This is a genomic window from Rhizomicrobium palustre, assembly GCF_011761565.1.
Classification (GTDB): domain Bacteria; phylum Pseudomonadota; class Alphaproteobacteria; order Micropepsales; family Micropepsaceae; genus Rhizomicrobium; species Rhizomicrobium palustre.
In genome coordinates, this window is record NZ_JAASRM010000001.1 from 4,061,245 (window position 1) to 4,116,744 (window position 55,500).

General features: G+C 60.5%; 58 protein-coding genes and 1 pseudogene (2 of these 59 cut by a window edge). 27 read left to right on the top strand and 32 right to left on the bottom strand.

From position 1 onward, the window contains the following. Positions 1-288 carry the final stretch of a cation diffusion facilitator family transporter gene (locus FHS83_RS18245; protein WP_167084765.1) on the top strand. It extends 1,107 nt beyond the left edge of the window, so the window shows 288 of its 1,395 coding nt (coding positions 1,108-1,395); its start codon lies off the left edge, out of view; its stop codon occupies positions 286-288. A 28-nt stretch (positions 289-316) separates the two neighbouring features. On the opposite strand, the gene FHS83_RS18250 is transcribed toward FHS83_RS18245, so the two are convergent. The 4 genes from FHS83_RS18250 to FHS83_RS18265 form a co-directional block, all read right to left on the bottom strand. Further along, positions 317-529: a DUF2934 domain-containing protein gene (locus tag FHS83_RS18250; RefSeq protein ID WP_167084767.1), complete on the bottom strand. Its 213-nt coding sequence runs from the start codon at positions 527-529 to the stop codon at positions 317-319. A 204-nt stretch (positions 530-733) separates the two neighbouring features. After that, positions 734-1,888 carry a sialidase family protein gene (locus FHS83_RS18255; protein ID WP_167084769.1) on the bottom strand — a complete coding sequence of 385 codons (1,155 nt, stop codon included), beginning with the start codon at positions 1,886-1,888 and terminating at the stop codon, positions 734-736. 1 nt (position 1,889) lies between these two features. Further along, positions 1,890-2,390 carry a DUF1579 family protein gene (locus FHS83_RS18260; protein WP_167084771.1) on the bottom strand — a complete coding sequence of 167 codons (501 nt, stop codon included), beginning with the start codon at positions 2,388-2,390 and terminating at the stop codon, positions 1,890-1,892. Positions 2,391-2,505: 115 nt separating this feature from the next. Next, entirely contained in the window at positions 2,506-2,976 is a 471-nt protein-coding gene (locus tag FHS83_RS18265; protein ID WP_167084773.1) for a TM2 domain-containing protein, read from the bottom strand. Positions 2,977-3,191: 215 nt separating this feature from the next. Between FHS83_RS18265 and FHS83_RS18270 the strand changes: the two genes are divergently transcribed. Then, a complete protein-coding gene (locus FHS83_RS18270; RefSeq protein ID WP_167084775.1) occupies positions 3,192-3,860 on the top strand; it encodes a hypothetical protein in 669 nt (222 codons plus the stop codon). 28 nt (positions 3,861-3,888) lie between these two features. Here the strand turns inward: FHS83_RS18270 and parC are convergent, their stop codons facing one another. The 12 genes and pseudogenes from parC to FHS83_RS18330 all read right to left on the bottom strand — a co-directional run bounded on the left by parC (position 3,889) and on the right by FHS83_RS18330 (position 15,589). Further along, positions 3,889-6,159 carry a DNA topoisomerase IV subunit A gene (parC, locus tag FHS83_RS18275; RefSeq protein ID WP_167084777.1) on the bottom strand — a complete coding sequence of 757 codons (2,271 nt, stop codon included), beginning with the start codon at positions 6,157-6,159 and terminating at the stop codon, positions 3,889-3,891. Between the two features lie 146 nt (positions 6,160-6,305). After that, on the bottom strand, positions 6,306-7,046 hold the full coding sequence (gene recO, locus FHS83_RS18280; RefSeq protein WP_167084779.1) for a DNA repair protein RecO: 741 nt from the start codon (positions 7,044-7,046) through the stop codon (positions 6,306-6,308). Positions 7,047-7,281: 235 nt separating this feature from the next. Next, positions 7,282-8,196, bottom strand: coding sequence for a GTPase Era (era, locus tag FHS83_RS18285; protein ID WP_167084781.1), 915 nt, complete (start codon positions 8,194-8,196; stop codon positions 7,282-7,284). Positions 8,197-8,357: 161 nt separating this feature from the next. After that, positions 8,358-9,098, bottom strand: coding sequence for a ribonuclease III (gene rnc / locus FHS83_RS18290; RefSeq protein WP_208414951.1), 741 nt, complete (start codon positions 9,096-9,098; stop codon positions 8,358-8,360). Then, entirely contained in the window at positions 9,031-9,804 is a 774-nt protein-coding gene (gene lepB, locus FHS83_RS18295) for a signal peptidase I (RefSeq protein WP_167084785.1), read from the bottom strand. The genes rnc and lepB overlap by 68 nt, the downstream gene beginning before the upstream one ends. A gap of 46 nt (positions 9,805-9,850) precedes the next feature. Next, entirely contained in the window at positions 9,851-10,249 is a 399-nt protein-coding gene (gene acpS, locus FHS83_RS18300) for a holo-ACP synthase (protein ID WP_167084787.1), read from the bottom strand. Next, a pseudogene (locus tag FHS83_RS19940) lies at positions 10,246-10,598 on the bottom strand (GIY-YIG nuclease family protein). Before FHS83_RS19940 ends, acpS begins: the two are co-directional and overlap by 4 nt. A 207-nt stretch (positions 10,599-10,805) precedes the next feature. After that, entirely contained in the window at positions 10,806-11,537 is a 732-nt protein-coding gene (locus tag FHS83_RS18310) for a pyridoxine 5'-phosphate synthase (RefSeq protein WP_167084789.1), read from the bottom strand. 168 nt (positions 11,538-11,705) lie between these two features. Continuing rightward, complete coding sequence (locus tag FHS83_RS18315) at positions 11,706-13,961, bottom strand: RelA/SpoT family protein (RefSeq protein ID WP_167084791.1); 2,256 nt, start codon at positions 13,959-13,961, stop codon at positions 11,706-11,708. 193 nt (positions 13,962-14,154) lie between these two features. Further along, complete coding sequence (rpoZ, locus tag FHS83_RS19855; RefSeq protein WP_167084793.1) at positions 14,155-14,541, bottom strand: DNA-directed RNA polymerase subunit omega; 387 nt, start codon at positions 14,539-14,541, stop codon at positions 14,155-14,157. A 79-nt stretch (positions 14,542-14,620) separates the two neighbouring features. Further along, complete coding sequence (locus FHS83_RS18325) at positions 14,621-15,160, bottom strand: CcdC protein domain-containing protein (RefSeq protein WP_167084795.1); 540 nt, start codon at positions 15,158-15,160, stop codon at positions 14,621-14,623. A 42-nt stretch (positions 15,161-15,202) separates the two neighbouring features. Beyond that, on the bottom strand, positions 15,203-15,589 hold the full coding sequence (locus FHS83_RS18330; protein WP_167084797.1) for a DUF3574 domain-containing protein: 387 nt from the start codon (positions 15,587-15,589) through the stop codon (positions 15,203-15,205). A 190-nt stretch (positions 15,590-15,779) separates the two neighbouring features. On the opposite strand from FHS83_RS18330, the gene sciP reads away from it, so the two are divergent. Then, on the top strand, positions 15,780-16,058 hold the full coding sequence (sciP, locus tag FHS83_RS18335) for a CtrA inhibitor SciP (RefSeq protein ID WP_167084799.1): 279 nt from the start codon (positions 15,780-15,782) through the stop codon (positions 16,056-16,058). Positions 16,059-16,103: 45 nt separating this feature from the next. Here the strand turns inward: sciP and folK are convergent, their stop codons facing one another. Then, complete coding sequence (folK, locus tag FHS83_RS18340) at positions 16,104-16,595, bottom strand: 2-amino-4-hydroxy-6-hydroxymethyldihydropteridine diphosphokinase (protein ID WP_167084801.1); 492 nt, start codon at positions 16,593-16,595, stop codon at positions 16,104-16,106. Positions 16,596-16,693: 98 nt separating this feature from the next. Here folK and FHS83_RS18345 point away from each other — a divergent pair, with 98 nt between their 5' ends. Both FHS83_RS18345 and FHS83_RS18350 read left to right on the top strand, forming a co-directional pair. Continuing rightward, positions 16,694-17,266, top strand: coding sequence for a LabA-like NYN domain-containing protein (locus FHS83_RS18345; RefSeq protein ID WP_167084803.1), 573 nt, complete (start codon positions 16,694-16,696; stop codon positions 17,264-17,266). Positions 17,267-17,372: 106 nt separating this feature from the next. Beyond that, positions 17,373-18,005 carry a uracil-DNA glycosylase gene (locus FHS83_RS18350; protein WP_167084805.1) on the top strand — a complete coding sequence of 211 codons (633 nt, stop codon included), beginning with the start codon at positions 17,373-17,375 and terminating at the stop codon, positions 18,003-18,005. Between the two features lie 62 nt (positions 18,006-18,067). Here the strand turns inward: FHS83_RS18350 and FHS83_RS18355 are convergent, their stop codons facing one another. From FHS83_RS18355 to dapA, 4 genes are all read right to left on the bottom strand, one after another. After that, positions 18,068-18,433 (bottom strand): carboxymuconolactone decarboxylase family protein, encoded by a 366-nt coding sequence (locus FHS83_RS18355; RefSeq protein WP_167084807.1) that lies wholly within the window; start codon positions 18,431-18,433, stop codon positions 18,068-18,070. Positions 18,434-18,507: 74 nt separating this feature from the next. Then, a complete protein-coding gene (locus FHS83_RS18360) occupies positions 18,508-19,182 on the bottom strand; it encodes a sulfite oxidase-like oxidoreductase (RefSeq protein WP_167084809.1) in 675 nt (224 codons plus the stop codon). A gap of 278 nt (positions 19,183-19,460) precedes the next feature. Next, positions 19,461-19,937, bottom strand: a complete 477-nt coding sequence (smpB, locus tag FHS83_RS18365) for an SsrA-binding protein SmpB (protein ID WP_167084818.1) — start codon at positions 19,935-19,937, stop codon at positions 19,461-19,463. A 199-nt stretch (positions 19,938-20,136) separates the two neighbouring features. Beyond that, positions 20,137-21,030: a 4-hydroxy-tetrahydrodipicolinate synthase gene (gene dapA, locus FHS83_RS18370; RefSeq protein ID WP_167084820.1), complete on the bottom strand. Its 894-nt coding sequence runs from the start codon at positions 21,028-21,030 to the stop codon at positions 20,137-20,139. Positions 21,031-21,202: 172 nt separating this feature from the next. On the opposite strand from dapA, the gene FHS83_RS18375 reads away from it, so the two are divergent. Then, entirely contained in the window at positions 21,203-23,383 is a 2,181-nt protein-coding gene (locus FHS83_RS18375; protein ID WP_167084822.1) for a lytic transglycosylase domain-containing protein, read from the top strand. Between the two features lie 10 nt (positions 23,384-23,393). Here FHS83_RS18375 and FHS83_RS18380 read toward each other — a convergent pair whose 3' ends face one another. The 6 genes from FHS83_RS18380 to FHS83_RS18405 all read right to left on the bottom strand — a co-directional run bounded on the left by FHS83_RS18380 (position 23,394) and on the right by FHS83_RS18405 (position 29,058). After that, positions 23,394-23,669, bottom strand: a complete 276-nt coding sequence (locus FHS83_RS18380) for an SEL1-like repeat protein (protein ID WP_167084824.1) — start codon at positions 23,667-23,669, stop codon at positions 23,394-23,396. Between the two features lie 151 nt (positions 23,670-23,820). Next, the gene (locus tag FHS83_RS18385) at positions 23,821-24,666 is read right to left on the bottom strand and encodes a hypothetical protein (RefSeq protein ID WP_167084825.1); all 846 of its coding nucleotides are present in this window, start codon (positions 24,664-24,666) and stop codon (positions 23,821-23,823) included. A gap of 537 nt (positions 24,667-25,203) precedes the next feature. Next, on the bottom strand, positions 25,204-26,679 hold the full coding sequence (gene gatB / locus FHS83_RS18390) for an Asp-tRNA(Asn)/Glu-tRNA(Gln) amidotransferase subunit GatB (RefSeq protein WP_167084827.1): 1,476 nt from the start codon (positions 26,677-26,679) through the stop codon (positions 25,204-25,206). Continuing rightward, on the bottom strand, positions 26,664-28,145 hold the full coding sequence (gatA, locus tag FHS83_RS18395; RefSeq protein WP_167084829.1) for an Asp-tRNA(Asn)/Glu-tRNA(Gln) amidotransferase subunit GatA: 1,482 nt from the start codon (positions 28,143-28,145) through the stop codon (positions 26,664-26,666). Before gatA ends, gatB begins: the two co-directional genes overlap by 16 nt. 53 nt (positions 28,146-28,198) lie before the next feature. Further along, positions 28,199-28,486, bottom strand: coding sequence for an Asp-tRNA(Asn)/Glu-tRNA(Gln) amidotransferase subunit GatC (gatC, locus tag FHS83_RS18400; RefSeq protein WP_167084831.1), 288 nt, complete (start codon positions 28,484-28,486; stop codon positions 28,199-28,201). A gap of 401 nt (positions 28,487-28,887) precedes the next feature. Then, positions 28,888-29,058, bottom strand: coding sequence for a hypothetical protein (locus tag FHS83_RS18405; RefSeq protein WP_167084833.1), 171 nt, complete (start codon positions 29,056-29,058; stop codon positions 28,888-28,890). 57 nt (positions 29,059-29,115) lie between these two features. Between FHS83_RS18405 and ruvX the strand changes: the two genes are divergently transcribed. The 15 genes from ruvX (at position 29,116) to FHS83_RS18480 (ending at position 46,089) form a co-directional block, all read left to right on the top strand. Next, entirely contained in the window at positions 29,116-29,583 is a 468-nt protein-coding gene (gene ruvX, locus FHS83_RS18410; RefSeq protein ID WP_167084835.1) for a Holliday junction resolvase RuvX, read from the top strand. Continuing rightward, the gene (locus FHS83_RS18415; RefSeq protein WP_341801604.1) at positions 29,583-30,899 is read left to right on the top strand and encodes an MFS transporter; all 1,317 of its coding nucleotides are present in this window, start codon (positions 29,583-29,585) and stop codon (positions 30,897-30,899) included. Before ruvX ends, FHS83_RS18415 begins: the two co-directional genes overlap by 1 nt. Before the next feature lie 72 nt (positions 30,900-30,971). Next, a complete protein-coding gene (locus tag FHS83_RS18420) occupies positions 30,972-31,739 on the top strand; it encodes an ElyC/SanA/YdcF family protein (RefSeq protein WP_167084840.1) in 768 nt (255 codons plus the stop codon). 63 nt (positions 31,740-31,802) lie between these two features. Continuing rightward, positions 31,803-32,765, top strand: a complete 963-nt coding sequence (locus FHS83_RS18425; RefSeq protein WP_167084842.1) for an aspartate carbamoyltransferase catalytic subunit — start codon at positions 31,803-31,805, stop codon at positions 32,763-32,765. After that, positions 32,762-34,051 carry a dihydroorotase gene (pyrC, locus tag FHS83_RS18430; protein ID WP_167084844.1) on the top strand — a complete coding sequence of 430 codons (1,290 nt, stop codon included), beginning with the start codon at positions 32,762-32,764 and terminating at the stop codon, positions 34,049-34,051. The genes FHS83_RS18425 and pyrC overlap by 4 nt, the downstream gene beginning before the upstream one ends. A gap of 5 nt (positions 34,052-34,056) precedes the next feature. Beyond that, positions 34,057-34,683, top strand: coding sequence for a glycerol-3-phosphate 1-O-acyltransferase PlsY (gene plsY, locus FHS83_RS18435; protein ID WP_167085635.1), 627 nt, complete (start codon positions 34,057-34,059; stop codon positions 34,681-34,683). 137 nt (positions 34,684-34,820) lie between these two features. Next, a complete protein-coding gene (gene dprA / locus FHS83_RS18440) occupies positions 34,821-35,936 on the top strand; it encodes a DNA-processing protein DprA (protein ID WP_167084846.1) in 1,116 nt (371 codons plus the stop codon). Positions 35,937-36,303: 367 nt separating this feature from the next. After that, a complete protein-coding gene (gene topA, locus FHS83_RS18445; RefSeq protein ID WP_167084848.1) occupies positions 36,304-39,006 on the top strand; it encodes a type I DNA topoisomerase in 2,703 nt (900 codons plus the stop codon). Between the two features lie 2 nt (positions 39,007-39,008). Beyond that, on the top strand, positions 39,009-41,207 hold the full coding sequence (gene rnr / locus FHS83_RS18450; RefSeq protein WP_167084850.1) for a ribonuclease R: 2,199 nt from the start codon (positions 39,009-39,011) through the stop codon (positions 41,205-41,207). Between the two features lie 104 nt (positions 41,208-41,311). Next, positions 41,312-41,839, top strand: coding sequence for a hypothetical protein (locus FHS83_RS18455; RefSeq protein ID WP_167084853.1), 528 nt, complete (start codon positions 41,312-41,314; stop codon positions 41,837-41,839). Between the two features lie 59 nt (positions 41,840-41,898). Continuing rightward, the gene (locus FHS83_RS18460; protein WP_167084855.1) at positions 41,899-42,432 is read left to right on the top strand and encodes a hypothetical protein; all 534 of its coding nucleotides are present in this window, start codon (positions 41,899-41,901) and stop codon (positions 42,430-42,432) included. A 126-nt stretch (positions 42,433-42,558) separates the two neighbouring features. Continuing rightward, positions 42,559-42,726, top strand: a complete 168-nt coding sequence (gene rpmG, locus FHS83_RS18465) for a 50S ribosomal protein L33 (RefSeq protein WP_167084857.1) — start codon at positions 42,559-42,561, stop codon at positions 42,724-42,726. A 192-nt stretch (positions 42,727-42,918) separates the two neighbouring features. Next, the gene (locus FHS83_RS18470) at positions 42,919-43,746 is read left to right on the top strand and encodes a diacylglycerol/lipid kinase family protein (RefSeq protein ID WP_167084859.1); all 828 of its coding nucleotides are present in this window, start codon (positions 42,919-42,921) and stop codon (positions 43,744-43,746) included. 18 nt (positions 43,747-43,764) lie between these two features. Continuing rightward, complete coding sequence (locus FHS83_RS18475; protein ID WP_167084861.1) at positions 43,765-45,336, top strand: FAD-binding protein; 1,572 nt, start codon at positions 43,765-43,767, stop codon at positions 45,334-45,336. Between the two features lie 81 nt (positions 45,337-45,417). Next, positions 45,418-46,089: a polysaccharide deacetylase family protein gene (locus FHS83_RS18480; RefSeq protein WP_167084863.1), complete on the top strand. Its 672-nt coding sequence runs from the start codon at positions 45,418-45,420 to the stop codon at positions 46,087-46,089. On the opposite strand, the gene FHS83_RS18485 is transcribed toward FHS83_RS18480, so the two are convergent. Continuing rightward, positions 46,086-47,021: an alpha/beta hydrolase gene (locus FHS83_RS18485; RefSeq protein ID WP_167084865.1), complete on the bottom strand. Its 936-nt coding sequence runs from the start codon at positions 47,019-47,021 to the stop codon at positions 46,086-46,088. The two genes, FHS83_RS18480 and FHS83_RS18485, sit on opposite strands and share 4 nt — an antisense overlap. 90 nt (positions 47,022-47,111) lie before the next feature. Continuing rightward, positions 47,112-47,324, bottom strand: coding sequence for a hypothetical protein (locus FHS83_RS18490; protein WP_167084867.1), 213 nt, complete (start codon positions 47,322-47,324; stop codon positions 47,112-47,114). 144 nt (positions 47,325-47,468) lie between these two features. Between FHS83_RS18490 and coaBC the strand changes: the two genes are divergently transcribed. Genes coaBC through cysK form a run of 4 tightly spaced genes read left to right on the top strand, consistent with a single transcriptional unit; the run spans position 47,469 to position 50,537 of the window. Beyond that, on the top strand, positions 47,469-48,659 hold the full coding sequence (coaBC, locus tag FHS83_RS18495; RefSeq protein WP_167084869.1) for a bifunctional phosphopantothenoylcysteine decarboxylase/phosphopantothenate--cysteine ligase CoaBC: 1,191 nt from the start codon (positions 47,469-47,471) through the stop codon (positions 48,657-48,659). Continuing rightward, entirely contained in the window at positions 48,656-49,105 is a 450-nt protein-coding gene (gene dut, locus FHS83_RS18500) for a dUTP diphosphatase (protein WP_167084871.1), read from the top strand. Before coaBC ends, dut begins: the two co-directional genes overlap by 4 nt. A 3-nt stretch (positions 49,106-49,108) precedes the next feature. Continuing rightward, a complete protein-coding gene (locus FHS83_RS18505) occupies positions 49,109-49,561 on the top strand; it encodes an RrF2 family transcriptional regulator (RefSeq protein WP_167084873.1) in 453 nt (150 codons plus the stop codon). Between the two features lie 13 nt (positions 49,562-49,574). Next, entirely contained in the window at positions 49,575-50,537 is a 963-nt protein-coding gene (gene cysK / locus FHS83_RS18510; protein WP_167084875.1) for a cysteine synthase A, read from the top strand. Positions 50,538-50,541: 4 nt separating this feature from the next. Here cysK and FHS83_RS18515 read toward each other — a convergent pair whose 3' ends face one another. Further along, complete coding sequence (locus FHS83_RS18515; protein WP_167084877.1) at positions 50,542-51,027, bottom strand: PAS domain-containing protein; 486 nt, start codon at positions 51,025-51,027, stop codon at positions 50,542-50,544. A gap of 159 nt (positions 51,028-51,186) precedes the next feature. Next, positions 51,187-52,128, bottom strand: a complete 942-nt coding sequence (locus FHS83_RS18520) for a glycerophosphodiester phosphodiesterase family protein (protein ID WP_167084879.1) — start codon at positions 52,126-52,128, stop codon at positions 51,187-51,189. Positions 52,129-52,501: 373 nt separating this feature from the next. Between FHS83_RS18520 and FHS83_RS18525 the strand changes: the two genes are divergently transcribed. Together FHS83_RS18525 and FHS83_RS18530 are read left to right on the top strand one after the other, a co-directional pair. Continuing rightward, positions 52,502-53,905, top strand: coding sequence for an MATE family efflux transporter (locus FHS83_RS18525; RefSeq protein ID WP_167084881.1), 1,404 nt, complete (start codon positions 52,502-52,504; stop codon positions 53,903-53,905). 90 nt (positions 53,906-53,995) lie between these two features. Continuing rightward, on the top strand, positions 53,996-54,337 hold the full coding sequence (locus FHS83_RS18530; RefSeq protein ID WP_167084883.1) for a hypothetical protein: 342 nt from the start codon (positions 53,996-53,998) through the stop codon (positions 54,335-54,337). Here FHS83_RS18530 and ubiB read toward each other — a convergent pair whose 3' ends face one another. Continuing rightward, positions 54,338-55,500: the 3' portion of a 2-polyprenylphenol 6-hydroxylase gene (gene ubiB, locus FHS83_RS18535; RefSeq protein WP_167084885.1), read on the bottom strand. 388 nt of this gene lie beyond the right edge of the window; 1,163 of the gene's 1,551 nt are visible here — the last part of the coding sequence; the start codon falls outside the window, past its right edge; its stop codon occupies positions 54,338-54,340.

Sequence of the window (55,500 nt, forward strand, 5' to 3'; positions counted from 1 at the left end):
CCCATGGAAGATCACGCCTTATCCGGCACCTCGGTCGAGCCTGCACAGGTCAGCGAGATCACGGCAGTGTTGCAGCGCTTGGCAGCGGAGAATGGCTGTCTTTCGGAGGTTCATAACGTGCGGGTACGCCGTATTGGACGCGGCCTGATCGTTATTTTTCACTGCCGCACGGCGCCCGAGCGTACCGTGGAGGATATCCACGGCATCGTGGATGAACTGGAGCGGCGCCTACGGCAAAGCGTGCCCGGCATCTGGCGCATCGTGGCGCATGCCGAGCCACTTCGCTAAAGCGCTATCTCCAGCATTAAGTGCGGCATCACTCCGGGTGCCTTACCGGGCGCATAGAAATCGCGAAACGCGGCGGCACGAAGTTGGTCTCATCCCCTTGCAGGGCCAGACGCAGCGCTTCTTCGATTTCCGCGCGGGCGCGTTCCAGATACTCACTTTCCTGCCCTGCCGGGCGACCTTCGCGTTCCCAAAGCAGATGGCTGCGGGCGCTGATGCATTCCTCGAGTTGTTTGCTGTCCATAGCTGCGGCCTCCTCGCCACAAAATGGACACACATTAGACGACTTTTGACATATTGATGCAACCATAGATTTGCATGGAAACCGGTGGCGGTAAGCGCAATCAGGCACAAAAAATGCCACATCGGGGAAAATAACTACCCACGCGGGCACACCCAAGAACCAGTTTTGCTTGCGATTTTATGGGAGCGTTAACGGCTCCCGGTGTCAGCGCAGCGCGGAGAGCGGGATTCGACTCATCTCGACTACCTCTTTTCCGCTGGCATATCCGACATAGAGCGCATCCCGCCAAACCAGGGATTTCGGATAATGATAGCCCGGCCGCTTATAGAGACCAGGAAAGTGGATCTCCGGCGGGGGACCGGCACGCAAAAGAATGGCACGGTCGAAATGGGTTCCGTCCTTGCTGAGGCTGAGGGCCAGCGGACTTCTAAGCTTGGTGCCTGAGGGCGCGTTGACGAGAAAAGCAGTACCATCGGAAAGATTGCCCGCGCTCTGCTTGGCGCGGCTATCGGGCATGGCAGTGAGGACGGGTGTAGTCCAGCTCCGCCCACCGTCGCAGCTCTGGGACGCGAGCTGGCGGAAACTGTCGGCCTGATCACGCATCACCAACACGGCGCAGCCATCGGGGCGAAGAAAAAACGAAGGTTCGAGTTCGCGGCTTTCCAAATTTTCCTTGGCGAGGCCTTCATGGGGAAGGTTTGCCATCTTCCCCCTCACCCACCCCGTCAGGCCGCTGCGATCATCGGTGTAGTACGGCGCGAGCTTGACGCCGGGCTGAAGATGAAAGGCCGCGAGGATGCGGCCATTGGGTAGCGAGTGCGGGTCTTGTTCGATCACGCCATCAATAGGTTTTCCATCGGCGCCGGTCACCGGTTTCGGTTTGGACCAATGCTCACCATCTTCTGAGGTAATGGCGAAGGCCCTGCCGCCGGTGTGAAAATCGCTGTTCCAGATATTGATATAGGCGGTGAGTATTTTGCCATCGCTTCCCCAGCCACCAGAAGTGCGGATGGTTTTGCCGACATCGGCGAGGATGCGCGGCGCTGACCAATGCAGCCCGTCCTCACTCACCGCATAGACGACATGGGTGTCCGTGGAATCTTCGTCTTTCTGCGAGGTCTGCCATTGGGCGTAAAGCTTGTTCTTAAAGCCGAACAGGACCACGCCGTTGACATAGGTCTCGCCGCCCGCTGTGGGGCTGTAGATGGTGATGGTTTGCGTGCCAGCTGCGGGTTTCAAGCCGAGATCGTCGGGACGCGACACATCGAAGAGATGCGGCGCAACGGTGTAAGGCGCGTCCCCGGCCAGCGCGGGCACAGACAACAACAGCGTGGCCGCGAAGATCACACCGCGCAGCATCTTACGGCCGCTTCAGGGTCAGGCGCGCGAAAGGCTGGCGCACGCCTTTGTCCTCACCATCCATCGCCCAGGTCCAGCTGCCAGCCTTGGCGTCGTAAGTCATGGTGTTGAAGAAATCACCGCTGGCGCTTTTGAAGACGAAAGGCAGCTTGTCGCCATCGCGCGTGGCAGACCCGCCATCGGTTGTCGCCGCAACAACCGTGTTGTCGAACCAGAAGCAGACATAGTGCTTCTTGGCCGGATCATAGGCGAGCAGCACTTCGGCAGCGTATTGCGGCTTACCGGCGGCGTCTTTCTCGCGGCTGATCTCGCTAAGACGCAAATACTGATCATTCAGCACCCATTCGGCTTTGACGTCGTGGGTGGTGGCTTCTTTGCCGATGGTGCCCGTCAGCACCCAGCTTCCGGCGAGATGATCAAGCAGCGCATCCTTAGCGGCAAAAGCGGGCGAGACCAAGAGCGCAACGAGCGCACAAGCGATGGCGAGAGAACGACGCAACATGATAGCCCCCTTAAGACCGGATGATTTTACCCTGGCCCGCCGCCGGAACAAGGACGGAACAGCATAGCTGCTATCTCGTAGCGGGGCTTGCACCCAGGGGCCATGACTTCAGAGATCAAAACCACAGCTTCTTGTGCTGGACATATTCCTCATCGAACTGGGCATCGGTTTTGGTGAGATAGATGATGCCCTCGATCAGGACGATCACGCCAACGATCAGAAGCGGGAAAATCAGCCACCAGAGGAACAAGGTGATCAGCAGAAGGATCACACCTTGGGTGGTGTAGCCGAGATAGAATTTGTGGATGCCTAAATTGCCGAGAAATATGGCGAGCAGCCCGGCGGCGATTTTCGATTTGGCATACACCGGTTGAGAACCGATGGGCGCCCCGCTTGCACCAGGCAGGGGGATCACGCCGGCAGCGCTGCCATCTTCCCGCACCTCGAAATCGACTTCCATGCCGAGGCGGATCGCCAGCACATTGCCGCGATATTCGGTGCCCCTGAAGGTGTAGCGCTTGCCGTCCTGGCCCGAGATGATGCCTTCACCCGTTTCCGGACTGTAGGTCAGAATTTGGCCCCGCATGATTACCCCCGATGATGATGCATCGGGAGGCTAATCGAATTCTACTCGCCCTTCTATGGCACAAAGTTGTAGCTGCTCGTTTTCCGGGAAGAGGCGTACGCAAGCGCTGTTGTTAATCCTCTGGAAACCAAAACATCCCTGCACGAATAGATTTCACCCCGCCGCAACCCTTACGGGCGTATTGTGGGTCGCTGAGGGCATTGCGGGGTGTTGCCGTGACCATGAAAAAAGCCATCGCCCGAATTGTTGCGGCCACGTTGTGGGGCTTAGCGGCAACGGCGGCCGAAGCCGACTATCTGCAAGACCACGGTTCATCCGTCACGATCGTCGATGCACGGCCATCGGAAGATTCGGCCAGCAACAGTGGCTCAGTTTGGATGTGGAACGATAACTATGGAATTCAGCAAGTCGGCGATGCGGCGACCGAGCCCTCCCGCCTGGCTTTGCTGCAACGCGATCTCAACCAGGGGCTCGAGCCCGGGATGTTGCACAGTCCCCTTGTACTGAAACGCTATTGCATTCGTCTCGATAATCAAAAGGCCGAAGTCAATCAGGCGCTCGCCGTCGCTGCGGTAGGGGTGTTCGGCGCATTTGCAGGTCAGACGACGGGATCGGGTACGGCTTCCTTCTTCGAAATCGAAATCGAGGCCGTGGTGAACGACCAGCTCGAAACCGTTCATCTGCGCTATCCCAATGGCCGGAAAGTCTATGCCAATTGGGGCGAGCGGAAAAATGTGGAACCGCTCATGGCTGCGATGGGGCAAGCCCATGCCGAGCTGATCAGCAAAATCAAAGCGAATGGCGGGATCGAACGGGCGCAAGCGAGCCAAGGCTTCCGCCGCTTCTCCGACATGTTCCCAGAAAAGGATGCCGCCCAGGACTGACGCTCCGGGCGGCAAGCCATGCTTATTCTCAACCGAACTTGCCGGACCTTGCCCAGCCCTTGGGGAGGACGCGGCCGGTTTGGGCGCGTTCGGCTTTGTAATCCTTCAGATCGGAAGGGCCGAAGTTCTTGCCGTTTTCGGCTTTCAGGCCTTCTTTCCAGGTGAAGGTGATGGCGTCGAGAAGTTCGCCGTCCTTGTAGCGCTGCAGATAGACGCCTTGCCCCTTGGCCATTTCCGGCACTTCGGCGAGCGGGAAGATCAGCAGCTTCTTTTGCAGGTCGAGGCCGCGCTTGTTCTCGCCCACGACAGCGACGGTGTCGCCTTCGACAAAGCGGCAGACATTGGCCTCGCCCGGCATCTTCACATTCATGACCCGCTTGCCGACCTTCGTGGAGGCAACGGCATCGTCTTCCGGCACGATGAAGCCATGGCCGGTGGTGGCGGCAAGGAAGAGCTTGCGGCCCGGCACATGGGTGAAGACGGTGACGATGTCGGCTTCCGGCGCCAGATCGATGAAGCTGCGGATGGCCTCGCCATTGCCGCGCCCGCTCGGAAGCTTGGAGCAATCGAGCGTGAAGAAGCGCCCGTCCGTCGAGAACAGCATCAGCTTGTCGGTGGTCTCGGCATGAATCCAGAAGCGCTCGCGGTCACCTTCGCGGTACTTCACCTGATCGGAGGGCTCGATGTGGTTCTTGAAGCTCCTCAGCCAGCCCTTTTGCGAGCAGACGATGGTGATGGGCTCGCGCTCCACGGCGGTTTCGATGGCCGTCACCTCTTCGGCGATGGCTTCCACCTTCTCCACCAGCTTGCGGTCAGCGATCTTGGAGCGGCGCTTGCCGATTTCGGTCTTGAGGCCGAGCTTTTCGTCCACCGCCTTCATCTCATCGACCAGCTTGTTGGAGATGAGCTCCTCGGAGGCCAGGAGGCGCTTCAGCTCCTTCTGCTCCTTGGAGAGGTCTTTGTGCTCGCCGCGGATCTGCATTTCCTCGAGCTTGCGCAAGGCGCGCAAACGCATGTTGAGGATGGCTTCGGCCTGGTTTTCCGTCAGCGTGAAAGTCTTCATCAGGACGGGCTTGGGCTCGTCCTCGGTGCGGATGATCTTGATCACCTTGTCGAGGTTCAAGAAGACCGCGAGATAGCCTTCCAAGACCTCCAAACGGGCAGCGATCTTTTCCAGGCGATATTTGGTGCGGCGCTCCAGAACCGTGCGGCGGTGATTGATGAAGGACTGCAAGGCATCGCGCAGGCTCATCACCCGCGGGACCAAGCCGCCGTCCAGCACGTTCATGTTGAGCGGCACGCGGGTCTCAAGGTCGGACTGACGGAAGAGCTGCTCCATCAGGACGTTCTCGTCTACCGTGCGGGTCTTGGGGATGAGGACGATGCGGATGTCTTCGGCGGACTCATCCCGCACGTCATCCAAGAGCGGCACCTTCTTCTGCTCGATCAGCTCGGCAATGCGCTCGATCAGCTTGGCCTTCTGGACCTGATAGGGAATCTGGTCGACCACGATCTGATAGGAGTTACGAGCGCCCTCTTCCCTGGACCAGCGGGCACGCACGCGGAAGGAGCCCCGGCCGGTGCGATAGGCCTCGGCAATGGCGTCCGGGCCATCCACCACAATGCCGCCGGTCGGAAAGTCCGGGCCCTTGATGTGCTTGAGCAGGGTTGCGTCGCGGCAACCGGGATTCTTGATCAGCTCGATGGTTGCGGCGCAGAGCTCACCCAGATTGTGGGGCGGGATCGAGGTCGCCATACCCACGGCGATACCGTTGGAGCCGTTGGCGAGGAGGTTCGGGAAAGCGGCGGGCATCACCACCGGCTCATCCTCGGAGCCGTCATAGGTGGGGCGGAAGTCCACCGCGTCCTCGTCGAGCCCTTCCATCAGCATGATGGCGGCTTCGGTCAGGCGGGCTTCGGTGTAACGCATGGCGGCCGCGCTATCGCCGTCGACATTGCCGAAATTGCCCTGGCCATCGACCAGCGGGTAGCGGACGGCGAAGTCCTGCGCCAGACGCACCATGGCGTCATAGACCGCCGTGTCACCATGGGGGTGGTATTTACCGATGACGTCACCGACCACGCGGGCGCACTTCTTGAAGCCCTGGCTCGGGTTCAGCCCCAAGAGCCGCATGGCATAGAGCAGACGGCGATGGACGGGCTTCAGGCCGTCGCGGGCATCCGGCAAGGCGCGCTGGGTGATCGTGGACAAGGCATAAGCGAGGTAGCGCTCGCTCAAAGCCGAGTGCAGCGGTTCCGGGCGGATATCGTCAACGACAGGCTCAACGGTCTTGGGCATTACAAACTCTCAAAATCAACCGAACCCTCCCCCTGAGGGAGGGCTATCGCTTATGGGAATTGGCACCGATTGTCATCCCCAGCCGCGAGCGACGCGAAGATGCCCGAGGCCTTCAGCGATACCCCCCATATGGGAGGGTGGGCTTTCTACTTCGATTCGCGTCCGGTCTCTGCCGCGAGTGCTTCCAGGCGCAGGCGGGCTTGGGGCATTTGCTTGCCGTTGGGGCGGAGCGCGCGTTCGAGAAGGAAATGCCCGGTAAGCGCGAGACCCACAGAGATATCCTCAAGTGAAATCTGAGCCGCGGGATCGCTCAGGAACGGCGGCAGAACAAAGAGCCTGCCCTTATAAGGTGCCCCTGCCGCCTCCGAGACCGCCCGACCGGATTTGGGAGAAACATAGATCAGGTTCTCGGTCTCACCCGTGGCGGCGCAGGATTTCAGATCGAGGCCGAAGCCGAGGGTTTCCAGGAGGCCCGCCTCCCAGCGGACATAGAGCGCGCCCCAATGTGCGATGCCGTCTTCCATCATGGCATCAAGGAGAATGTTGGCAGCGACAAATACCGGATCGTAATACGGCGCGCGTTCAGGAAGGGTTGCGCTGGCGAGCGAAGAAAAGGCGTTAAGCCCAATCAGTGCCTCGCGATTTTCCATCAATGCACCTGCGCGGGCACGCGCGGGTTCGACGGCGAAAGAGCCCAGATGTTCGGAGAGCCGGGCTCGCCAGACCAACTGCACGGAGTTGCCGGGCTGCATGACGGGCTTCAGTTTGCGCGAGCCACGCACCAGCCCTGCGGTGCGGCCATGATCGCGGGTGAGCACCTCGAGCACGCTGGCGCTCTCGCCATGCTGGCGGACGGATAAGACGATGGCCTCGTCAGTCCATTCCATGAGGGGTTACCAAAGCTGCACTCATTGTCATCCCGGACGCGCCTCAACGATTTCGAAGTTTAGCACTTTGGCGCGATCCGGGACCCACTCAGAAATATGGATGTTGTTGAAGTGGGTCCCGGCTCTGCGCGCCCCTCCGCACGTAGTGCTTCGGAACGCTTGGCCGGGATGACAATGGGGCGTGGCGCGCCCGGGATGACAGTGAGGGGTGAGACGCGTTCGGTCGCGAGATGGTTCACTCCTCCGGAAACTCAAGCCCGATTTCGCGGTAGTGCTCGCGCTTATCGGCCCAGTCTTCACGCACTTTCACAAACAGGAAAAGGTGCACCCGGCGCTCAAAAATCTGTTCAAGCTCTTTGCGAGAAGCGGCCCCGATGTCTTTGACGGTCTTGCCATTTTTGCCAAGCACGATGCCCTTCTGGCCGTCGCGCTGGACATAGATGATCTGATCGATTTTCACCGAGCCGTCTTGGCGTTCTTCCCACTTCTCGGTCTCCACCGCGGTGGCATAGGGAAGCTCTTCATGCAGGCGCAGATAGATTTTTTCGCGCGTGATCTCGGCAGCCAAGAGGCGCGAGGGAATGTCGGCGGCCTGATCCGGCGAATAGAGGAAGGGGCCTTCCGGCATCTTCGACCCGCACCACGTGGCGAGGTCTTCGAGGCCATCGCCCTTGAGGGCGGAGATCATAAACACCTGCTCGTAGACGCCGGTCTCGTTCAGCTTCTGGACCAGCGGCAGCAGATCCTCGCGCTTCATGGCGTCGATCTTGTTGAGTGCCAGGGCGGCCTTGCGCCCGCTCTCCTGCAGCCCCTTGATGATGCTTTCGGTGTCGGAGGCGGCATGGCCATTCGGCTTTTCATGCAGGTCATGGGCGTCGACGAGATGCACCACGGCATCGGCATCGCCTGCCCCGCTCCAGGCAGCCGCGACCATGGCGCGGTCGAGGCGGCGGCGCGGCTTGAAGATGCCAGGCGTGTCCACGAAGACGAGCTGGGTATCGCCGCGCATGGCGACGCCGCGGACATTGCTGCGGGTGGTCTGCACCTTGGGGCTGACGATGGCGACTTTGGAACCCACCAGGGCGTTCACCAGGGTGGATTTGCCGGCATTCGGGGCGCCGATAATGGCCGTGAAGCCGCAACGGGTCATAAGAAACTCCAATCAACATGGCCTGATGCGGCCATCAAACATTCGTCATGGCCGGGCTCCGACCCGGCCATCCATCTAAATCACGCCCATGGTGCCAAATGGTACCATGGACGGCCGGTTCAAGCCCGGCCATGACGGTGAAAGGTAGGACGGCATATTCCTCATACCGCTTTACCTACACTGATAAGCATTTTACGGGCGGCGTCCTGCTCGGCCTCGCGTTTGGAGGTGCCAGTGCCGGTTTGAGGCTCCTTGCCGATCACCGCGACTTCCACCGAGAAGACCGGGGCATGGTCAGGCCCTTCCCGGCCAACCACCTTATAGACCGGCGCGCCCGATTTGGCGCCCCTGCTCTGGGCCCATTCCTGAAGCCGGGTCTTGGCGTCCCGCATCTCCTCGGTAAGGCTGGCGAAGGTCTCGACCCAATAGCGCTCGATGAAGCGCTTGGCGGCATCCACCCCGCCATCAAGATAGAGGGCGGCGATCACCGCCTCGGTGGCGCCGGAGGTGATGGCGATCTTGCGCCGCCCGCCGCTGCCCTGCTCGGAGCGCGCCAGAATGAGATGGTCGGCAATCCCCGAAGCTTCAGCGGCTGCGGCGCAGGCTTCCGCCCGCACGAGATGGTTGAACTTCAGCGCTAGATCGCCTTCGTTATCCTTGGGGTAAATCTCATGCAGCTTCTCGGCGGCGATCAACCCCAGGACGCGGTCGCCCAAAAATTCCAGGCGCTCATTGGAGCCCGAGCCAGAGGCGGAGGCATGGGTCAGCGCCCGCCTCAGAAGATGCTTGTCCTTGAAAGTATGCCCCAGCCGCTCTTCGAGCCCAGCCAGCGCCTCAGTCGATCGCGCGGAAGAGGCGGGCGAAGCGGACGGCCCGCGGCCAATGCCAGAAGGTGAAGACACCGGTTTTTCGCTCATCAATGGAGAAGAATTTGAGTTCGGCTTTGCCGATAAGGTTTTCAGCCGGAACATAGCCGACAATGCCGCGGCTGTCGTCCGAATCGTCCCGGTTGTCACCAAGCATGAAATACTGCCCGGCAGGCACGGTGTACACCGCAGTCGTGTCGCTGGGGCCATCGCTCTCTCGATCTAGCACGAGATAGGATTTGCCGCCCGGCAGCGTCTCGCGGTAGCGCGCGACATGGTGAATATAGCCGTTCTCGTCCTCGATGTAATCGGCCACGCGGAGCTTCGGCACGGGCTTGTCATTGAGGTAGAGCACACCATGACGCATCTGCACCCGATCTCCGGGCAGGCCGATGACGCGTTTGATAAAATCCCGTGACGGATCTGAAGGCAGCGCGAAGACCACGACGTCACCGCGTTCCGGCGCACGTGCAAAAAGCGGCTTGAAGGACGGCAGGAGCCGACCCCAGGGGAGCGCATAGCGGCTGTAGCCATAGGCGAATTTCTCGACCAGCAGGAAGTCGCCGACGAGCAGCGTCTCCTCCATTGAGCCGGAAGGGATGTTGTAGGGCTGATAGAGCAGTGTTCTTTCCGTGAGCGCGATGAGCAGCGCCAACGCGAGTACCTTCAGGATATCCCACCAGGATTCCACGGGCGCCGCCTCTGCCCTGCCCTCGCCCGAAGATGTCTGTTGCCCGCCCATGGAAAGAGGGAACCGGATGCCAGCGCCAAGGTCAAGCTTGGTTCAGTTAGGCCGGGTTGGCCGAGATGATCACGATGGCCTGGGCGAGCGGGAAATCGTCAGTGATGGTAAGATCGATTTGCGCCACCATGCCCGGTGGGGTGATTTCTTCCAACCGTTTCAAGGCGCCGCCGGTAAGCTGCATGGTCGGCTTGCCGCCAGGAAGATTCACAACCCCCATATCGCGCCAATAGACGCCCCGGTTGATGCCGGTGCCGAGCGCCTTGGCCGTCGCCTCCTTGGCGGCAAAACGCTTGGCATAGCTCGGGGGCCGATTGGCGCGGCGGTCGGATTTGGCGCGTTCGACATCGGTGAAGATGCGATTGAGAAACCGCTCGCCATATTTGGCGATGGACTCTTCCACCCGGCGGATGTCGATGAGGTCGTTGCCAATACCGAGGATCATGGAGGTGGGTTTCCTTGCGTGTCAGTAGGCAGGATTTGCGGCATCAGACGGGCAGCCTCGCCGAAAAGCGCAGGATAGAGATCGGCCCAATGCGGATTATCGCGCTCGATCAAGCTTCGCTTCCAATCCCGCCGCCACCGTTTCAAACGTTTTTCCCGATGGCTTCGACAATATCGCCGTATTCTTCAAACCACACCAAGCGATGAACGGCATGTTTTTTCGTGAAGCCCGGCACCGCCCCTTCGCGATGCTCGTGAATCCTACGCTCAAGGTCGTTGGTCACGCCGACATATAGCGTGCCTTGAGGGGCACTCGCGAGCATGTAGACGTAATAACAGTGGTCGCGCATGCCCCCTATCATACCAAAGTTGTCATCCCGGCCAAGCGCTGCTCTCAGGTGGCTGAAATGTGCCGTGATGACGGGGCAGCGCGCAGAGCCGGGACCCACTTCGAAATCCGCGCTGGCGGAAAAGTGGGTCCCGGATCGCGCCATTCTGCCAGATGCTGAGATCATCGTGGCGCGTCCGGGATGACAGGGGGCTCTATTTTTCCCCCTCTATTTCCCCCGTGCCTCGTCCATCAATTGGCGCATGCGGCGGATGGAGCCTTCGAGGCCGACGAAGATCGCTTCGCCGATCAGGTAATGGCCGATGTTGAGTTCCTTGATTTGCGGGATGGCGGCGATGGGCTGAACGTTTTCGTAGGAAAGCCCGTGACCCGCGTGAATTTCGAGGCCGAGCGAAGCGCCAAAAGCGGCGGCTTCCTCGCATTTCTTCAGAAGGCGCTGCTGCTCAGCACCCTTGGCTTCGCTATAGGCGCCGGTATGCAGCTCCACCACCGGCGCGCCAAGCTTGCGCGAAGCTTCAAGCTGGGCCTTATCGGGCTCGATGAACATGGAGACGCGGATGCCCGCCTCGACCAGCTCGGTCACGATAGGCTTCAAGCGGTCGAACTGGCCGACGGCATCGATGCCGCCCTCGGTGGTGCGCTCCTGACGGTTCTCCGGCACGATGCAGCAGGCATGCGGCAGATGCTCGAGCGCGATCCTTTTCATCTCCTCGGTCGCGGCCATTTCGAGGTTGAGCGGAATACGCAGCTCAAGACGCAAAGCCTCGATGTCGTGATCGGAGATATGGCGGCGATCTTCGCGAAGGTGCGCCGTAATACCATCCGCGCCCGCCGCTGCCGCCATCATCGCCGCCCGAAGAGGGCTCGGATGCGAGCCGCCGCGCGCCTGACGCACGGTCGCCACATGATCGATGTTCACACCAAGACGAAGTTTGTTCATTTGAAACTCCCTTTAACCTCCCCCTTGCGGGGAGGTCGAAGCGCAACGCGCTTCGGGTGGGGGACTATACCGGCGAGCAGGAGTCATGAGTACCCCCACCCGAAATTTGCTCCCGCAAATTTCGACATCCCCCGCAAGGGGGAGGCAAAATTCAAGGGGAAGATGAAATTACAGGCTCGCGCTTGGTTGTTGCGGCTCTTCGGGTTCGCGCACGCGATCGACAGATTCAACCACATCGGTGACGCGCAAGGCGCCCTGGATGTTCTGCAGATGCACGACGTCGCGCACCACCACATCCACCTGGAAATCGAAAAAGAGCTCGTTTCGGGCGATGGTCTTCATGTTGAAGATATTGCCGCCGGCATTGCCGATGGCGGTCATCGCCGCCCCCAGCGAACCATTGGCGTTGCGCACCCGCACTTTCAAACGGGCGACGGAAGGCCCCATCTCGGCGGCGTGCGTGCCCCAGGCAACGTCCAGCCATTCGATGGATTTGTCGTTCTGGGCGCGCTCAAGCTCGGCACAGTCTATGGTGTGGATCACCGCGCCCTCGCCCGGCGCCATCAAACCGACGATACGATCGCCGGGCAGCGGATGGCAGCATTGGCCGAGTTTATAGGCGACGCCTTCGGTGAGACCGCGAATAGAGATACGCTTACCTTCCACCGGCTGCTCCAAAAGCGCGCGCTTGCGCCGTTCGGGGTCCTGCTTCAGTTCGGGGTAAACCGCTTCCAAGACGTCACGCGCGCGCAACCCGCCATGGCCGATCTGCGCCATGACATCATCGACTTTGGAGACGCCGAGCTTCTTGGCGACGCCCTCCACCGCCTTATCGGTCAGCGGCAGATTCTCGTCGGCGAAAACCTTCTCCAGAATCTTGCGGCCGAACTTAATGTGCTCGCCGCGCTGCTGCTGGCGCAGGAATTTGCGGATTTCGTTGCGCGCCCGGCCGGTGATGACGAATTGCTCCCAGAGCGGTGACGGGGTTTCGTCCTTGCCCGCGATGATCTCGACCTGATCGCCATTGCGTAAGGGGACATAGAGCGGCGCCGGAGCCCCATTCACCTTGGCCCCGAGGGTGCGGTGACCCAGATCGGTATGGACCTGATAGGCAAAGTCGATCGGCGTCGCCCCGCGCGGCAAAGGAATGAGATCGCCTTTGGGGGTGAAACAGAAAACCTGATCCTGGAACAGATTGAGCTTGGACTGCTCGAGAAATTCTTCCGCTGTCGAACCATTTTCGAGAAGATCGACCATTTCGCGCAGCCATTCATAGCCGCGGTTTTCGCCGAACTCGCCCGGATCGGAATGGACATCGCGATAGCGCCAATGGGCGGCGATGCCGCGCTCGGCGACCTCGTGCATTTCCTTGGTGCGGATTTGGATTTCCACGCGCTGACGCTCCGGCCCGATAAGGGTCGTGTGCAGGGATTTGTAGCCGTTGGGCTTAGGTGTGGAGATGAAATCCTTAAAGCGGGCCGGGACCGCTTGCCAGGCCATGTGCAGAACGCCAAGCGAGCGATAGCAATCGGCCTCGTTGCGCACGATCACGCGGAAGGCGAAGATGTCCGAGAGCTGCTCGAAATTGATCTTCTTCTCTTGCAGCTTGCGCCAGATCGAAAATGGACGCTTGGAGCGGCCATAGACCCAGCAATCGATGTTGTGCTCAGCGAGCTTGCGCTTGATGTGGTCGGACACGCGGTCGACCAGCTTGCCGCGCGAGGTATCAAGCCGCTCCAGCCGCGTGACGATGGATTTGCGCGCTTCGGGATAAAGCTCCTGGAAGGACAGATCCTCCAGCTCCTCGCGCATATGCTGCATGCCGATGCGGCCCGCCAGAGGGGCGTAGACGTCGAAGGTCTCCTGCGCGATGCGGCGGCGCTTTTCCGGCTTCTGGATGAAATGCAGGGTGCGCATGTTGTGCAGGCGGTCGGCGAGCTTGACCAGGAGCACGCGGATATCGGCCGACATGGCCAGCATCAGCTTCCTGAAATTCTCGGCCTGTTTGGTGCGCTCGGAAAAGACCTCGAGGCCGGTCAGCTTGGTGACACCGTCCACAAGATCGGCGATCTCCTTGCCGAAATTCTCCTGGATGTCCTCGTAGGTGGCGACGGTATCCTCGATAGTGTCGTGCAGCAGCGCCGTGGCGATAGACGCTTCGTCCAGCTTCAGCTCGGTGAGAATCGCGGCCACTTCCAGAGGGTGGGCGAAATAGGGATCGCCGGAGGCACGGAATTGCTTGCCGTGCGCCTTCATGGCGTAAACATACGCCTTATTCAGCAGCGCCTCACTGGCCTCGGGATCGTAGGCTTTGACCTTATCGACAAGATCGGTCTGCCGCATCAATTTGCGCCGCCCGCGCGGACGCGGCGGATTGAGCGAGACGACGTTATTCTTGTCTTCCGATTGGGGCGAAGCGGTCATACCCATATTATATAGGCACAAGATATTGCTTTGCGGAATTGATGTTGCCTCAGAGGCTTAAAAAAAGCCTCCGCGATGCCGTGAAACAGCAGGCGCCCGCGCAAATCGCGGATTATCCGAACCGCGATATGGCCAAAAATGCAAAAGGCCGGAGTCGCCCCCCGGCCTTCGCGTATCTCTGTATCGGCGAGACTTACTCGTCGTAGTCCTCGACCGGCTCCGGCTGGGGCTCGGCGCGGCGCTGCGCTTCGCTGGTCAGGGCGCGCAGGAGCTCTTCTTCCGTCACCTGACGGAACGCGGGATCTTCGCGCGCATCGTCGGTATCGGGACGGGCTTCCTCCGGCTCATCGACTTCGGCATGCTTCTGCAGCGATTTGATGTGATCTTCGCGCAGATCTTCCGGCTTGAGCACCTCGGCAGCGATTTCGCGCAAAGCCACGACGGGGTTTTTGTCCCGATCGCGATCAACCATGGTGTCCGCTCCGCCGGAGAGCTGACGGGCGCGGAAAGCAGCCGACAGAACCAGATCAAAGCGGTTCGGAATCTTGTCTACGCAGTCTTCAACAGTGACGCGAGCCATTCGCTATACCCTAACGTTTTCGGGAGGCCGGGGAACCTATAGGAAACGGCCAGCCGGGGCAAGCCCATGATTTTCGCCCTTATTCTGCCTGATTCCCGGCCTGAGCGGGGACAGAATTCCCGCCCTGACCCTGTAAAAGTGCCATTGCCCGGCGCCACGTCTCCCAAGCCTGGGCAGCCACCATCGCCACCACGAAAATGAGCCCGGCGTCGGTATAAAGCAGGACTGAGTCGGAGTGCGGCCCCATGGGGTCGCCGCCGAAGGTCTGCCGTGCCGCGTAGCGCAAGGCCAAAAGGCCCAGAAACAGCGCCATCCCGACCACGGAGGTTTTAGAGGTGATGGTGCCGGTCGCTGTATCGATCGAGAGCGTCTGATGGCTGGCGAGGACATAACCAAGCCCTGCCCCAACCACCGCACAGGCGGCGAAGATTGCCAGGTTGAGGCTGGTGAGCGCGGGCGGATGCAGCATCGCCAGCGCCAGAATGACCACAAGGAAAACGGGGCGAATCCACAGCTTGTTAGGCTTGAGCGGCCGCCCGCGCATGTTGCGCACCATGCGCAAGGCTAAAAGCCCCAGGAAAACCCCTGGCCCGACATAAGAAACGTACCCGCTCGCCATAGCCACCCCACTTGAACGCAGAGAAGCTTAGAGCAATTCGCATCAGAAGGAAGCGCAGCCGCGTGTCTCAAATTGTAATACCGCTTCCTGATGAAAGCGCCGCTTGTAGGCGGCACGTACGGCCTCGAGCTTTTCCGATGCCGCCGTCGGAAGCACTACAATCAGGTGCTTGGATTTCTCACGCACGATGCCCTCAGCTCCACGCCACTGCCCGTTTGCCTCGAGCAAGGTGAAGCCATCCGGAAAACGCGGCGTGATCTCGGCATCGGCAAAGTTCTGCCATTCCCTCTCTGAGACCTCGCCGCCATCGCGCATACCGCGTCCAAAAAAAATATCAGCCTTTACCATGGCGCGTTCACCAAGCGGACATTGAGACTCAGACACGCCAGCGCAGCCGGCCACAATAGATGCCAAAAACAACAGCGCCAAACACCGCATCACGTCCTCCAAAGGTGAATCATATGTCACCGAACCCGATTCCTGAACATTCCCTAAAGTATTGAATTGTCTATAATTTGTCCCCGGCTCCGAGGTACGCGTTTACTTCTCATTAAGGGGTGGAGCGCAGCCTTGAACGCGTTCGAGTCACGCGCGTTTGCGTACAGAAGGAGACATGCGTATGTCCCAACAAGGCCGGTACCGGGGGGGAAAAGCCAAAGAGTTCACTATCGGTCACATCACCATGGCCGATCTTCCGCCTCGCGATACCGTGCGCTGGGTATCCAGCCGCAAAGCCACTGTGGTGGAGGCGGTGCAATGCGGTGTCATCACCCTTGCCGATGCCTGCAGCCGCTATGCTCTGTCGCTAGAGGAATTCCTCTCCTGGCAGCGCGCGTTGGAACAGGGCGGCACACCGGGATTGCGCGCGACCAATCCAGCCAAGCCGAAGGAGCATTAGCTGAAGGCTAAGCCGAGGAACACGAGGTGTCAGCGCCCTTCCCCATCAGGAGAGGCGCTGAACCGCGTCACGCTCTTTCGAAGGCAGTGCCGACAGTAATTGCGACAGAGGCACCCGTGAAACGGGATGACGCCAATCCGGCGCGATATCGCTGAGCGGCACCAGCACAAAAGCGCGCTCGCTCAGACGCGGATGCGGCAGCACAGGCCAGTCCGTCTCGATGCGCTCATCATAAGCAAGTAGATCGAGATCAAGTGTGCGTGGGCCATTCACATGCGCACGCACCCTTCCAAACCTCTCTTCCACAGCATGCAGCAGCGTGAGCAACGATGCTGGATCACGCTCTGTTGCGATCTCTGCCACGGCATTGACGTAAGGTGGATCAGCGGGATCCGGCCAAGCGGGTGTGCGGTATAATGCTGAAACCTTCAGCACGCGAACACTTTGGGCAGCGAGTTCCTTCAGCGCAGCTTTCAGCGTGACATGCGGCTCACCCACCGAAGAGTCGAGGTTCGCGCCGAGTGCAATCAATATCATACCTATCCTGCCTTGCGCCGCACCGCGGTTGGTTTAGAACTTGAAGCCGGGCCACGGGGGATTTGCCCGCTCGGTCGTTTATTTTTACGGAGGTTATTATGCTGTTCTATCCGCAAGAGAAACTAGCGCTCTTCATTGACGGTGCCAATTTGTATGGCGCCGCGAAAGGGCTGCAATTCGATATCGATTACAAGCGGCTTCTGGAACTCTTCGCCCGCAAGGGAATATTGGTGCGCGCCTTCTATTACACCGCCGTCGCTGAGGATCAGGAATTCTCGCCTCTGCGTCCGCTAGTGGATTGGCTCGACTACAACGGCTTCTCGGTCGTGACCAAACCGCTCAAGGAATTCACGGACGCGCAAGGCCGCCGCCGCGTGAAGGGCAACATGGATATCGAACTTGCCATCGATGTGATGGAGATGAGCGATCAGGTGGATCACATCGTGATCTTCTCGGGCGATGGCGATTTCCGCCGCCTGGTGGAAGCTGCCCAGCGCAAGGGACGCCGCGTCAGCGTGGTTTCCACAATCCGCACCCAGCCTCCGATGGTCTCCGACGAATTACGACGTCAAGCCGATAATTTCATCGAACTCGATGAACTCAAGGCCTTGATCATGCGTGAAGGCGGCATGCGCAGCGCCCATTCCATGAATGAGCAAGTGGCGCCGTAATTCGCGCCAAATTTGATTTTCTTTTGCGCGCGGCGGAAAAATTTCTTCACCTCCAGAAGGAGAAATTTCGCTGGAAGGCTCAGCGCCTTGGCCTATAACATTTGTTATGACCTTGGAACCGCCGCGTGACTGCCGCCTCTGCCCTCGCCTCGCCGCCTTTCGCGATGAGAACGCAGAAAACTATCCTGATTTCTATAATGGCCCGGTGCCGAGCTTCGGCAAATCCGATGCGCGGCTGCTGATCGTTGGCCTTGCGCCTGGCCTTAAAGGCGCCAATCGCACTGGTCGCCCATTCACTGGCGATTACGCGGGCGACCTTTTGTATAAAATGCTGCTGAAGCATGGCCTCGCCACAGGCCGCTATGAGCAGCGTCCCGATGACGGCATGAAGCTGACCGGCTGCACCATCACCAATGCGGTGCGCTGCGTGCCGCCTGAGAACAAGCCGCTGCCGTACGAAACCAAGACCTGCAGGCGTTTTTTGATCGCGCAGATCGAAGCGATGCAGAATCTGAGGGCGATTTTGACGCTCGGCAAAGTCTCACATGACAGCGTTTGCGACACGCTGGGGCTGAAGAAATCGCAATATCCCTTCAAGCACGGCGCGGCTTATAAGGTCGACGATGTCACGCTGGTGTCGAGCTATCACTGCTCGCGCTACAACACGAATACGGGCGTGTTGACAGAAGCGATGTTCGAAAGCGTGATCAAACTCGCGAAGAAGGCGGCGCTGGGATAAGGGCGCTTAAAAATGGATGGCCGGGTCAAGCCCGGCCATGACGAGATGGATAGGGCTGACTGCTATTCAGCCTTTTGCGGTGCGGCTTTTTCCGTCCACTGGTCATAGGCTTCCACGGCTTGCGCGGCGTACATCACCGAAGGACCAGCCCCCATATAGATCGCGGTTGCGACCGTCTCCATCACCTCTTCACGGCTGGCGCCATATTTACGCGCGGATTCGGCATGAAAGGCGATGCAGGGATCGCAGCGCGTGGCGACCGCAATGCCGAGCGCAATCAGTTCCTTGGTCTTGGAATCCAGCGCCTTGGGCGTGATCGCTGCCCCGGCCATGGCGCCGAAGGCCTTCATCACATCGGGAATACCGCCGCGCAATTCCTTGGTGAGACCGGTCATCTCAGCTGCGATGTGGGGCCAATCCTTGAACATGCATAATACTCCGTTGGAACGGAGTGTATATTAGAGTTTTCTAATATGTTTTCAAGAGGCGAAGCGCCGCGGGTTCAGCCGCTGTAGCGCTCTTCCTTCCAGGGATCGCCTTCATTGTGATAACCGCGCACTTCCCAGAAGCCGGGCTGATCAATGGCGGAAAACTCGATCCGGGTCACCCATTTGGCGCTTTTCCAGAGATACCAATCCGGAATGATCACCCGCACCGGACCGCCATGCTCGCGGGATATCGGCGCCCCCTCCCAACTGTGGGCGAGGAGCACGTTGCCTTCGGCGAAGACATCGAGCTTCACATTGGTGGTGTAGCCGTCATAGGCGGTGAAGAGCACATGCCGCGCGTCGGCTTTCGGCTTGACGATATCGAGCAGGGTTTTAGCTGAAACACCACGCCAGTGATTGTCATAGCGGCTCCATTGCGTGACGCAGTGGATGTCGGAGACGAAATCCTCCTGCGGCAGCGCCATGAATTCGGGCAGCGTGAAGACGGCGGGATTTTCCACCGCCCCGCCGATGCGCAGACGCCAGCGATCCGGGGCGACATCGGGCTGAGCGCCCAAATCCAGCACCGGCCAGTTCTTCACCTCACGCTGGCCGGGCGGCAGACGGTTGACATGCCCAAGATCAGGCCGCCCCGTGATCAACCGCTTATCGGAGGCCCATTGCTCCTTGGAGCGAATGAGCTTGTCTTTGATTCCTTTAAGGAAATCAGATGGTTCGCCGTCAGACATGGAAGCATTCTAAAGCGGCGAAGCACAAATGGCGAGGGCGTAGAGAAGCTCCACTCCATCAACCCTCCCCCTGAGGGAGGGTCGAAAAACGCTCGCGTTTTTCGGGGAGGGGTTAGTCGAGACCTATTCGATCTGACTGGCAATAAAAGTGGCCGCGTCTGCCGTTTGGCGCATTTGGGACAGGTTCTCGGAGGCTACGACATACCCCTCCCCGAAATTTCGCTCGCTCCGCTCACAAAAATTTCGACCCTCCCTCAAGGGGAGGGTAAAAATAAACCTTATCCCTTGTCCCGCATCAGACGCGCCTTATCGCGGGCCCAATCGCGCTGCTTTTCGGTTTCGCGCTTATCGTGCAGCTTCTTGCCCTTTGCGATGCCGAGTTCGATTTTCGCGATGCCCTTCAAATTGAAATAGAGCTTCAGCGGAATGAGGGTCAGGCCTTCGCGCTGCACGGCGATGGAGAGCTTCTTGGCTTCCGCCTTATGCACCAGCAATTTACGGACGCGCTTGGGCTCATGGCCGAAACGGTTGGCGTGGCTGTATTCGGGAAAATTGGCGTTGATCAGCCAGATCTCGCCATCTTTGGCCTGGGCATAGGATTCCGCAATCGTGGCGCGGCCGGTGCGCAACGACTTCACTTCCGAGCCCATCAGCTGAATCCCCGCCTCGAACGCAGACGAGATGGCGTAGGAAAAATGGGCCTTGCGATTTTCCGCGACGATCTTGCGGTCGTCGTCTTTCTTCTTCTTGGCCACGAGGGGCTCCTGATCAAACCGCTATTATATAGGGAGCATATGAAACATGTCATCCCGGGCGAGCAGTGACGCGTAAGCGGCGCTGAGAGACCCGGGACCCACCCGGTCATCTCTTAAGCGGAGACGTGGGTCCCGGATCGCGCCCAAGTGCGTACGAAACGACCTCGCTGGGCGCGTCCGGGATGACAGTAGTGCTGCCCTACCCGATCAAACCCACCTCTTCCATCGCGGCGCGGACTTTAGCGCGGGCGGTGTCGGTGGCGGCCATCATGGGTAGGCGGACCTCGTCGCTGCAGAGACCGAGCAAGGAAGCAGCGTATTTCACCGGCGCGGGGCTCGGCTCGCAGAACATCGCCTCATGCAGCGGCATCAGCTTGGTCTGGATTTCCAGCGCCTTGGTCCAATTACCCTGACGGCAGGCTTCGTGGAACTCCGAGCAGAGCTTCGGGGCGACATTGGCCGTCACAGAGATCACGCCCTGGGCGCCCTGGATCATATAAGCGAGCGCCGTGCCGTCTTCGCCGGAGAGCTGCACCCAATCGGGACCGCAGGAGATGCGTTCGCGCAGCACGCGGGCGAGATTGGCGGTGGCATCTTTGGTGCCGACGATGTTCGGCAGCTTCGACAACCGCGCCATGGTCTCGACCGAGATGTCCACGATGGCGCGCGCCGGGATGTTATAAAGAATGATCGGAATATCGACCGCACCCGCGACGGCGGCGAAGTGGCGGTAGATGCCTTCCTGCGACGGCTTGTTGTAATAGCCGGTCACCGACAACACCGCATCGGCACCCTGCTCTTTTGCGTGACGGGTGAGCGAAATGGCTTCGGCGGTGGAATTGGAGCCCGCGCCCGCGATCACCGGGACCTTGCCCGCCGCTTCCTCGATGCAGATATCGATCACCCGCATATGCTCGTCATGGCTGAGGGTCGGCGACTCGCCGGTGGTGCCACAGGGCACAAGACCGTTGGAGCCCTCGGCAATCTGCCAGCGCACCAGGCGGCGGAACGCCTCCTCATCCACCTTGCCGTCCTTCATGGGCGTGATCAGGGCGGGAATGGAGCCTCTCAAATCCTTAGGCGAAAACGGCATGGGCCACCTCGTTATGCGGGCGTCAAAATAGCGCCAAAGAACTGTCAAGCAAGGTGCTTACCGCCGCGCAGGCCATTCGCCCAACCCTTAATTATGCAACAGGGAACACATTAGGTTTGTAGTGTGTCCTGCGCGGCCGTTAAGGTTGAGCCGCATCCCCCGGACAAGACCCATGCTTTCCCGTGCCCTGCCCCTATTGGCCCTTGTTTCTGTGGGGGCTGTGGCCGTGGCCGAGGCGCAACCGCTGCCGCAAGGCGTTATCCGCAAAGGTGATGTCATCACCATGCAGCCGGTGGCAGAGAGCGATTCTGTACAACCTGCCGCCGCAGCGGAGTCGGAACGGCGCGACGCGGCGGTAAAAGTCCTCTCCCCCGCCGATCACGACCTTTTTACGCGCGCTTTCGATGCCGCTGACCGGGGCGATTGGCCGACAGCGCTGGGCCTCGCCCGCCAGGGTCACAACGCGACGGCGAAGCAGATCATCCAATGGCGCTATCTGCAGGATAAGAACGCCAAAGCGCCTTTCGCCGATATCGATGCCTTCCTGAGTGCCAATAGCGATTGGCCTAGGCGCAATATTCTTTTTGTACGGGCTGAAGAGCAGCTCGATCCGGCGACGCCGCCGGAAAAGATCATCGCCTGGTTCGGCAATCGTAATCCCATCAGCGCCATCGGCATGATCCGCCTGGGCGAAGCCTTGGTGGCGACCGGCAAAACCACGGCGGGCCAGCGCCTGATCCGCGACGGCTGGGTGGCGGGCGTGTTCGATCCCGATGTGGAACTCGCCATCGTTCAGAAGGACGGCGCGTATCTGACCCCCGACATTGATAAGAAGCGGCTCGATAATCTCGTCTGGTCGGATTCCATCAGCGCGGCCCGGCGGGAAATGGCGCGGGTGGACGATGCCAGCCAGAAGATCGCCAATGCGCGTATCGCCCTGCGTGCCGATCCCAAGCGCGGACAGCGCACGGTGGCGGAACTTCCGAGCGACCTCGCCAGCGATCCGCAGCTTTGGTTCGATGAGGCGCGTGCCGCCCGCAAGACACAGGATTTCGATCGCGCCGCCGAGCTTTTGCAGCGTCCACAACTGCGCGAGCTGTTCAAGACGCGCCCCGGCCCGCTATGGGCCGAGACCCATATCATCGCGCGCGAGATGATGAAGGAGGCCAAGAACGAGGTGGCGCTGCATCTCGTCAGCGAGACGGGGCTCTCCTCCGGCAGCGAATTTTCCGACGCGGAATTCCTCTCGGGCTGGATCGCACTGCGCTTCATGAAGGATGCGACCAGCGCCCTGCCCCATTTTCTTCGGCTGGCCGATGGCGTTTCGCGGCCCATCTCCAAGGCGCGGGCCTATTACTGGCAGGGCCGCACCTATGAGGAGCTGAACAAGCCGGATAAGGCTTACACAGCCTATCAGCTCGCCGCCGCCAATCCTGAGACCTTCTACGGCCAGCTTGCGCTCACGCGGATCGAAGAAGACCCCAAGCTGCACCTGCCGAGCCCGAAAGCCGAGGCAGCGCCCGCGACGGCAGCCTTCGAGCGCGATGATCTCGTCAAAGCGATGCGTGTGCTGGGCGATCTTGGGGCGCAGAATTACCTTCGTGCCTTCGCCGCGCGGTATCAGGAACTGCACCCAAGCCACGCCAAGAAGCTGATGCAGATGCTGACCGATATGGGCTATCGCGATGTGGCGCTGCGCGTTGCCAAGGCAGTGGGCTATGAAGGCCCCACCTATGCGGCCTACGCCTATCCAGTCATTCCGGTGCCCGAGTATCGCGGCAACGGCATCGCGCCGGAGCCCGCCCTGGTGCACGCCATCATCCGCCAGGAAACCGAATTCGATCCGCAGAGCGTCAGCGCCGCCAATGCCCGCGGCATCATGCAGTTGACGCTTGCGTCAGCCAAGGTGAACGCCAAGCGTGCGGGACTGCCCTATCGCCCCGGCGCGCTGACCACCGATGTGACCTATAATATGCAGCTCGGCATGACCGAGTTCTCGGCCTATCTCGCCAATTGGAACAACTCGGTGATCCTCTCGGCCGCCGCCTATAATGCCGGGGAGAGCAATGCCAAGCGCTGGGTACAGGTGTTCGGTGATCCCAGAAGCGCCGCGACCGATCCCGTCGACTGGATCGAATCCATCACCTATGGCGAGACCCGCAATTACGTGATGCGGATCGTGGAAAACTTACAGGTCTATCGAAACCGGATCGCGGGCAAGGACACACCTTTGCGTATCCTGGCCGATCTCTACACCCCCAGCATGCCCCCGCAGGCGAAGGTGTTACGTCCCCCGGTCACCGAACAGCCCGCCCCCGCCGAGAAAAAGAAAAAGCGGACGAGTTCGAACTGACAAGCTCGACTTAATTACGGAACAGCGAGAGCCATTCGCGGGCCAAACGCTGGGCTTCGGCGATTTGCGCCGGCAGCATTTCGCTCGCCACTTGGGCACGCCAGCTCTTGGCCTCTTCCACCCCACGCAGGGCGGCGAGATTGAACCATTTATGCGCCGCGACGAAATCCACGCCTACGCCGTTGCCGGTCGAGTAAGCCAGACCCAGATTGTAGAGCGCATCGGGACGCCCTTTCTGAGCTTCGGTTTCGTATTGCATCAAAGAGTCGACATCGACACAGGCCATAGCACGTCAGTCCCCCAGAACTGTCCTCTTCAGATATGTGGATAAGCCCACACGCTGGAGGCGATGGTTCCGCGATACCGACTAAGGCTTGGTTAACGTGAATCCGCCTTAATGGTTTATACGTGTTAGGATTTTCCGCTATGCGCGCGTCTCAGCGCAAGCTGTCGACGAGGTGCTGCGCCTGTTTTTTGATGGCGGGCCAAGCCTTTTGCTTTCGAATTTCGCGCGCGAAGCACACGCGGTAGCCCTTATCCGCCGCCGCCGAGAGGCGAAGATATTTATCGAAGGCCGCACGGATTTTTTGGTTGAAGGCGGTGAACGAGGTGTAGGCCGCGTTGGCTTCGGCCAGGGTTTTCTTCATCGGCGCCTGACAGACGGGTATGGGCGCGAGATGCGAGGAGACGCCCTCCTCGGCGATATAGACCCGCTCGCCATCGATCACCGCCGCGAGAAGTTTGGTCGGGCCCTGATCGAGAAGCGTTTCCTGCGCGTAGTCGCCAAGCCTCACCGCCACCTTGCGGCCCTTCGCGGCGACGGGGACCGAGCCATAGAACGTCGCGGAGGCATCGTTGGAGACCGTGAAGGTGAAAAAATCCTCGGTGCTGATCAGCTTATCGAGGTCGGCGGGTCTATCTTTCCGTTTCGCCAGCCAAGCGCGGAGCAATGGCATGGTCGAAACCACCACCTGCCCCCCATTCCCGGCGTAGCGCAGCCCATCCAATTGATCGAAGCCGACATCGCTGCCGACCAGCGTATCGCGATTGAGCTCCGGCTCTTTGGAATAGCCGGGCGCAGACAAGGGACCGATCAGCGTCTTCAGCCGCGCTTTGACATCGGTGAGCGCCTTTTCGTGACGCTTGTTATCGACGTATTTTGGGGGCGCGAAGGCGACGATGTAGCGATCACGGGCCGCGATATATTCGTCAAGCGGCGTGGCCGCGCCCGATGAGACGAAAAAAATAATGGAAAAACAAAGAACTGCGAATGTCTTTCGCATCTACTCTTCCCCTCACCGCGATCAGAGCCGCCAAAGCCGGGGAAAAGGATAGCCCAGAAACGGGCGGGCCGTGACAACCTTTAGACACCTGAGTGTCGGGGGTCGTCACGGCCTTTGCCTTGTCTCATCGGTTTCTCCCGAAAGGAGCAACCGTGATCTACCGCCGAAGCGGTGAAGACGGGTCAGAAGACTTACTTCGCCTTCTTCTTGGCGACTTTCTTCTTCGCGACCTTCTTCACGGCCTTCTTCACGGCTTTCTTGGCAACTTTCTTCTTGGCAACTTTTGGCATGAGAAGTGACTCCTCTAACGTTTTTGTCCGGTGAGACGACCTATATCGCCCCCCAAAACGCCAGCAATATGAGTGGGTTGAAGTAAAGAATGCAATACTACCCCTCGGAGCCCCAAAACGCCGTCAAGGCAAAAATGCATAAAAGCCCGAATTTACCGATATTAAATGCACTTCTTCCGTAAACGGACGAAAAAGCCTCGGAAAGCCTCTTGACGCCCTCCGAGGCTTCGCCTTGTACGAATCACCCTTAATCGGGCAGTCCGAGTCGGGTCTTGAGCAGTGCATTTACGGTGCCCGGATTGGCTTTGCCACCGGTCGCTTTCATCACCTGACCAACGAACCAACCCGCGAGCGCAGGTTTCAACTTCACCTGTTCGACCTTCTCAGGGTTCGCCGCGATGACTTCATCGACCGCTTTCTCGATGGCGGAGGTATCGGTCACCTGCTTGAGCCCCTTCGCCTCGACGATCGCGCGCGGATCACCGCCTTCGGACCAGACAATGTCGAGAACATCCTTGGCGATCTTTCCCGAGATGACATTCTCGGCGACCATCTTGATGATCTCTGCGTTCGCAGAAGCGGAGACAGGACCTTCGGTGATCGAGAGACCGGCCTTGTTCAATCGGCCAAAATACTCATTGTTCAACCAGTTAGCGGCCGCTTTTGCATCAACGCCGGCCTTCAGCATGGCTTCAAAATATTCCGCCGTCTCTTTTTCCGCGACCAGCACCAGCGCGTCATAGGTCGAAAGCCCCAGCGCCATGTAGCGGTCCTTCTTGGCGTCGGGAAGTTCCGGCAAGGAAGCGGCAATGTCATTGACCCAGCTCTGATCGAGCACCAGCGGCAGAAGATCGGGCTCGGGGAAGTACCTATAATCCTGCGCGTCTTCCTTGGAGCGCGTTGCGCGCGTCTCACCCGTCTTGGTGTCGAAGAGCAAGGTCTGCTGTTCGATCACCCCGCCAGATTCCAGCACATCGATCTGGCGGCGGCTTTCATAATCGATCGCCTGCACGATGAAGCGCATCGAGTTCATGTTCTTGATTTCACAGCGGGTATTGAACGGCGTCCCCGGCTTTCTGACCGACACATTGACGTCGGCGCGCATGGAGCCCTCCTCCATATTGCCGTCGCAGGTGCCGAGGTAGCGTACAATCGCCCGCAGCTTCTTCAAGAAGGCAGACGCCTCCTCCGCCGAACGCATATCGGGGCGGGTGACGATCTCCATCAACGCGATGCCAGCCCGGTTGAGGTCCACAAAAGAGTGGTCGGGGTGCTGATCGTGAATGGATTTGCCCGCATCCTGTTCCAAATGCAGACGTTCGATGCCCACGCGCGCGACTTCGCCGCCGGGTAGATCGACCAGAACCTCGCCCTCGCCCACGATGGGGTGCTTGTACTGCGAGATCTGATAGCCGTTCGGCAAATCAGCGTAAAAATAATTCTTCCGGTCGAAGATGCTGGTGAGATTGATCTGCGCCTTGAGGCCAAGCCCGGTGCGGACCGCCTGCTCGACGCAGAACTTGTTGATGACCGGCAACATGCCGGGCATGCCCGCATCGACGAAGGAGACCTGGCTGTTGGGGTCAGCTCCGAACGCGGTGGCCGCACCCGAGAACAGCTTCGCCTTGGAAAGCACCTGGCAGTGCACTTCCAGACCAATCACGACTTCCCACGCGCCGGTGGAACCCTGGATCAGCTTGTTGTTCATCAGGCCCTCCACCATTTGGCCGGCTTGGCGTTGAATTCGGCGGCGACTTCCAGCGCGCGGCCGGCGCGGAAGAGCGTGGCTTCGTCAAAAGCCTTGCCGATAAGCTGCAGACCGAGCGGCAATCCCTTTTCGCTGAGCCCCGCGGGCACAACCAGTGCCGGGAGCCCCGCAAGGTTCACCGTGACGGTGAAGACGTCGTAAAGATACATCGTGACCGGATCAGCCACCTTCTCGCCAATACCGAAGGCCGGTGCGGGCGTCGCGGGGGTCAGGATCACATCACATTTCTTATAGGCTTCGGTGAAATCGCGGGCGATCAGGCTTCTGATCTTTTGCGCCCGCAGGTAATAGGCGTCGTAATACCCCGCCGAGAGCACATAGGTGCCGATCAGGATACGGCGGCGCACCTCCGCGCCAAAACCTTCCGCGCGGCTTCTTTCGTAAAGATCGATCAGATCCTTGGGCGCATCCGCGCGATGACCGAAACGCACCCCGTCATAGCGCGCTAGGTTCGAGGAAGCCTCGGCAGGCGCGATGATATAATATGTGGGGAGCGCATATTTAGTGTGCGGCAGCGAGACCTCGACGATCTCCGCCCCCTGCGCCTTCAGCCACTCCACACCTTTATCCCAGATCGCGGTGATGGCCGGATCGGTGCCTTCGAGACGATATTCCTTCGGAATGCCGACCCGCAGCCCCTTCACCCCGCCTTCGAGCGAGGCTTCATAATCGGGAACGGGGACATCGACGCTGGTCGAATCCTTGGGGTCCACGCTCGCCATCGCCTTCATCAGGATAGCGGCATCACGCACGGTGTGAGCAATCGGCCCCGCCTGATCGAGCGAGGATGCAAAGGCGACGATGCCATAGCGCGAGCAACGGCCATAAGTCGGCTTGATGCCAACCGTACCAGTGACCGCGGCTGGGGTGCGGATCGAGCCGCCGGTATCAGTGGCGGTAGCACCTAAGCACAGCCGCGCCGAAACCGCGCAGGACGAACCGCCCGAGGAGCCGCCCGGCACGAGCTGGGCATCGGAGCCCTCTGCCCGCCAGGGACTGATGCAATTGCCGAAAGCACTGGTCTCATTCGACGAACCCATGGCGAATTCGTCGAGGTTCAGCTTACCCAGCATCACGGCACCGTTGTCCCACAAATTCTGCGAGACGGTGCTTTCATATTGCGGCACGTAATTTTCCAGGATGCGGCTGCCCGCGGTCGTCTTGGTACCCTTGGTGCAATAAAGGTCCTTGATGCCGAGCGGCATGCCTTCCAGCGGCCGGGCAGTCCCCGACGCAATACGCTTATCGGACTCATCGGCCATCTTCAGGGCGATATCCGGCGTCTCGGTGATGAAGGCGTTGAGGGGGCGCGCCTCTTCCACGGCTTTGACAAACGCTTCGGTCAATTCCCGGGCGGAGATTTTCTTGGCGGCAACCGCATCGCGGGCCTCTGCCAGGGTCAGTTCGGTGAGATCGCTCATTGGCGTCCTCTTGAGGTTTATTCTGTAAAAAATGGGATCGCGAAACGCGGGCACTATTCGACGACCTTCGGCACAACGAAGAAGTGATCTTCACCGCCCGGCGCATTGACCATCAGCGCGTCGGAGTTATCCGGCTCGGTGACGACGTCCTCGCGCATCTTGAGCCGTTGCTCCACGACGCTGGTCATGGGCTCGACACCTTGGACATCGACTTCCTTCAATTGCTCCACCCAGGCGAGAATGCCGTTAAGTTCGGCGGCCATGGGCTCCACGCGCTCGTCTTCGAGCTTCATGCGGGCCAGACGGGCAATGCGGCGGACAGTGGCGTTATCGACGGACATGTCAGTTGCGGTCCTTCACCTTCAAGGGTCTAGCTATCAAGGGGGGGCGCCGAAAGGCAAGCCGAATGACCATCCGGTCACAGATGCCGTTGATTTTCCCGCGACATTTTGTGCTTTTAGGGGCTAACCCGGTGCCTGAAAGGGTAGCGACGACCGGCATAGTCCGCCGTCCAGCCCGAGATGAAGGACCGCGCACCGATTTCGAAGACATGCAGGGAACACCTCGTCGGTTAATGGCCCCAGGGCGTTCATGGCCAAACCACGTTCCTTCAGACGCAAGCGCAAGCGATCAGGATAGCTTGGATTTCTGGAGACAGCGCAATCGGGGCGGCCTTGGCCCCATCCGGCGCGGCCAAAACAGGTGCGGCGCCCATTTCAAACGCGACCCCGCCACCCTGTTTTCACAGATGCCCGCAGCCGATGACCACATGGTCCGCTAAAATGGAGGCGAAGCTGGCCTCTTCCCCGGCAATCAGCCAAAACACCATCACCGCTTCGCTTTCGCTGCGCTGATCAATGGTCAGGCCACCCGACAATCGTTGGGTTCGGGGAAGACCCGGCGGAATGTCCATTTTCGTTCGTCCCCTCAACCGATAAGCTACGCCCCAGCCCCAACACCCCGCAAGCAGATGCCCATCACCACACTCGAAGACCTCACCCTCGCCCCGATGCAGCGCCTTTTAGGACTCGATCTCGGCGAGAAAACCATCGGCCTTGCCCTTTCCGATACGCTTCTGACCGTGGCGACGCCGATGGAAACCCTGAAACGGGGCAAGTTCTCCGCGGATGCGGCCAAGCTTGACGCCATTATCGCTGCGCAAGGCGTGGGTGGGCTTGTCATCGGCCACCCTCTCAATATGGACGGCAGCGCGGGCGCCTCGGCGCAATCAGCGCGCGCCTTTGCCCGTAATTTCGCTGCCCGCTCGCCCCTGCCGATTGTTCTGGTGGATGAGCGTCTTTCAACTGCCGCCGTGACACGCACACTTCTTGATGCCGATGCCTCGCGCGCGCGCCGTGCCGCTGTCGTGGACAAAATGGCCGCCGCCTATATTCTCCAGGGCGCGTTAGATCGCCTTCGCCATCTCAAGGGGAAATGATGAGCCAGCACGCGCGTCCTCAGGAAGAGCGCCTTATTAAAGTGAGCTGGCTACCACCGGCGATGCGTCCACCAGGAGGCATGACCTCCCGCCAAGCGCAGGTGTTCCTGCTTGTCGGCATCGCGATGCTGTTCGCGGGCTATGACATGAATGTCTTCGGCCTGGCCGCACCGCAAATTCAGGCAAGCCTCGGCATTCCCGAAGATAAGCTCGCCCTCACCCTTTCCTTCATTCGCATCGCGACGATCTTCGCGGTAATGCTGGCCTGGGCCGCTGATCTTGTCGGACGGCGGCGGCTTTTGCTGATCACCATTGTCGGTCAGGCCCTCGCCACTCTGGCGACCGGTTTTGTGCAGGATTACAACGCCTTCGTTGCCTGCCAGATCCTGACGCGCGTGTTCGGCTATGCCGAAGAAATGCTGTGTTACGTCGTCATCGCCGAGGAAGTGGCTGCCTCGCAGCGCGGCTGGTCCTCCGGTACGCTGGGCGCTCTTTATTATATGGGCGGCGGCATCGCCTCGCTGGTTTTCGCCTTTGTGACAGTGCTGCCCTATGGCTGGCGCAGTCTTTATGTGATCGGCGCCGTGCCGCTGTTCATGATGGCCTATATGCGCCGCCGCCTACCCGAGACCCAGCGCTTCGAAGTGCGCGAAAAAGAGGTCGAGAAGATGCGCTCGCGCCTTGCCGCCGCGCTGGAGCAGACACGCCTCATCTCCAGGGAATACCCCGGACGTCTGACCGCCATGCTGATCGCGGCGGCAGCATTTGGCTTTGCGATCTGGCCCGCTGAATTTCTCTGGCCGAAATATCTGCAGAGCAATTTCGGCTTCAAACCCTATGAAACCACACTTCTGATTATTCCTGGCGGTCTTCTGGCGGTGGCCTTCAATATTCTGTCGGGACGGCTTAGCGATCACATCGGCCGACGCATTACGGCGATACTCGGCTGCCTGATGGCGATGATCGGCTTCGCCTTCTTCTATAGCGGCCTCAACATTCCCTATCTGCCGCTGACCTGGATCGTCGCCTTCGCTGGATTTTTGCTGGCCGACGCCTTGATCGCCGGGCTTTCCGCCGAACTTTTCCCCACCAGCTATCGCGCAACAGTCTCAGGACTACGCTATCTGACGGCAATCCTGGCAGGGGCGATCAGCCTGGCGCTCGAGGGTCCTTTATATAATGTGTTCCATACCCATGGCATCGCGGTGCTGGTGTTGATGGGAACCATGCCGATTGCCATGATCGCGCTTCTCACCCTGCCCGAACCGGCGGGGCGGTCCCTTGAGGAAATTTCCGGCGAGGCCCGCCACGCATAGGGGATTTAATTGTCGCGCTTTCGGACGGAAAACCGGATTCCACTTTTCCTGAAAGCGCTCTGAGGAGACGCCGTGTTTTTTCTCTTCTCCAAGCTCTTCTGGTTCGTAGTGGCGCCGAGCCACATCCTTATCTGGCTGACCATTGCCACCGCGATCCTGCTGTTTTCCGGGCAGGTGCGACAGGCGCGTTGGGCCGCGGGAGCGGCAGCGATTCTGTTTGTCGCCATCGGGCTTTTGCCGGTCGGCGCTTGGCTGATTCAGGGCGTCGAAAACCGCTATGAGCATCCTGCCGCACCCAACCGGGTTGATGGCATTCTGATCCTGGGTGGCGGCAGCAAGACCGACATTCTTCTCTCCCGCCATGCGCTGGGCATGGATCACGGGCTGGTCAGGCTGGTCGAAGGGGCGGTGTTGGCGCGGCAGTATCCCAGCGCAAAGGTGGTGTTTAGCGGCGGCTCGGGTGATCCCCGCCATCAGGAGATGCCCGAAGCAATTTCTGCGCGCGCCATTCTTCTGTCGCTAGGGGTCCCACCGGAGCGCCTGACCATCGAGGGCAAATCCCGCAATACCTGGGAAAATTTCGTCTTCACCAAGGAAATTGTGAAACCTAAGCCGGGTGATACCTGGCTTTTGGTAACCTCTGGCTTTCACATGCCGCGCTCAGCGGGCATCGCGCAAAAAGTCGGCTGGAAAGTCCTGCCCTGGCCGGTGGATTTCACCACGCCCGCGCGCGTGCCCTTCTCCCCTGAAACCGTGCCGGAGAATCTGGAGCGGACTGATCTGGCGGTGCATGAATACATCGGCGCGGTGATTTATCGCCTGACTGGCAAAGCCAGTTAAAACTGTGGGCCAAGGCGCCGCAAAGCTTGCCCAACCGCCTCTGCCTGCTATAAGCGGGGCCCGATGAGCCAGGCCACACAGCCAATCCTTCTTTCCAGCCATCTTCTTGGCATCGAAGGACTTTCCGTCGGTGAAATCACCGCCCTCCTCGATTTGGCCGAGGATTATGTCGCACTCGGACGCTCCCGGGAAAAGAAGTCGCCGATCCTGAAGGGTCGCACGGTCATAAACCTCTTTTTCGAGCCTTCGACCCGTACCCAATCGTCTTTCGAGCTTGCTGGTAAGCGCCTTGGCGCGGACGTCATGAATATGAGCGTTCGTACCTCCTCGGTGACCAAGGGCGAGACTCTGATCGACACCGCCACCACGCTGAACGCGATGCGTCCCGATATTCTGATCGTTCGCCATCAGGATTCCGGCGCGACTTCGCTTCTGGCACGCAAAGTGGATTGCTGTGTCGTCAATGCGGGCGATGGTTCGCATGAACACCCGACGCAAGCATTGCTCGACGCACTGACGATCCGGCGCCGGGGCCGTTCCTTCCAGGGCCTGACGGTGGCGATATGCGGTGACGTGCTGCATAGCCGCGTGGCGCGCTCCAACATCCACCTCCTCGCCAAGATGGGCGCGCGTGTGCGCCTCGTCGGTCCGCGCACCTTGATGCCGGCCGATGTCGCCCGCTTTGGCGTGGAAACCTTCACCGACATGCGCGAAGGCCTTAAGGGCGCGGACATTGTGATGATGCTGCGCCTGCAGCTCGAGCGGATGAGCGGAGCCTTCGTGCCCTCCACTCGCGAGTATTTCCGCTATTGGGGGCTGGACCGCGAGAAGCTCTCCTATGCCAATCCCGGTGCGCTTGTGATGCATCCGGGGCCGATGAATCGCGGTGTCGAAATCGCCTCTGAAGTGGCCGACGACCTCGAAGTCAGCCTGATCCACGAACAGGTGGAGATGGGTGTCGCCATCCGCATGGCGGTGCTCGATGCTTTGGCGCGCGGCCTGCCGCAAGAGGGGCGCAACATATGACCCGCACGCTGTTCCTCAATGCGCGGCTGATCGATCCCAAAAGCGGGATGGATGTTAAAGGCGGTCTTCTCTGCGAAGACGGCAAGATTTTGGATGTGGGCGCGCATATCAGCGGCGCCGATGCCTCGCAGGTTGTCGATTGCAAAGGGCTGGTGCTGGCGCCTGGCCTGATTGATATGCGCGTCTTCACCGGCGAGCCCGGTAGCGAACATCGCGAAACCCTGGCGACGGCTTCCGATGCTGCGGTGGCGGGCGGCGTGACGACCATCATCGTCATGCCGAATACCGATCCTGTCATCGATGAGCCTTCGCTGGTCGATTTCATTCGCCGCCGCGCCGAAGCTACCGCCAAGGTGCGCGTGCATCCGATGGCCGCCCTCACCCAGCATCTGGCTGGCGAGGTGATGACCGAGATCGGGCTTTTGAAAGAAGCCGGTGCAGTGGCCTTCACCGATGGCGATCGCACCATTGCCAATACGCGCGTGCTGCGCCGGGCCCTCTCCTACACCTCCGCCTTCGATGCGCTGGTGGTGGCCCATGCCGAAGACCCGGACCTCACCAAAGGCGCGGCAGCGAGCGAGAGCGAATATGCCATGCGGCTCGGCATTCCCGCGGCCCCAGCCGCAGCCGAGGTGATGATCGTGGAACGCGATATCCGCCTCGTGGAGCTGACGGGCGCGCGCTATCACTTTGCGCAGATTTCCACTGCTGCATCGCTTGAAGCGATTGCCAATGCCAAAGCGCGCGGGCTTCCCATCACTTGCGGTGTATCGGCCCATCACCTGGCGCTGAACGAACTTGATGTCGGCACCTATTTCACCTTCATGAAGGTGAAGCCGCCGCTGCGTTCGGAAGCGGACCGTCAAGCCATGGTCGATGGCGTCGCCTCGGGTGTGATCGATGTGATCGTCTCCAGCCATGATCCGCAAGCCGCCGATACCAAGCGCCAGCCTTATGCGCAGGCCGCCTTCGGGGCGGTGGGTCTTGAAACGCTGCTGCCCGTCGCGCTCGGCCTTTATCATGATGGCAAGGCAGAGCTGGCGCATGTCTTGAAAGCGCTGACCTGCACACCCGCGAAATTGTTGGGTCTGGCGAGCGGCAAGCTGGAAAAAGGCGCGCCCGCTGATCTCGTTCTGATCGATACGGACGCGCCTTACGTGGTCGATCCTTCGATGCTGCATTCGCGCGCCCGCAACACACCCTTCAAGGGGCGCAAGTTCCAGGGCCGCGCGGTGAAGACCTTTGTCGGCGGTGAATGCGTGTTTGAACGGAGCGGCCCCAAATGAATGGCATGACCGCCCTCTCCTGGTCCGGCGCCGCGTATGCAGCACTGATTGGCTATGGTCTGGGATCGGTTCCATTCGGGCTTTTGATCTCGCTCGCCGCAGGTCTTGGCGATGTGCGCAAGATCGGCTCGGGCAATATCGGCGCCACCAATGTGCTGCGCACCGGCAAGAAATGGGCGGCGGCGCTGACCTTGCTGCTCGATGGCGGCAAAGGTCTTGTCGCCGTCCTTCTGGCGGGCATGTTTTTGGGCGCATCGGCGGCGCTGGTGGCAGGGCTTTGCGCCGTGCTCGGCCATATCTTTCCGGTTTGGCTGAAGTTCAAAGGCGGCAAAGGCGTTGCAACCGTGATCGGCGTGCTGCTCGGGCTTTATTGGCCGGTGGGGCTGCTCTTCATCGCCACCTGGATTGGCATGGCCTACCTCTTGCGCATCTCGTCGCTCTCGGCGCTGACCGCGGCGGCGCTGGCGCCCGCTTATATGATGGCCTTTGGCGATCTCACCAAAGCGATCTTCGCTTTCATCCTCACCATCATTCTCTTTCTCACCCATCACGCCAATATCTACCGGCTGTGGCACGGCCAAGAGCCGCGCATTGGGCAGAAGAAGAAAGACGAGAACACTTCATCGCCCTAAATTGTACGGCGAGGCTTGCGTCTTCCTATTTTTCGTCGTGGCCGGGCTCCGACCCGGCCATGACGATCTGAGGTAGCTTCCAGTTTTACCATTTGAACTTCTCAACCTCTGGTGCCACGATGGCAGCGGGGGATTTCATGCCGCGCGCATTGACCGAGATCGAACGCGTTCGATGGCTGCAGCTGTCGCGCACTCCGAATGTGGGGCCAGTGACTTTCGCACAGTTGCTGGCGCGCTTTGGCAGTGCGGAAAAAGCCCTCGCCGAAGTGCCCCGTCTCGCCCGTCGTGGCGGAGGCGCCCCGCCTAAGCCACCTGATGCCGCAGTGATTGAAGATGAGATCGCGGCGCTCGAAAAATGGGGCGGCAAATTCATCGCGTCTTGCGAGCCCGATTTTCCCAAAGGTCTTGCGGGCTTGGACGCCCCGCCGCCAGTCATCTCGGTGCTGGGTCATCCCCATCTTCTCAGACGAGAGGCGGTGGCGATTGTTGGTGCCCGCAACGCTTCGGCCTTGGGGCGCAAGCTAGCACAGACCCTCGCCCGCGATCTCGGCGATGCAGGCCTGACGGTAGTTTCCGGCATGGCGCGCGGGATCGATACGGCAGCGCATGAAGGTGCGCTCGAAAGCGGCACGGTCGCGGTCGTGGCAGGTGGTGTCGACATTATATATCCGCCAGAGAACAAGCTTCTCTATGCGCGGCTCATTGCTGAAGGCGCGGTGATATCCGAAATGCCGCTTAGCGAGGCGCCGCAAGCGCGCCATTTCCCGCGCCGCAACCGCATCGTTTCCGGTATGGCGCGTGGCGTGGTGGTGGTGGAAGCTGCGGAAGGCTCGGGCTCGTTGATCACCGCACGCATGGCGCTGGAGCAAAACCGCGAGGTCTTTGCCGTACCGGGTTCCCCGCTCGATCCCCGCGCCAAGGGGGCCAACCGGCTGATCCGCGACGGCGCCACCCTGACCGAAAGTGCCGCCGATGTGCTTGCCGTCCTCGCCCCCATTTTAGGCAGCGGCTTCGATGAACCGGGGCGCCAAGCCCCCTCCTCTGGCGCCAGCCTCAGCGAGGCGGAAATCGACCGGGTTCGGGGTGCGGTTGAGGAGGCGTTGGGGCCCGCTCCGGTTTCTATCGACGAGCTGATTCGGCTCACCGATGCCCCAGCACAGGCGGTTTTGGCCATACTTCTGGAGCTGGAATTGGCAGGAAAGCTGACCCGTCACCCCGGCAATGCAGTGTCATGGGGTGTCAATTCTGGCTGAATCTCAGATTGGATTTTCGCCTCCACCTCTGCGAGCACCAATAGATGGGCTAGAATCGCTTGGTTTTGCCGCTCTGCGATCCGGCGCAGGGATTGAAGCATCTCTTCGGTGTAACGGGCCGTTTCAGCTGGGGAAAAGCCGTCGAGTTGCGAGGTGGGCATGACAACCAGAAGGATCAGGTTACGAGCGCTACGCTATGGGAAGCGAAATTCTATTGCAACCACTAGTTACAAATTTGGCCTATTACGAAGATTCTGCAATTTTTGGTAATTAATACTCCCCAAATCGCGCGTTGACACCGTTCCGCCCCTTCCCCCAGTGTCCCGCCTCCTTATATCCCCCTGGTCCTTTTTGAGTCCCCTCACTGATGAACGTTCTCGTCGTAGAATCCCCGGCCAAGGCCAAGACCATCAATAAGTACCTTGGCTCGAGCTATAAGGTCCTGGCCAGCTTCGGCCATATCCGCGATCTGCCTCCCAAAGACGGGTCGGTGCGGCCGGACGAAGACTTTGCCATGGATTGGCATGTCGACGAGCGCGCCCAGAAGCGGATCAAGGATATCGCCGACGCGGTGAAGACCGCCGACAAGCTCATCCTGGCCACTGACCCGGATCGCGAAGGTGAAGCGATTTCCTGGCACGTGCTAGAGGTGTTGAAGCAAAAGAAGGCGCTGGGACACGCCCATATCGAGCGCGTGGTGTTCAACGCCATCACCAAGAATGCCATTCTGGAAGCCATCAAGAATCCCCGCGACATCAATGTGGAATTGGTGGACGCCTATCTGGCGCGCCGCGCGCTGGACTATCTTGTCGGCTTCACCCTGTCGCCGGTGCTGTGGCGCAAACTGCCGGGCGCCAAATCGGCTGGCCGCGTGCAATCGGTCGCGTTGCGGCTGGTGGTCGACCGCGAACTCGAAATCGAAGCCTTCAAGACCCAGGAATATTGGACGGTAGATGCCAATGTTCTTGCCTATGGCGAAGATGCGAGCCCGACACCTTTCGGTGCCCGCCTTACCCATCTTGGCGGCAAGAAGCTGGAGAAGCTCGGCATCGCCAATGAGGCCGAAGCCAAGGCGGCGGTGGAGGCGATCAAATCGCGCAAGTTCAAGATCGGCTCGGTCGAATCCAAGCCGGTCAAGCGCCACCCTGCCCCGCCCTTCATTACGTCCACGCTGCAGCAGGAAGCGGCCCGCAAGCTCGGCTTCTCGGCCAAACGCACCATGCAGATCGCCCAGCACCTTTATGAAGGCGTCGATGTTGGCGGCGAAACGGTCGGCCTCATTACTTATATGCGTACCGACGGCGTGACCATGGACGGCAGCGCGGTGCAGGAAGCACGCGAGATGGCCGGCGAACGCTATGGCGCGCGCTATGTGCCGAAATCGCCGCGCGTCTATACCTCCAAGGCGAAGAACGCCCAGGAAGCGCACGAAGCCATCCGCCCGACGAGCTTCCATCGCACCCCGGAAGCCGTTGCCCGCTATGTCGATGCCGATGCCGCGAAGCTCTATGAACTCGTGTGGAAACGCGCCATCGCCAGCCAGATGGAAAGCGCCGAGATGGAGCGCACGACGGTCGACGTGACGTCCGAAGACGGTCAGGTGACCTTGCGCGCCACCGGCAGCGTGGTGCTGTTTGATGGCTTCCTTACCCTCTATCAGGAAGGCCATGACGACGAGACAGATGAGGATGGCAATCGCCTGCCCCGCGTCGCCGTCGGCAATCCGGCCACTATCGAAAAAGTGCTGCCGGAGCAGCATTTCACCGAACCGCCGCCGCGCTATTCCGAAGCCAGCCTGGTGCGCAAGCTGGAAGAACTCGGCATCGGGCGGCCTTCCACCTATGCCTCGATCCTGTCGGTGCTGCGTGACCGCGCTTATGTGAAGATGGATCGCGGCCGCTTCTATCCCGAAGACAAGGGCCGCATCGTCACGGCGTTCCTGAAGAGCTTCTTCACCCGCTATGTGGAATATGATTTCACCGCCAACCTCGAGGAAAAGCTCGATGAGGTGTCGGCGGGCGAACTCGATTATAAGAAGCTCTTGGCCGATTTCTGGCGCGATTTCTCCGCCGCGATCGGTGAGACCAAGGATCTGAAAATCTCGCAGGTGATCGACACCCTGAACGAGATCATCGGACCGCATATCTTCCCGCAAGAGCCAGGCGGCGGCGATCCGCGCATCTGCCCCACCTGCGGCACCGGTCAGCTCAGCCTCAAGCTCGGCCGCTTCGGCGCTTTTGTTGGCTGTTCCAACTATCCGGAATGCCGCTTCACCCGTCAGCTTGGCCAGAAGAACGGCGAAGGCTCGAGCGAACCCAAGGTGCTGGGCATCTTCCCGGAGACCGGCGAAGAGATTTCCCTGCGCTCGGGCCGCTTCGGGCCTTATGTGCAGCTTGGCGAAGGCGACAAGCCCAAGCGCCAGGGCTTGCCCAAGGGCACGGATGCTGCGGATGTCGGTCTTGATCTGGCGATCAAGCTCCTCTCCCTGCCGCGCGAGGTGGGCAAGCATCCGGAATCCGGTGAGATGATCACCGCGAATTTCGGCCGCTATGGGCCTTATGTGGCGCATAACGGCGCCTATGCCTCGCTGGAATCCCCCGAAGACGTCTTCACCATCGGGCTCAATCACGCCGTCACCATCCTGGCGGAGAAGGCGGCGAACCGCAAAGCCCCGCGCGGCGCGCAGGCGCTGAAGGAACTCGGCAATTCGCCGGAAGGCGTGGCGATCAAGGTGATGAAAGGCCGCTATGGCGCCTATGTCAGCGATGGCACCACCAATGCGACGCTCACCGGCGGGCTCGAGCCGGAAACGGTAACGCTGGAAGAAGCGCTGAAGCTGCTCGCCGAGCGCGCTGCCAAAGGCCCGACGGCCAAGCAGAAGAAGAAGGCCGAGAAAGCCGCCAAGGCTGCGACGAAGAAAGCGGCCAAGCCCGAAGCGAAAACCAAAGCGCCTGCCAAAAAAGCAGCGCCGAAAAAGGCTGAGGTCAAGAAGGCTGCGAAACCTGCCGCCAAGAAGACCGTGAAGAAAGCCGCGCCGAAGAAGAAGACCGCTAAGGCGGCTGCGGAGTAGAGATGGCAAGAGGACCGGCCAAGAACGCGCCGCCCATTGATCGGCAGCGCGTGCTTGACGTATTGGCATCCGAGCCCGGCGCCACCAAGCGCGACATCGCCAAATTGCTTGGCATCAAGGGCTCGGACCGCATCATCCTGAAGCGCATCCTGAAAGAGCTGGAAGGCGAAGGCGTGCTCACCGGCTCGCGCCGGCGCGGCTATAACCGCCCAGGTATGATCCCCGAAGTCGCGGTGCTGGAAATCACCGGCCAGGACCCTGACGGCGAGCTTCTGGCGCGACCGATGAAATGGGAGGGCGAAGAGACCCCGCCCCGCATCCTGATCCTGACCGAAGACGCCATCGGGCTTGGCGAGCGCGTACTGGCGCGGCTGAAGAGCGTCGATGATGGCTTCGAAGCCAAGGTGATCAAGCGCCTCGGCGCCAGCGTGCATAAGGTGCTGGGCGTCCTCAAGATTTCCGGTAGCCACATCCGCATCCAGCCCATCGACCGCAAAAGCAAAAGCGAATTCAACGTCGATAAGCGCGATCTCAACGGCGCCGAGGACAATGACCTTGTCATCGCCGAGCCTTTGTCGGGCCGTACCTCCGGCTTCCCGCGCGCCCGCGTGGTGGAAACCATCGGCAGCATGGATGCGCCCAAGGCGGTCAGCCTGATCGCCATTCACGCCCACGGTATCCCGACCGATTTCCCCAAAGAGGTGATCGCGGAAGCCGAAGCCGCCCTGCCCGTCGATCCGCGTGGCCGCACCGATTTGCGCGCCATTCCGCTTCTGACCATCGACCCGGAAGATGCGCGCGATCACGACGACGCGGTGTGGGCCGCCCCGGATGAGGATCCCTCCAACAAGGGCGGCTATGTCACCCTCGTCGCCATTGCCGATGTCGCTCATTACGTGACGCCCGGCAGCGATCTCGACCGCGAAGCTTATAAGCGCGGCAATTCGGTCTACTTCCCCGACCGCGTGGTGCCGATGCTGCCCGAGAAACTCTCCGCTGATCTCTGCTCGCTGAAAGAAGGCGTCGACCGGCCTTGCATGGCGGTGCGGATGGTCTTCGATGCCAATGGCCGCAAACGCCATCACGAATTTTTGCGCGGCACCATGCGCTCCGCCGCGCGCCTGACCTATGCGCAGGCCCAGCGCGCCTTTGACGGCCATCCCGATGCCGATATGAGCGCGACGGTGAAGAAAGCCCTCGCCGATGTCTGGGGCGCCTATCTGGTGCTGCTGAAAGAACGCGAACACCGCGATCCGCTTGAATTGGATTTGCCAGAGCGCCGCATCAAGATCGGCGAAGACGGCAAGATCGCCTCCATCGCCTTCAAGGAGCGGCTGGAATCCATGAAACTCATCGAAGAGTTCATGGTGCTCGCCAATGTCGCTGCCGCCGAGACACTGGAAAAAGTGCGCACGCCGCTGATCTATCGTGTGCATGAGCCGCCTTCGAAAGAGAAGCTGTTCGGCTTCTCCGATTATCTGCGCACCATCGGCATGACCTTCGCCAAAGGCCAAGTGATGAAACCGGGCGTGTTCAACCGTATCCTTGGCAATGCCAAGGAAGGCCCGCATGAGCTGGTGATGAATGACGTGGTGCTGCGGACGCAATCGCAGGCCATCTATGACAACGTCAATCTCGGTCACTTTGGCCTCAACCTTGCCAAATACGCCCATTTCACCTCGCCCATCCGCCGTTATGCCGATTTGATCGTGCATCGCGCGCTGATCCGCGGCTTGAAGCTCGGCGATGGCGCGCTGAGCGACAAGGAAGCGATGCGGCTGCATGAGATCGCCGAACACATCTCCATGACTGAGCGCCGCGCCATGGCAGCGGAACGCGATTCCACCGATCGCTATGTCGCCGCCTTCATGGAAGATCGCGTCGGCGCGACCTTCTCGGCGCGGGTGACCGGGGTGACGCGCTTCGGCCTCTTTGTGCGGCTGGCGGACACCGGTGCGGAAGGGCTTCTGCCCGTGCGTGCATTAGGCACCGAGTTCTTCCAGCATGACGAGCGGCGCCATGCCCTGATCGGAGATCGCAGCGGCACGGCCTATAGCCTTGGCGATATTCTGACCGTGCGCCTGGCGGAAGCGGCTCCCCTCACCGGCGGATTGCGTTTCGATCTCGCCGAAGCGAATGAGGCTCCGCGTGTGAAACGCCGTGGTGCGCCGATCCGTCCGCGCAGCAAACGCCGTCGCTAAACTGTCTCAAGATGTAGTGATTGCGCACTGGCCGAGAGGACAGCGCGCGGGAGCTGCTCTACACTGCGCGCCGAAATTTACCCTGGATGGTTAGGGAGCGGGCGATGCGTTTTCTGGTTCCGGCTTTTGCAATGGTGCTGGCGGCATCGGCAGCTTATGCCGAAGAGGACTTGCCCACCCTTCTGTCGGAGGATGGCATCAGCGATGTGAAGATCGGCATGAAGCAGGATGCGCTCGAGCGCGCGCTGCATGAGAAGGTGCTTTTCAACGCCTATGCTAATGGCGGCTGCGTTGCCTTCACAACCAAGAAGCTTGAAGCCGCCGGTCTTGGCCTGCTGATGTTTCAAAAACAGCTCGCACGCGTTTCGGTGGAATACTACAGCGCAGATACGCACCCCTTGGCTATCAAGACCGCCGCAGGCATCGGGCTCGGATCGTCCGAAGAAGATGTGCTGAAAGCCTATCCTGGCGCCAAGGTGAAGCCGAACCCCGCCGATCCTTCCTGGCATACAGTCATTTGGGAGACCGCGGACCATTCCAAAGGGATCGTATTCGAAACCGATGGCAAGAAGGTCAAGAGCATGCGCGCAGGCCTGAATCCCTTCATTGCCACCCCCGATGGCTGCAGCTAGCAACACCTGCTTCTAGACGACCGGAAAGCAGACTAGAGTCCACGGTACCAGGAGGCAGCATGCGCGCGATGTATCTGGCCGCCGCGATTTTAGGATGGTGGACGAGCGCAGCTGCGGCTGAGCCAGCGCTGGTAGCGACGCCATTGGGCATTGGCGGGGTGAAGGTCGGGATGACCACCCAGGCCGCCGAGAAGGCCCTAGGGCAGAAACTGAAACTGGATTTCTCGATCGCTGGCGAAGCCTGCGCTCCCGCGTGGACGACCAAAAGCCGCCTCCAGGGCTATTACCTGATGGTGCAGGACAAGCGCGTTACCCGTATCGATATCGGCCTCCCGAAAAAGGCGAGCGGCCATGCGCCAATTTTAACCCCGGAGGGCGTCGGGGTCGGATCCAGCGAGGCTGCGGTGCGCAAAGCCTATGGCAAAAGGCTCCTGATCGAGCCGCATCCCTATCTCTATGACCAAGGGCATTATCTGATCGTCGAGGACAGCGACCACAAACACGGAATCATCTTCGAAACGGATACCAAGAGGGTAACGAGTTACCGGACGGGCCTATTCTCGGCCGTATCCTATATCGAGGGCTGCGCCTAAGAGAATTTTTCCTGGTTTTCTGCGGTTTTTCAGCTCTCTCTGCGGCCAAATTCCAGGCCGCTTGACTTCCAGGCCTTCCTGAGTAGGTTACGCGCCCTTCGGGCGTTTTTTCTTTTGGAGATCCCTATGGCGAAGCCGACCACGGCAAAAATCCGGCTCAACAGCGAGGGCGGCACGGGCTTTTTCTACGTGACGAAGAAGAACACCCGCACCATGACCGAGAAGTTCACGGTTCGTAAGTACGACCCGGTCCTGCGCAAGCACGTCGAATTCAAGGAAGGCAAGATTAAATAATCTCGCCCTAGCCTTACGGCGCGATCGCGCCACCGATGGCCGCCTTCGAGGGCGGCCATTTTGTTTTGGGCACTATTGTTTGGGCGGTTGGCGAACCAAGTTCCCTTTTTGCCGTTCTTCCTCTAGTCCTGATTGACAGGGCGCCCCCTAAAAGGGAGCCTTTCATGCCCACATGCGAGCAAGTTGGTCGACATGAGCGCCTTCGTGATCGTCGATCCGCGAGATACCGGTGCCAGCCGCAAGTGGCGCCAGCTCGAACCCAAGCTCGCCAGCCTCTATCCCTATATGTCCGTCGCCTTCCTGCGTAGGCGGGGGGAAGCGGCCACCCTCGTCTCCGCCGCCTTGCGCGAAGGCCATTCGGAAATCGTGGCGGTGGGTGGCACCGCTAACGAGGCTGTAAACGGCTTTTTCGATGCCGAAGGCGCTGTCTCGCCCGATGCGGTGCTGGCCGTGGTGGGCGGCGAGGATGAAAGCCTGACCCGACTGAAAGCGGCACCTATTCGCCCCATCGATATCGGGCGGGTACGCTATCTCTCGCGCGATGGCATCCCCCGGACCCGCTACTTCGCCAGCATCGCCTCCTTTGGACTTTCGGGGGTAATCGTGGATGCGATGAACCGCTCGCTTTCGGCGCGCCTGTTCGGGCGGCGGTTCGGCTTCGGCCTGCACCATGCCTTGGGGATGATGACCTATCGCGGCCGCGCAGTACGCCTGATCATGGATCGCACCCTGGACGAAATCGTCACCATCTCCTCGGTCGCCGTCGCCAATGGCCGCATTTTCGGCGAACCGCTCGAGCTCGTGCCCGACGCCAAGCCCGATGACGGTCAGTTCGATATCGTGATTATGGGCCAGGACCAAAACGGCGTCATGCGCGTCCTGCAAGGGCGCAAACTCATCGCCGCCCCGGTGGAAGAAACCCATGGCCGTCCTGTTCTGGTTGAGATCGACGGCGCCGCCGTAGGCCGCCTACCCGCGACATTCGAGATTCTCCCCCGTGCCCTGAATGTGCGATGCTAGGGTAACCTAGGAGTCGCCGTGAGTTTGGACCGCACGAAACTGCGTTGGAACGGTTGGGGCTGGGCCGCGCGCAAGGACGAGCTGGCCGCCCGCGACGACGTTTGGGCGTTCCTGGCGCAAGCCTTAGAGATGCCCGCGCTGCTGGCAACACCGCCGCGCCCCTTAGACGAACTCGCTTTGCCCCCTGCGCGGCTTTCGCTAGAAGACCGCGTTGAGCTGGGTGGGATTGTCGGCACAAGCCAAATCCGCGACAGCTTGGAGGAACGCGCATTTCACGCGCGAGGACGATCCTATCGCGATCTTCTCTTGCTGCGGAACGGTGAGATTTCACCTTTGCCGGACGCGGTTATTTATCCGCGCGGCAGCGATGAGGTGCTCGCCATTCTGGCGCTGGCCGCCGAACGCAATATCGGCGTCGTGCCGTTCGGCGGCGGCACCTGCGCCCCGCCCGCCTTGCGCGGCGATTGCGCCAGCGTGATCGCGCTCGACCTCACCGAGATGGATCATATCGGCAGCATCGATCCGGTTTCTCTCACGGCAGAAGTAGAGGCCGGCATCTATGGCCCCGCACTGGAAACGGCGCTGAAAGCCAAAGGGCTAACACTCAATCATTGTCCGGCGGAGTTTGAATTCTCCACCCTCGGCGGCTTCATCGCCCAAGGCGATGCCGATTGGCTGATCTCTGCCAAACTCGCCACTCCGAAAGGCTTGATAGAGGCCTCCACGCCGGAATTGCTGGCCCTGGTGAAAGGCTCGCGCGGGCATCTGGGTATTGTCACCGAAGCGGTGTTGCGGGTGCAGCCGGTCGCCGCACGACATGAGCATCGCGCTTATCTCTTCGCGAATATAGGGACGGCCATGGCAGCGCTCAGAGCCGCCGCGCAAGAGGATATTCGCGCCGAACTGCAGCTTTTCGACGCCGAACACACAAGCTTTCAGAGGCGTTTGGAAGGCCTTGGCAAAACCCAATCGCCTATTGCCAAGCTCGCAGCGCGATACGCCAAATGGCGCGGCTTCACTGAGGCCCCTTGCCTGATGCTCGCCAGTTTCGATGGCGACAACGCCCATGTCGCTTTCGCGCAAAACCGCTTTCGCCATCTCGCCAGCCGTTTCGGCGTGCTGGCACTTGGCCAGGCAGCTGGCGAGAGCTTCCGCCAGCAACGATTCCAAAGCTATTACCTGAGAGATTCCCTGCTTGATCGCGGCGCGGGATTGCTGCGTTTCGAACTGCGCACCTCCTGGGCCAAGCTCGCTTCGGTTTATGAGACCTGCCGGATGGCGTTGGAACAAGTGCTCTCTGCCACCTCACCGCGCGAAGGCGCAAAAGGACTGGTGCTGGGGCAGCTCGTCCAAGCGCGCAGCGATAGCGTGGGCATCGTCTTCACCGCAATTTTTCCGCGCGCCATCGGAGCCGATCTGGAGCAAGAGGAAAAGATCACCGCCGTGGCCCGCCAAGCCATCACCATGGCAGGTGGAGCGCTTCAAGGCGCCGATCAAGCCCCGCAGAGCGAAACGGGGCTTGGCGGCACGCTGCGCCGCGCCCTTAAGCAAAGCCTCGATCCCATGGGGGTGATGCGGCCCAAGACCTGATCAGACCGCGTCTTAACCTGGCTTTATGAGAGAGGCCGATACAGTTTGTATCGCCAATTTGGGACAACTGAGCCGCGCGCCATGAACACCTGTTTGATGCTGCACGGTGTCGGCCCCCTGCCCGCCCATATCGAGGCGGATGAAGCTCCTTATTGGATCAGCGCGGAAACCTTCACCATGCTTTTGCCGCTGGTGAAAAAACACTCGGCGCGGCTGACCTTCGATGATGGGAATGAAAGCGATTTCACCCTGGCCTTTCCCGCCCTTCGCGCGGCGGGGCTAAAGGCCTCTTTCTTTGTGCTCAGTGATCGCATTGGGCGAGATGCCTATCTCAGCGAAGATCACATCCGCACGATGCATCAAGGTGGCATGGAGATCGGCACGCATGGCGCGGCGCATCTCAACTGGACCAAACATTCCGATGCCGAAATCACGCGCGATGTCAGCGCCTCGATCGAGCGGCTGTCGGATATCATCGGCGCGCGGGTCACAAGCCTTGCCATTCCTTTCGGCCATTGTAACCGGCGAGTTTTGGCGGTGCTGCGCCACTTAGGGCTTTCGCGCATCTACACCAGCTTTCGCGGACCGGATTCCGACAAGGGCTGGATGGTCAGGCGCGACTGCGTGATGGCCGATTTCACACCCGCAGATATTGAAGCGCTGCTGACCTGCCCCCCTGCGCCGCACATTTCGGCGATACGCTGGCTGAAGATCTGGCGGCGTGCAGGCAATGCGTTTCTGAGAACTGCCTAGATCGTATCGAAAACACCCTTTAGCGCTTTAGCAGCCTCCACCAAGCTCGCGCGGGCTTGCGGAAAACGCGCACCAAACAAGATGAAATCATGGATCATGCCGGGATGCTCAGCGATGGTGACCGTGACGCCTGCAGCGCGCAGCTTTTCGCCATAGGCCAGACCCTCGTCATGCAAGACGTCATACTCGGCAAGCATGACATAGGCGGGCGGAAGGCCTGAGAGATCGCTGGCAAGAAGCGGCGACAGCTTAGGATCGCGCCATTGGCTCTCAGATGCGTACAGCTTGTAGCAATATTCCAGCGGCACGCGTTCGAGCTGAAAGCCTTCTGCGTATTTCTGCATCGAGGGGAAACCGCCGCCGAGCTGTGTCACAGGAAAGAGCAAGAGTTGGTAGACAATAGTAGCGCCCGCCTCAGCCTTGGCCCGCTGACATATGGCGGCGGCTAAAGCCCCGCCGGCGGAATCTCCGCCTACCGCGATACGATTGGGATCAATGCCGAGCGCGGCCGCATTGGCTTCGATGTAACCCAGCGCGGCATAGGCATCATCATAGGCGGCGGGAAAAGGATGCTCCGGCGCGAGGCGGTAATCGACGGCGATCACCCGGCAGCCTGCCTCGCCCGCAAACTCGCGGCATAAGGTTTCGTGACTCTCGAAATCGCCGACGCGAAAGGCACCGCCGTGGAAAAATACGAGCGCCGGAAGGGCCTCGCTGCCGGCAGCCACCGGCGTATAGAGACGCAAGGCAAGCGGGCCGCCGGGCCCGGCGATGGTCAGCGTCTCGACCTTGCCGATAGGCACGTCTTTCGGCCCGTTGGCCTTCACCATTTCGCGAAAGCCCGCGCGGGCCTCGGCCTCGCTCTGCTCCCAAGGTGGCGACAAAGGCGGCTGCTGGTCGAGAAATTCCTTCACCAGCGGATCGAGAGCCATGGCGCGCCTTCAGCAATGCTGCTCCACCACTGTGCTCGCAAGGCCGGAGCGCTTGCAAGGATTGGTTACAAATGACGGCAGTACCAGCCTTTAGTGCAAGACAGGACCTCCCTCCGGATCGAGACCGTAGCGCTGCACATCATCCACCAGGACGGAGATGAGGTACCAGAACTCCGCCCGGCGGTCGTCTCCTTCCACGTTGCGATCCCGGAAGGCGCGACGGGCAATATCCACAGCCAATTCGCCATGCTCTTCGGCGAGATCGCCTGCCATGCGGCAAAGAAATTGGGCGGAAACGGTCATTTTGGTGACCTGTGAAAAGGCACAAGCAAGTATCGCGCTTTACGGGTAAGCACCCGGTTAAAGCGTGCCGGCACTGGAAAATACATCAGACTGTCGTTATAATATCATTATTACGGCCCAGAAACGGGATTTCAGGAAGACCCAATGTCCAAGAGCATCCTGCTGATCATAGGCGGCGGAATTGCCGCCTATAAAAGCCTGGACCTGATCCGCCGTGCCAAGGAGCGGGAAATCTCCACGACCGCCATTATTACCAAGGCAGGGACGGAATTCGTTACCCCCTTGAGCGTCGCGGCGTTGAGCGGCAACAAGGTCTACACCGACCAATTCAGCCTCATGGATGAGACTGAAATGGGGCATATCCAGCTTTCCCGGGCTGCGGATCTGATCGTGGTGGCCCCTGCCACCGCCAATCTGATGGCCAGAGCCGCCAACGGGCTCGCCAGCGATCTTGCCTCTACGGCGCTTTTGGCGACTGATAAGCCGGTTCTGATGGCCCCAGCCATGAATGTGCGCATGTGGCAGCACCCGGCCACACAGCGCAATCTCGCCCAACTTCAAGCAGATGGCGTGCATTTCGTAGGCCCCAATGAAGGGGCAATGGCCTGCAACGAGTTCGGGCCCGGCCGGATGGCGGAGCCGCACGAAATCCTCGCCGCGATTGAACGCATTCTCTCAGGCACTGGTCCGCTTACCGGCGTGAAGGCGCTGGTAACGGCGGGGCCGACGCATGAGCCGATCGATCCCGTCCGCTTCATCGCCAACCGCTCGTCGGGCAAGCAAGGCTATGCCATCGCCAAAGCGCTTGCGACGGCGGGCGCCAAGACGACGCTGGTGTCCGGCCCCGTCGACCTTGCCCCGCCACCCGGCGTCAAGCTGGTGAGGGTCGAGACCGCGGCGGACATGCTGGCGGCTTGCGAAGCGCAGCTTCCTGTCGATGTGGCGGTGATGACGGCAGCGGTCGGCGATTGGCGCCCCGAAAGCCGCGCCACCTCCAAGCTCAAGAAAACCGGCAGCGGCGCACCCAGCCTCACGCTTGCTGAAAATCCCGACATTCTGGCCACGCTAGGCAAACACGCGCGACGCCCGCGCTTGTTGATCGGCTTTGCGGCGGAGACCGAAAACGTCGTCGCCTATGGCAGCGACAAGCGCACCCGCAAAGCCGCCGATTGGATTTTGGCCAATGACGTCAGCAAAGGCGTCTTCGGGGCCGATACCAATCGCGTGCACCTCATTTCCGAAGCCGGTGTCGAGAGTTGGCCGGAACTTTCCAAAGACGCGGTGGCCACACGCCTCGCCGATCACATCGTCAAAGCCCTGGAGAAGGCCGTATGAAACTTCCGATCCAACGTCTTAGCCATAGCGAAGGCCTTCCCCTGCCCCATTACGCGACCGAAGGCGCTGCGGGGCTTGATCTAGTCGCCGCTATCGACGCCGATCTGGTGTTGAAACCCGGCGCGCGTGCCCTGGTGCCGACTGGTGTGGCCATCGCCCTGCCGCAAGGTTTTGAAGCGCAGGTGCGCCCGCGCTCAGGTCTCGCGGTAAAGTTCGGCATCACGGTGCTCAATGCGCCCGGCACCATAGATTGGGATTATCGCGGCGAGATTAAATGCCCGATCATCAATCTTGGCGAAGAGCCCTTCACGATTACCCGCGGCATGAAAATCGCCCAGATGGTGATCGCGCGCTATGAGACCGCAACCCTTGAAGAAGTGAACGAGTTGCCGGCCACGGTACGTGGCGCGGGCGGCTTCGGCTCCACTGGACTAACGACGGCGTAAGAGATGCTAAAACTTTCCCGCAAAACCCTTCTGGCGCTCGAGGCGGTGATCGACATCGCCTTCAATGCCCGCCCTGAGCCGGTACAGGCCAAGGAAATCACTGCCCGCCAAGGCGTGCCGCAGCGTTACCTGGAACAGGTGATGCAGCAGCTTGTCCGCGCAGGCATCCTCAAAGGCGTGCGCGGCCCGCGCGGCGGCTATCGCCTTGCCAAGGAGCGCCGCCGTATTTCTGTCGGCGACATTGTGCGTGCGGCGGAACTCGCCGAAGACGAGACCAATGAGGAGGTGTTGCCGCGTTCAGAGCTCGGCCAGCGCATCGTGACGCCTTTTGTCCAAACACTGCAAGACGAGGTCATGGCACGGCTGGAGGCCATAACCGTTGAAGATTTATGCCAGAAGGCACGCGCCGCGGGCGTCAGCACCGAAGAACGCGATACCGCCGATTTCACCATCTAACGGAGCCCTTAAGATGAGCGACAAGAAGCCTGGACGTGGACGTATTTACAATTCGATCACCGAAACCATCGGCGACACCCCGCTGGTGCGGCTCTCGCGCCTGACCAAGGAAGCGGGCGTGAAGGCGGACATTCTGCTCAAGCTCGAATTCTTCAACCCCCTCGCCTCGGTCAAGGATCGCATCGGCGTCTCCATGATCGAAGCCTTGGAACGCCAGGGCAAGATCGTGGCCGGTAAGACCGTGCTGGTGGAACCGACCAGCGGCAACACCGGCATCGCGCTCAGCTTCGTCGCCGCCGCCAAGGGCTATCGCCTGATCCTGGTGATGCCGGAAACGATGTCGATCGAGCGCCGCAAGATGCTGATGATCCTCGGCGCGGAAGTGGTGCTGACCGAAGGCGCCAAAGGCATGAAGGGCGCCATCGCCAAAGCGCAGGAAATCGTCGCCGGAAATCCCGACGCGATCATGCCGCAGCAATTTGAGAACCCCGCCAATCCCGATATCCATCGCCGCACCACGGCGGAGGAAATCTGGAACGACACCGAAGGCAAGGTTGATGCGGTGATCTCGGGCGTCGGCACCGGCGGCACCATCACCGGCGTCGGCCAAGTTTTGAAGGCCAAGAAGCCAGGCGTGAAGATCATCGCGGTCGAGCCGGAAGATTCACCGGTGCTGTCGGGTGGCCAGCCTGGCCCGCATAAGATTCAGGGGATCGGCGCGGGCTTTGTGCCGGCGATCCTGGACAAATCCGTGCTGGATGAGGTTGTCACGATCTCGAATGAGACCGCCTTCGAAACGGCGCGCAAATCCGCCAAGCTGGAAGGCATCCCAGTCGGCATCTCCTCCGGCGCGGCGCTCGCGGCGGCCCTCGAAGTCGGCGCCCGTGATGACATGGCGGGCAAGACCATCGTGGTGATCATCCCCTCCTTCGCCGAACGCTATCTTTCCACCGCGCTGTTCGAAGGCCTCGCTTAAGCGCCTAAAAGTAGAACGAGAAGGTGAGCGCCCAGCGGTCCACGCCGTTGGGCGCGATCACCGGGATCTGAAGCAGTTCGAGACGCAACACTTCCACACTGCCCGCGCTATGGCGCACATGCATCATGCGCGGCTCACCATTGACAGTCACGTCGTGCAGAATCTGGCGGCGTATTTGAACGTCCTCAGGCGCAAATAAGCGCGAGAAACGTTCGCCGGTGATATCGCGCCCAAAGCGGCGCACCGTGCCGCTTCCGGCCAAATGCACCCTGAAATCCTCGCCGCCATCGATCGGTTCATAGACAATCACCCGGCTCAAAAGTGGGGCGATCGCCCGTGAAGGCACATCGCGCCCCATCCGCAAACCGTCAGCAGGACGCTCGCGCCAGAAGCGCAACGCGATTTCACCGCTAGGATGTGTAAGCTGATCGACGACCTGGAAATCATTGGTCGTCAATCCACTTTCGACCCAAGCAGAAATCCGGTCCATTACGATTGCATCCGCGTGTTGCTCACACGAACCTAAAGAGCGTCGCTGACCCAATTCTTAATCAATAGAGGCAAAGCCGATGGCAGTTCGGCGAAAGCCAAGACCTTTTTGTGGCATTTTTGTAAACACGTAAAATCGGCTCTCGCGAAGGACGAGTTGTCAGTAGCTATCCACAGCAGCGAGCATATCTGGACGATCTGTATAGATCGCATCCAATCCCAGAGATGCCATTTTACGCATCAAGTTTGGTTCATTAACGGTCCAGGTTGCGAGCCGTAAGCCCAAGCCGCGCGCCTCCCCTACAGTCTCTTCTGTAAGATCGACCCACATCGGGTCCCAGCCATCCCCGCCCGCTTCTTTGACCGCCCGAATAATAGAGCCGCCGTGATGCACCGCATCGAAACCAGCAGCCCAGGGCGAAACACCTTCGCGCGCCCAATACCGGAGCATTTGTAAGGCCTGCTCGCTTGGCGGATCGGCTTCCGGCGGTGGGGCATCGTGGCCGAACCAGCTCAGCGGCATACTGGTGAACCAGCATTCGGTTTTGGAGGCATATTTTTTTGCCGCAATCAGCGCCGCCCAATCGAAGCCGACGAAAATCGTGTGATCGAGATAGTTGTGCTCCCCCAACACTTCGACGGTGCGCGCGGCGAGTTCTTCTGGGTCAGCGCTCTCCTCACGATTGGCAAAAGACGTCTTTAGTTCGACGATTAACTTAAAGGGATCGCGCGCAGTGCGGGCCACCGCAATCACTTCGGACAAGAGAGGTACGCATTCGCCATCCTGCCAATGGACGTCAGGATGAGATTTTGCATAGATACTGTCGGGATCGGCGCGCCCCACTTCATAGCGGCGGAGCTCCTCCAGGGTGAGATCTTTGATACGCGGGCCGGGATCGGCGATCCAGCGGCCTTCGAAATCGCGCGTGAGGGCCGGTTTCAAACGCCAATCGTGATGCACGATGACCTGGCCGTCGGCGGTGAGCTGCACATCCAGCTCGGCGCCCTGACAGCCGCGCCAGACAGCATCAGCAAAGGCCGAGAGCGTGTTCTCGGGACGGAGCTGCGCCCCGCCGCGATGGGCGATGTTCCACGGAACCATGGCGTCATCCTCACGAGTCGCGTTTTAAAAAGGGTAACAGGGGTGGGATATACCCTAAAGCGTAGAATGCTGTGACTGTGGCGCACCTCAGCGCCCGTCGCGTAACCGCCCTCCGCCGCCCCGTGTTGACTTCGTTTGTCCCCCAGCGTACCTCCTTCGGCGCGGCAGGGATGGTCCCTGCCGCCCATCTACATGAGCCCACGATGATCCATCCGCGTTGCGAAATGGCTGGCACGTACGCCCTTCCGGGCGGCACGCCGTCGTTTGGGCTTTTGGAGGAGTGCTGCGCCTAGACCGGCTTGATACGGTTCTTTCGCGACCCTCCCGAGCCCGGCTCTGGAGGGTTTTTTATTTCTCGAATTTTGGTTCTGCCATGACTGACATGACGCAAACAGAGACGATGGAGTTCAAGACTTCCCCTTGGGTGACCGAGGTGCGGGAGCTGATGAAACTCGCCCTGCCGCTGATCGCCACCCAGCTCGCGCAAATGGCCATTTTGACCACCGACGTGATCATGCTGGGGCGCTTGTCCAAGGAAGCCCTGGCCGGTGCGGCGCTGGGCAATACCGTGTTCTATTTCGCTTGGCTGTTCGGGCTTGGCCCCACGGCGGCGATCTCGCCGATGATCGCCCATATCCTGGGCGCCAAACCGCGCGATAAGGCCGGCGTGCGCGCGGCCACCCGCATGGGATTTTGGGCGATTATTCTGCTTTCGGTGCCACTGACAGCATTCCTGTTCTTCGCCAAGGACGTGCTTATCCTCTTGCAGCAGAAGCCTGAACTAGCCGAAGCGGCGAGCCATTTCGTGCAGCCCTTGGGCTTTGGCATGATCTTCTCGCTCGGCTTTCAGGTGCTGCGCAGTTATGCGACCGCGCTCGAAAAGCCAAACTCCGCGCTTTGGGTGATGCTGGCTGCCATTCTCTTTAACGCGGCTGCCGACTATGCCCTGATCTTTGGCCATTTCGGCTTTCCGAAGCTTGGGCTGGTCGGTTCGGGCATTGCGAGCGCGAGTTCCTATGCCTTCAGCTTCTTCGCCATGCTGGTGGTGGTCTTCCTGACGCCCAAGCTGCGCGAATACCGCATCTTCCGCCGTTTCTGGCGCTGGGACTGGCCGAAATTCATCGAGGTCTTCCGCCTTGGCATGCCCATCGGCATGACCATGCTGTTCGAGGCTGCGCTGTTCAACAGCTCCATGCTGATCATGGGGACTTTCAGCACGGCTGCGCTGGCGGCCCATCAGGTGGCGCTCAATGTGCCCTCGCTCACCTTCATGGTGCCGCTGGGGATCGCCATGGCCGCGACGGTACGAGTTGGCCTCTTTGCCGGTGCCGAGGACAGGCATGGCGTGCGGCGTGCTGGGCTTACCGCCCTCACCATCGGGGGCGGGTTCATGATCTTCACCGCCCTGTTCCTCGCCCTCTTCCCGCGCCAGATCGCCGGTCTCTATTTCGCCGCCGACGACAGGGCCAATGCGGATGTGCTGGCGCTAGCCATCACCTATTTGCGAATCGCGGCGGCGTTCCAGGTTTTCGACGGGGTGCAAGTGGTGGCGTCGTTCGCCTTGCGCGGGTTGAAGGACGCCCGCATGCCGATGTGGATCGCCGGAGCCTCCTATTGGCTGATCGGTTTCCCGCTTTGCCTGGGGTTAGGCGTCTGGGCCCATTGGCAGGGGATCGGGGTCTGGATCGGCCTTGCTTTTGCCTTAATGACGGCGGCAATCTTGCTAAGTTGGCGGTTTGTGGCCCTATCGCGTCTAACTGCGGCAGAGCCAGCTTAACACGCCAGATTGTTGCGGAGGGCGGCAATGCGCTGGGCGGCTTTGCTGGCGGTCGGAGTTATCTCCACCGCCGTAGCGGCGCGAGCAGATATGAACGAGGTTCGGTTGCCTGCCGGTGATCCGGTGGTGGCGCCGGATAGCGGTGGCGGCTCGACGCCGCATGCCGCGCGCGGGCAGTTGCTAGGCCTCTCCTGCTCCAATGTCGAAAAAGCCGGTGACGGCGTTTCCGTGGTGCTGTTCCCCAACAACAATGATGACCCCACTGGCATCACCGGGGTTCTCGCGACCGACCAGAATGTCGAGCCAGGCCTCGTGCATGTGCGCGTACCGGACTTCCCGGAACTCTCCGACCATACGCTGCGCGTGAAGGCCTTTTACCGCGACGCCGGCGGCGCACATGTCTGCGACGGCGGGAACGTCAAGATCAACTAACTACAGCACCCGCACCAACAGCGCGGCGGCGGCAGCTGCGGCTGCGATGCCGAGCAGGATCAGTGTGGCGCGCTCGCCGCTCTCGTTGCGCTCACGCTGAGGGGCAACGCGCAAGCCCTCCCCCGTCAGCTTGGCCGCGATGAGTTCGACATTGCGGATGAAATCCGGCAGACGCTGCGCCGATTTCGCCAGCGCCGAAACGGTTTCACCGATGTCTTTGAGCTTGGCCTTGGGCGATAGGCTGTCCAGCATAAAGGCTTCCACGACCGGCCGGCTGGCTTCCCAGATGTCGAAATCGGGATCGAGCGCGCGGGCGACGCCTTCCACCACCACCATGGTCTTCTGCAGAAGTAAGAGCTGGGGCTGGGCCTGCATCTCGAAGCGGCGGGTAGTGTCGAAGAGCTGCTGCAGCAGCTTGGCCATGGAGACATCGCGCGCAGGCCGCCCGAAGATCGGCTCCCCCACCGCGCGCAACGCCTGGGCAAAGGTCTCTATCGGGAAATGCGAGGGCACGAATTGCTGCTCAAAATGCGCGCGGGCGACACGCAGGTAATCGCGGGCGAGAAAGCCGCCAATGGTCTCGGCCATGAAGCGGCGGGTCGCCACATCCAGGCGGCCCATGATGCCGTAATCGACTGCCACCAGCCTGCCCTGCCGGTCGACGAAGAGATTTCCCGGATGCATATCGGCGTGGAAAAAGCCTTCGCGCAGCGCCTGGGTGAGGAAGGTGCGCATCACGATCAGCGCGATCTTCTTGGGATCGTGCCCGACCGCCTTTAGCGCCTCGATATCGCGCAAAGGCACGCCATCGATCCATTCGGTGGTGAGAACACGGCTGGAGGAGCGCGCCCAATCGACTTGCGGCACGCGGAATTGGCTGTCGCCTTCCATCCGCTCGGCAAGTTCGGAGGCCGCGGCGGCTTCCATACGAAGATCAAGCTCGAGGGCGGTGGAATCCGCGAGGGTTTCGATCAAAGCCGTGAGCCGCAGACGGCGAGCCTCGGCGGAAAAGCGCTCTGCCAGACGGGCGGCGAAAGCAAGCGTGGAAAGATCGCGGGCGAATTCCTCTTCGATGCCGGGACGCAGCACCTTCACCGCCACGCGCTTGGGCGGGTCCTCGCTGGTTTCGGCCTCATGCACCTGGGAGATGGAGGCTGCCGCCA

Bases quoted from the DNA above. Each gene is read 5' to 3' on its own strand.
- FHS83_RS18485 (WP_167084865.1), bottom strand. From the start codon at position 47,021: ATGGCTCTCGATCCGCTGGTGAAGGAATTTCTCGACCAGCAGCCGCCT.
- FHS83_RS18380 (WP_167084824.1), bottom strand. From the start codon at position 23,669: ATGGCCTGTGTCGATGTCGACTCTTTGATGCAATACGAAACCGAAGCT.
- FHS83_RS18375 (WP_167084822.1), top strand. From the start codon at position 21,203: ATGCTTTCCCGTGCCCTGCCCCTATTGGCCCTTGTTTCTGTGGGGGCT.
- FHS83_RS18310 (WP_167084789.1), bottom strand. From the start codon at position 11,537: ATGAACAAACTTCGTCTTGGTGTGAACATCGATCATGTGGCGACCGTG.
- FHS83_RS18530 (WP_167084883.1), top strand. From the start codon at position 53,996: ATGAACGAGGTTCGGTTGCCTGCCGGTGATCCGGTGGTGGCGCCGGAT.
- era (WP_167084781.1), bottom strand. From the start codon at position 8,196: ATGACCCGTTGCGGCTTCACGGCCATTATCGGCGCCCCGAATGCCGGC.
- FHS83_RS18480 (WP_167084863.1), top strand. From the start codon at position 45,418: ATGAACACCTGTTTGATGCTGCACGGTGTCGGCCCCCTGCCCGCCCAT.
- parC (WP_167084777.1), bottom strand. From the start codon at position 6,159: ATGCCCAAGACCGTTGAGCCTGTCGTTGACGATATCCGCCCGGAACCG.
- folK (WP_167084801.1), bottom strand. From the start codon at position 16,595: ATGATATTGATTGCACTCGGCGCGAACCTCGACTCTTCGGTGGGTGAG.
- pyrC (WP_167084844.1), top strand. From the start codon at position 32,762: ATGACCCGCACGCTGTTCCTCAATGCGCGGCTGATCGATCCCAAAAGC.
- topA (WP_167084848.1), top strand. From the start codon at position 36,304: ATGAACGTTCTCGTCGTAGAATCCCCGGCCAAGGCCAAGACCATCAAT.
- rpmG (WP_167084857.1), top strand. From the start codon at position 42,559: ATGGCGAAGCCGACCACGGCAAAAATCCGGCTCAACAGCGAGGGCGGC.
- FHS83_RS18265 (WP_167084773.1), bottom strand. From the start codon at position 2,976: ATGCGGGGCCAAATTCTGACCTACAGTCCGGAAACGGGTGAAGGCATC.
- FHS83_RS18525 (WP_167084881.1), top strand. From the start codon at position 52,502: ATGACTGACATGACGCAAACAGAGACGATGGAGTTCAAGACTTCCCCT.
- FHS83_RS18360 (WP_167084809.1), bottom strand. From the start codon at position 19,182: ATGTCTGACGGCGAACCATCTGATTTCCTTAAAGGAATCAAAGACAAG.
- coaBC (WP_167084869.1), top strand. From the start codon at position 47,469: ATGTCCAAGAGCATCCTGCTGATCATAGGCGGCGGAATTGCCGCCTAT.
- acpS (WP_167084787.1), bottom strand. From the start codon at position 10,249: ATGATCCTCGGTATTGGCAACGACCTCATCGACATCCGCCGGGTGGAA.
- FHS83_RS18460 (WP_167084855.1), top strand. From the start codon at position 41,899: ATGCGCGCGATGTATCTGGCCGCCGCGATTTTAGGATGGTGGACGAGC.
- recO (WP_167084779.1), bottom strand. From the start codon at position 7,046: ATGGAATGGACTGACGAGGCCATCGTCTTATCCGTCCGCCAGCATGGC.
- FHS83_RS18345 (WP_167084803.1), top strand. From the start codon at position 16,694: ATGCTGTTCTATCCGCAAGAGAAACTAGCGCTCTTCATTGACGGTGCC.
- FHS83_RS18350 (WP_167084805.1), top strand. From the start codon at position 17,373: ATGACCTTGGAACCGCCGCGTGACTGCCGCCTCTGCCCTCGCCTCGCC.
- FHS83_RS18385 (WP_167084825.1), bottom strand. From the start codon at position 24,666: ATGCGAAAGACATTCGCAGTTCTTTGTTTTTCCATTATTTTTTTCGTC.
- gatB (WP_167084827.1), bottom strand. From the start codon at position 26,679: ATGGTGGAGGGCCTGATGAACAACAAGCTGATCCAGGGTTCCACCGGC.
- lepB (WP_167084785.1), bottom strand. From the start codon at position 9,804: ATGGGCGGGCAACAGACATCTTCGGGCGAGGGCAGGGCAGAGGCGGCG.
- FHS83_RS18260 (WP_167084771.1), bottom strand. From the start codon at position 2,390: ATGTTGCGTCGTTCTCTCGCCATCGCTTGTGCGCTCGTTGCGCTCTTG.
- FHS83_RS18470 (WP_167084859.1), top strand. From the start codon at position 42,919: ATGAGCGCCTTCGTGATCGTCGATCCGCGAGATACCGGTGCCAGCCGC.
- FHS83_RS18515 (WP_167084877.1), bottom strand. From the start codon at position 51,027: ATGGACCGGATTTCTGCTTGGGTCGAAAGTGGATTGACGACCAATGAT.
- dapA (WP_167084820.1), bottom strand. From the start codon at position 21,030: ATGCCGTTTTCGCCTAAGGATTTGAGAGGCTCCATTCCCGCCCTGATC.
- FHS83_RS18250 (WP_167084767.1), bottom strand. From the start codon at position 529: ATGGACAGCAAACAACTCGAGGAATGCATCAGCGCCCGCAGCCATCTG.
- FHS83_RS18315 (WP_167084791.1), bottom strand. From the start codon at position 13,961: ATGACCGCTTCGCCCCAATCGGAAGACAAGAATAACGTCGTCTCGCTC.
- dut (WP_167084871.1), top strand. From the start codon at position 48,656: ATGAAACTTCCGATCCAACGTCTTAGCCATAGCGAAGGCCTTCCCCTG.
- FHS83_RS18425 (WP_167084842.1), top strand. From the start codon at position 31,803: ATGAGCCAGGCCACACAGCCAATCCTTCTTTCCAGCCATCTTCTTGGC.
- FHS83_RS18355 (WP_167084807.1), bottom strand. From the start codon at position 18,433: ATGTTCAAGGATTGGCCCCACATCGCAGCTGAGATGACCGGTCTCACC.
- gatA (WP_167084829.1), bottom strand. From the start codon at position 28,145: ATGAGCGATCTCACCGAACTGACCCTGGCAGAGGCCCGCGATGCGGTT.
- FHS83_RS18505 (WP_167084873.1), top strand. From the start codon at position 49,109: ATGCTAAAACTTTCCCGCAAAACCCTTCTGGCGCTCGAGGCGGTGATC.
- FHS83_RS18520 (WP_167084879.1), bottom strand. From the start codon at position 52,128: ATGGTTCCGTGGAACATCGCCCATCGCGGCGGGGCGCAGCTCCGTCCC.
- FHS83_RS18255 (WP_167084769.1), bottom strand. From the start codon at position 1,888: ATGCTGCGCGGTGTGATCTTCGCGGCCACGCTGTTGTTGTCTGTGCCC.
- dprA (WP_167084846.1), top strand. From the start codon at position 34,821: ATGCCGCGCGCATTGACCGAGATCGAACGCGTTCGATGGCTGCAGCTG.
- rnr (WP_167084850.1), top strand. From the start codon at position 39,009: ATGGCAAGAGGACCGGCCAAGAACGCGCCGCCCATTGATCGGCAGCGC.
- sciP (WP_167084799.1), top strand. From the start codon at position 15,780: ATGTCCCAACAAGGCCGGTACCGGGGGGGAAAAGCCAAAGAGTTCACT.
- FHS83_RS18325 (WP_167084795.1), bottom strand. From the start codon at position 15,160: ATGGCGAGCGGGTACGTTTCTTATGTCGGGCCAGGGGTTTTCCTGGGG.
- FHS83_RS18415 (WP_341801604.1), top strand. From the start codon at position 29,583: ATGAGCCAGCACGCGCGTCCTCAGGAAGAGCGCCTTATTAAAGTGAGC.
- cysK (WP_167084875.1), top strand. From the start codon at position 49,575: ATGAGCGACAAGAAGCCTGGACGTGGACGTATTTACAATTCGATCACC.
- ruvX (WP_167084835.1), top strand. From the start codon at position 29,116: ATGCCCATCACCACACTCGAAGACCTCACCCTCGCCCCGATGCAGCGC.
- FHS83_RS18405 (WP_167084833.1), bottom strand. From the start codon at position 29,058: ATGGACATTCCGCCGGGTCTTCCCCGAACCCAACGATTGTCGGGTGGC.
- rpoZ (WP_167084793.1), bottom strand. From the start codon at position 14,541: ATGGCTCGCGTCACTGTTGAAGACTGCGTAGACAAGATTCCGAACCGC.
- FHS83_RS18455 (WP_167084853.1), top strand. From the start codon at position 41,312: ATGCGTTTTCTGGTTCCGGCTTTTGCAATGGTGCTGGCGGCATCGGCA.
- plsY (WP_167085635.1), top strand. From the start codon at position 34,057: ATGACCGCCCTCTCCTGGTCCGGCGCCGCGTATGCAGCACTGATTGGC.
- gatC (WP_167084831.1), bottom strand. From the start codon at position 28,486: ATGTCCGTCGATAACGCCACTGTCCGCCGCATTGCCCGTCTGGCCCGC.
- FHS83_RS18490 (WP_167084867.1), bottom strand. From the start codon at position 47,324: ATGACCGTTTCCGCCCAATTTCTTTGCCGCATGGCAGGCGATCTCGCC.